At 43.3% G+C, this 57,671-nt stretch carries 44 protein-coding genes and 2 tRNA genes (1 of these 46 running past the window's edge); 27 read left to right on the top strand and 19 right to left on the bottom strand.

Translation table 11 applies throughout. The features are described 5' to 3' along the window. Nucleotides 1–987, bottom strand: the 5' portion of a protein-coding gene (gene pyrC, locus ACTJIX_RS10480) for a dihydroorotase (protein ID WP_004893685.1). Its footprint begins 48 nt before the window's first position; the window shows 987 of its 1,035 coding nt (coding positions 1–987); the start codon lies at nucleotides 985–987; its stop codon lies beyond the left edge, outside the window. Between the two features lie 151 nt (nucleotides 988–1,138). Here pyrC and ACTJIX_RS10475 point away from each other — a divergent pair, with 151 nt between their 5' ends. Next, nucleotides 1,139–2,407, top strand: a complete 1,269-nt coding sequence (locus ACTJIX_RS10475; RefSeq protein ID WP_026056722.1) for a GGDEF domain-containing protein — start codon at nucleotides 1,139–1,141, stop codon at nucleotides 2,405–2,407. A gap of 66 nt (nucleotides 2,408–2,473) precedes the next feature. Here ACTJIX_RS10475 and argG read toward each other — a convergent pair whose 3' ends face one another. Continuing rightward, nucleotides 2,474–3,814: an argininosuccinate synthase gene (gene argG / locus ACTJIX_RS10470; protein ID WP_004810660.1), complete on the bottom strand. Its 1,341-nt coding sequence runs from the start codon at nucleotides 3,812–3,814 to the stop codon at nucleotides 2,474–2,476. 504 nt (nucleotides 3,815–4,318) lie between these two features. On the opposite strand from argG, the gene lldP reads away from it, so the two are divergent. The 7 genes from lldP (at nucleotide 4,319) to ACTJIX_RS10435 (ending at nucleotide 12,663) form a co-directional block, all read left to right on the top strand. Next, the gene (lldP, locus tag ACTJIX_RS10465; RefSeq protein WP_008303614.1) at nucleotides 4,319–5,980 is read left to right on the top strand and encodes an L-lactate permease; all 1,662 of its coding nucleotides are present in this window, start codon (nucleotides 4,319–4,321) and stop codon (nucleotides 5,978–5,980) included. 21 nt (nucleotides 5,981–6,001) lie between these two features. Beyond that, nucleotides 6,002–6,745, top strand: a complete 744-nt coding sequence (gene lldR / locus ACTJIX_RS10460; RefSeq protein ID WP_308912313.1) for a transcriptional regulator LldR — start codon at nucleotides 6,002–6,004, stop codon at nucleotides 6,743–6,745. 3 nt (nucleotides 6,746–6,748) lie between these two features. Next, nucleotides 6,749–7,903 carry an FMN-dependent L-lactate dehydrogenase LldD gene (gene lldD, locus ACTJIX_RS10455; protein ID WP_308912314.1) on the top strand — a complete coding sequence of 385 codons (1,155 nt, stop codon included), beginning with the start codon at nucleotides 6,749–6,751 and terminating at the stop codon, nucleotides 7,901–7,903. A 156-nt stretch (nucleotides 7,904–8,059) separates the two neighbouring features. Further along, on the top strand, nucleotides 8,060–9,754 hold the full coding sequence (dld, locus tag ACTJIX_RS10450; RefSeq protein WP_440611426.1) for a D-lactate dehydrogenase: 1,695 nt from the start codon (nucleotides 8,060–8,062) through the stop codon (nucleotides 9,752–9,754). A 233-nt stretch (nucleotides 9,755–9,987) separates the two neighbouring features. Further along, nucleotides 9,988–10,341 carry a hypothetical protein gene (locus tag ACTJIX_RS10445; RefSeq protein WP_008303621.1) on the top strand — a complete coding sequence of 118 codons (354 nt, stop codon included), beginning with the start codon at nucleotides 9,988–9,990 and terminating at the stop codon, nucleotides 10,339–10,341. Nucleotides 10,342–10,448: 107 nt separating this feature from the next. Further along, nucleotides 10,449–12,485, top strand: a complete 2,037-nt coding sequence (locus tag ACTJIX_RS10440) for an NADPH-dependent 2,4-dienoyl-CoA reductase (RefSeq protein WP_005221379.1) — start codon at nucleotides 10,449–10,451, stop codon at nucleotides 12,483–12,485. 87 nt (nucleotides 12,486–12,572) lie between these two features. Then, nucleotides 12,573–12,663: transfer RNA gene (locus ACTJIX_RS10435), tRNA-Ser, on the top strand. Nucleotides 12,664–13,288: 625 nt separating this feature from the next. On the opposite strand, the gene ACTJIX_RS10430 is transcribed toward ACTJIX_RS10435, so the two are convergent. After that, a complete protein-coding gene (locus tag ACTJIX_RS10430) occupies nucleotides 13,289–14,653 on the bottom strand; it encodes a sensor histidine kinase (protein WP_262478472.1) in 1,365 nt (454 codons plus the stop codon). After that, complete coding sequence (locus ACTJIX_RS10425) at nucleotides 14,646–15,320, bottom strand: response regulator (protein WP_262478474.1); 675 nt, start codon at nucleotides 15,318–15,320, stop codon at nucleotides 14,646–14,648. The genes ACTJIX_RS10430 and ACTJIX_RS10425 overlap by 8 nt, the downstream gene beginning before the upstream one ends. A gap of 108 nt (nucleotides 15,321–15,428) precedes the next feature. Here ACTJIX_RS10425 and dsbD point away from each other — a divergent pair, with 108 nt between their 5' ends. The 4 genes from dsbD to ACTJIX_RS10405 all read left to right on the top strand — a co-directional run bounded on the left by dsbD (nucleotide 15,429) and on the right by ACTJIX_RS10405 (nucleotide 19,440). Beyond that, the gene (gene dsbD / locus ACTJIX_RS10420; protein ID WP_262478476.1) at nucleotides 15,429–17,366 is read left to right on the top strand and encodes a protein-disulfide reductase DsbD; all 1,938 of its coding nucleotides are present in this window, start codon (nucleotides 15,429–15,431) and stop codon (nucleotides 17,364–17,366) included. Further along, nucleotides 17,363–18,211 (top strand): prolipoprotein diacylglyceryl transferase family protein, encoded by an 849-nt coding sequence (locus ACTJIX_RS10415; RefSeq protein WP_440611425.1) that lies wholly within the window; start codon nucleotides 17,363–17,365, stop codon nucleotides 18,209–18,211. The genes dsbD and ACTJIX_RS10415 overlap by 4 nt, the downstream gene beginning before the upstream one ends. 18 nt (nucleotides 18,212–18,229) lie before the next feature. Further along, entirely contained in the window at nucleotides 18,230–18,970 is a 741-nt protein-coding gene (gene dsbG, locus ACTJIX_RS10410; protein ID WP_440611424.1) for a thiol:disulfide interchange protein DsbG, read from the top strand. 107 nt (nucleotides 18,971–19,077) lie between these two features. Beyond that, nucleotides 19,078–19,440 (top strand): YidH family protein, encoded by a 363-nt coding sequence (locus ACTJIX_RS10405; protein ID WP_262467817.1) that lies wholly within the window; start codon nucleotides 19,078–19,080, stop codon nucleotides 19,438–19,440. Here ACTJIX_RS10405 and ACTJIX_RS10400 read toward each other — a convergent pair. Then, on the bottom strand, nucleotides 19,437–19,757 hold the full coding sequence (locus tag ACTJIX_RS10400; RefSeq protein ID WP_253169672.1) for an ArsR/SmtB family transcription factor: 321 nt from the start codon (nucleotides 19,755–19,757) through the stop codon (nucleotides 19,437–19,439). The genes ACTJIX_RS10405 and ACTJIX_RS10400 overlap by 4 nt on opposite strands. Nucleotides 19,758–19,877: 120 nt before the next feature. Here ACTJIX_RS10400 and ACTJIX_RS10395 point away from each other — a divergent pair, with 120 nt between their 5' ends. Genes ACTJIX_RS10395 through ACTJIX_RS10385 form a run of 3 tightly spaced genes read left to right on the top strand, consistent with a single transcriptional unit; the run spans nucleotide 19,878 to nucleotide 21,587 of the window. Then, nucleotides 19,878–20,294, top strand: coding sequence for a YeeE/YedE family protein (locus ACTJIX_RS10395; RefSeq protein WP_004810628.1), 417 nt, complete (start codon nucleotides 19,878–19,880; stop codon nucleotides 20,292–20,294). Between the two features lies 1 nt (nucleotide 20,295). Next, nucleotides 20,296–20,712, top strand: coding sequence for a DUF6691 family protein (locus ACTJIX_RS10390; RefSeq protein WP_004646572.1), 417 nt, complete (start codon nucleotides 20,296–20,298; stop codon nucleotides 20,710–20,712). Nucleotides 20,713–20,714: 2 nt separating this feature from the next. Beyond that, nucleotides 20,715–21,587: an MBL fold metallo-hydrolase gene (locus ACTJIX_RS10385; protein WP_163172731.1), complete on the top strand. Its 873-nt coding sequence runs from the start codon at nucleotides 20,715–20,717 to the stop codon at nucleotides 21,585–21,587. A gap of 202 nt (nucleotides 21,588–21,789) precedes the next feature. On the opposite strand, the gene ACTJIX_RS10380 is transcribed toward ACTJIX_RS10385, so the two are convergent. Next, on the bottom strand, nucleotides 21,790–23,709 hold the full coding sequence (locus tag ACTJIX_RS10380) for an ATP-binding protein (RefSeq protein ID WP_440611423.1): 1,920 nt from the start codon (nucleotides 23,707–23,709) through the stop codon (nucleotides 21,790–21,792). Next, a complete protein-coding gene (locus tag ACTJIX_RS10375) occupies nucleotides 23,619–24,293 on the bottom strand; it encodes a response regulator transcription factor (protein WP_004893735.1) in 675 nt (224 codons plus the stop codon). Before ACTJIX_RS10375 ends, ACTJIX_RS10380 begins: the two co-directional genes overlap by 91 nt. Nucleotides 24,294–24,894: 601 nt before the next feature. Here ACTJIX_RS10375 and ACTJIX_RS10370 point away from each other — a divergent pair. Then, a complete protein-coding gene (locus tag ACTJIX_RS10370; RefSeq protein ID WP_440611422.1) occupies nucleotides 24,895–36,156 on the top strand; it encodes an ESPR-type extended signal peptide-containing protein in 11,262 nt (3,753 codons plus the stop codon). Nucleotides 36,157–36,318: 162 nt separating this feature from the next. Here the strand turns inward: ACTJIX_RS10370 and ACTJIX_RS10365 are convergent, their stop codons facing one another. The 3 genes from ACTJIX_RS10365 to ACTJIX_RS10355 all read right to left on the bottom strand — a co-directional run bounded on the left by ACTJIX_RS10365 (nucleotide 36,319) and on the right by ACTJIX_RS10355 (nucleotide 39,694). Beyond that, complete coding sequence (locus tag ACTJIX_RS10365; RefSeq protein WP_262478484.1) at nucleotides 36,319–37,290, bottom strand: class I SAM-dependent methyltransferase; 972 nt, start codon at nucleotides 37,288–37,290, stop codon at nucleotides 36,319–36,321. A 318-nt stretch (nucleotides 37,291–37,608) separates the two neighbouring features. Beyond that, complete coding sequence (locus ACTJIX_RS10360) at nucleotides 37,609–38,307, bottom strand: pirin family protein (RefSeq protein WP_004893742.1); 699 nt, start codon at nucleotides 38,305–38,307, stop codon at nucleotides 37,609–37,611. Between the two features lie 163 nt (nucleotides 38,308–38,470). Next, the gene (locus tag ACTJIX_RS10355; protein ID WP_253169665.1) at nucleotides 38,471–39,694 is read right to left on the bottom strand and encodes a L,D-transpeptidase family protein; all 1,224 of its coding nucleotides are present in this window, start codon (nucleotides 39,692–39,694) and stop codon (nucleotides 38,471–38,473) included. Nucleotides 39,695–39,892: 198 nt separating this feature from the next. On the opposite strand from ACTJIX_RS10355, the gene hemE reads away from it, so the two are divergent. The 5 genes from hemE (at nucleotide 39,893) to ACTJIX_RS10330 (ending at nucleotide 45,930) form a co-directional block, all read left to right on the top strand. Further along, a complete protein-coding gene (gene hemE, locus ACTJIX_RS10350) occupies nucleotides 39,893–40,963 on the top strand; it encodes a uroporphyrinogen decarboxylase (protein WP_005221411.1) in 1,071 nt (356 codons plus the stop codon). 10 nt (nucleotides 40,964–40,973) lie between these two features. Beyond that, nucleotides 40,974–41,780, top strand: a complete 807-nt coding sequence (locus ACTJIX_RS10345; protein ID WP_005221414.1) for a DUF817 family protein — start codon at nucleotides 40,974–40,976, stop codon at nucleotides 41,778–41,780. Nucleotides 41,781–41,918: 138 nt separating this feature from the next. After that, a complete protein-coding gene (locus tag ACTJIX_RS10340) occupies nucleotides 41,919–42,389 on the top strand; it encodes a DUF3015 family protein (RefSeq protein ID WP_004810609.1) in 471 nt (156 codons plus the stop codon). 72 nt (nucleotides 42,390–42,461) lie between these two features. After that, nucleotides 42,462–44,348: an Lnb N-terminal periplasmic domain-containing protein gene (locus tag ACTJIX_RS10335; protein WP_005221418.1), complete on the top strand. Its 1,887-nt coding sequence runs from the start codon at nucleotides 42,462–42,464 to the stop codon at nucleotides 44,346–44,348. A 178-nt stretch (nucleotides 44,349–44,526) separates the two neighbouring features. After that, complete coding sequence (locus tag ACTJIX_RS10330; protein WP_440611421.1) at nucleotides 44,527–45,930, top strand: diguanylate cyclase; 1,404 nt, start codon at nucleotides 44,527–44,529, stop codon at nucleotides 45,928–45,930. Between the two features lies 1 nt (nucleotide 45,931). Here the strand turns inward: ACTJIX_RS10330 and ACTJIX_RS10325 are convergent, their stop codons facing one another. The 7 genes from ACTJIX_RS10325 to ACTJIX_RS10295 all read right to left on the bottom strand — a co-directional run bounded on the left by ACTJIX_RS10325 (nucleotide 45,932) and on the right by ACTJIX_RS10295 (nucleotide 51,346). After that, complete coding sequence (locus tag ACTJIX_RS10325) at nucleotides 45,932–46,495, bottom strand: DUF4385 domain-containing protein (protein ID WP_262478487.1); 564 nt, start codon at nucleotides 46,493–46,495, stop codon at nucleotides 45,932–45,934. A gap of 255 nt (nucleotides 46,496–46,750) precedes the next feature. Beyond that, entirely contained in the window at nucleotides 46,751–47,110 is a 360-nt protein-coding gene (locus tag ACTJIX_RS10320) for a cupin domain-containing protein (RefSeq protein ID WP_262478488.1), read from the bottom strand. A 95-nt stretch (nucleotides 47,111–47,205) separates the two neighbouring features. Then, nucleotides 47,206–47,754 carry a GTP cyclohydrolase I FolE gene (gene folE / locus ACTJIX_RS10315; RefSeq protein WP_171249847.1) on the bottom strand — a complete coding sequence of 183 codons (549 nt, stop codon included), beginning with the start codon at nucleotides 47,752–47,754 and terminating at the stop codon, nucleotides 47,206–47,208. A gap of 93 nt (nucleotides 47,755–47,847) precedes the next feature. Continuing rightward, complete coding sequence (locus tag ACTJIX_RS10310; protein ID WP_005221425.1) at nucleotides 47,848–48,531, bottom strand: Smr/MutS family protein; 684 nt, start codon at nucleotides 48,529–48,531, stop codon at nucleotides 47,848–47,850. 350 nt (nucleotides 48,532–48,881) lie between these two features. Next, complete coding sequence (gene trpC, locus ACTJIX_RS10305) at nucleotides 48,882–49,688, bottom strand: indole-3-glycerol phosphate synthase TrpC (protein ID WP_005221426.1); 807 nt, start codon at nucleotides 49,686–49,688, stop codon at nucleotides 48,882–48,884. Between the two features lie 20 nt (nucleotides 49,689–49,708). Continuing rightward, on the bottom strand, nucleotides 49,709–50,755 hold the full coding sequence (trpD, locus tag ACTJIX_RS10300; RefSeq protein WP_034434201.1) for an anthranilate phosphoribosyltransferase: 1,047 nt from the start codon (nucleotides 50,753–50,755) through the stop codon (nucleotides 49,709–49,711). A 6-nt stretch (nucleotides 50,756–50,761) separates the two neighbouring features. After that, nucleotides 50,762–51,346, bottom strand: a complete 585-nt coding sequence (locus ACTJIX_RS10295; protein WP_004893775.1) for an anthranilate synthase component II — start codon at nucleotides 51,344–51,346, stop codon at nucleotides 50,762–50,764. An 800-nt stretch (nucleotides 51,347–52,146) separates the two neighbouring features. On the opposite strand from ACTJIX_RS10295, the gene glnA reads away from it, so the two are divergent. The 6 genes from glnA (at nucleotide 52,147) to ACTJIX_RS10265 (ending at nucleotide 57,042) form a co-directional block, all read left to right on the top strand. After that, complete coding sequence (gene glnA, locus ACTJIX_RS10290) at nucleotides 52,147–53,562, top strand: type I glutamate--ammonia ligase (RefSeq protein ID WP_171056638.1); 1,416 nt, start codon at nucleotides 52,147–52,149, stop codon at nucleotides 53,560–53,562. 86 nt (nucleotides 53,563–53,648) lie between these two features. Beyond that, on the top strand, nucleotides 53,649–53,924 hold the full coding sequence (locus ACTJIX_RS10285) for a hypothetical protein (protein ID WP_004893922.1): 276 nt from the start codon (nucleotides 53,649–53,651) through the stop codon (nucleotides 53,922–53,924). Next, entirely contained in the window at nucleotides 53,917–54,438 is a 522-nt protein-coding gene (locus ACTJIX_RS10280; protein WP_017401580.1) for a chorismate--pyruvate lyase family protein, read from the top strand. The genes ACTJIX_RS10285 and ACTJIX_RS10280 overlap by 8 nt, the downstream gene beginning before the upstream one ends. A gap of 6 nt (nucleotides 54,439–54,444) precedes the next feature. Continuing rightward, entirely contained in the window at nucleotides 54,445–55,323 is an 879-nt protein-coding gene (gene ubiA / locus ACTJIX_RS10275) for a 4-hydroxybenzoate octaprenyltransferase (RefSeq protein ID WP_004893927.1), read from the top strand. A gap of 163 nt (nucleotides 55,324–55,486) precedes the next feature. Next, on the top strand, nucleotides 55,487–56,656 hold the full coding sequence (locus ACTJIX_RS10270) for an alpha/beta hydrolase (RefSeq protein WP_228127683.1): 1,170 nt from the start codon (nucleotides 55,487–55,489) through the stop codon (nucleotides 56,654–56,656). 119 nt (nucleotides 56,657–56,775) lie between these two features. Then, entirely contained in the window at nucleotides 56,776–57,042 is a 267-nt protein-coding gene (locus ACTJIX_RS10265) for a hypothetical protein (protein ID WP_005221434.1), read from the top strand. An 18-nt stretch (nucleotides 57,043–57,060) separates the two neighbouring features. On the opposite strand, the gene ACTJIX_RS10260 is transcribed toward ACTJIX_RS10265, so the two are convergent. Both ACTJIX_RS10260 and ACTJIX_RS10255 read right to left on the bottom strand, forming a co-directional pair. Next, complete coding sequence (locus ACTJIX_RS10260; RefSeq protein WP_440611441.1) at nucleotides 57,061–57,474, bottom strand: DUF2726 domain-containing protein; 414 nt, start codon at nucleotides 57,472–57,474, stop codon at nucleotides 57,061–57,063. Nucleotides 57,475–57,563: 89 nt separating this feature from the next. Beyond that, a tRNA-Asn gene (locus ACTJIX_RS10255) sits at nucleotides 57,564–57,639 on the bottom strand. Nucleotides 57,640–57,671 lie beyond the last annotated feature (32 nt).

Here is a 57,671-nt window from a genome sequence, read left to right as displayed (position 1 = left end):
CTGTTCACCATCCAAATAGTCCAGACTCTCAGGAATCACTTGATCTTGTTTTACCAGGGTAATGGTATTGGTATTACGAGGAAGGCCATAGAAGTCAGCACCAAAGTGGCTCGCAAAACCTTCCAGACGGTCAATTTTGCCGACCTGATCAAATGCCTGAGCATAAAGTTCAATTGCAGTGGGCGCACTATAACATCCTGCGCAACCACATGCATTTTCTTTGGCATTTTTTGAGTGCGGCGCACTATCTGTGCCCAAGAAGAATTTAGGATTACCGCTGGTCGCGACTTCCAGCAGAGTTTGCTGATGCGTCTGGCGTTTTAAAATCGGCAGGCAGTAGAAATGCGGCTTGATGCCACCCACTAGCATGTCATTACGGTTAAACAGTAAATGTTGTGGCGTGATCGTTGCAGCCACATTACGGTCCTGTTCCAGGACAAAGTTTGCCGCTTCACTGGTGGTAATATGTTCAAGTACCAGCTTCAGTTTCGGGAACTGCTTTAATAATGGAGAAAGTACTTCGTCCAGGAAACGTTTTTCACGATCAAAAATGTCGACATGGTTATGCGTGACTTCACCATGTAGCAGTAAAGGTACCTGATGTTCTTCAAGCTGCTCAATTACTGCATACACTTTAGAAATATCGCTTACACCGCTATCCGAGTTTGTAGTCGCACCAGCAGGATAAAGCTTGATGGCATTCACATACTCAGATTCTTTGATTTTTTTAACTTCGGCAGGTGAAGTATTGTTGGTGAAGTACAACACCATGCGTGGATCAAAGTTGCAGCCTTCCGGCACATGCGCCATGATGCGTTCACGATAGCTGTTTGCCTCTTCCACGGTTTTTACTGGTGGAACCAGGTTTGGCATACAGATTGCGCGGGAAAATTGTTGAGCTAGATCAGGAACAGTACGTTTAAGTGCTAGACCATCACGTAGGTGAGCGTGCCAGTCATCTGGCTGGAGAATCGTAATCGTATTCAAGGCGAATTCAATCAGAGAAATAATATGAATGATAATGCATCTATACCGAAAATGGTAATGTGAAATACTGACAAAAGATGCATTAACTATGAATTAATTTAAAAAAGTATGTTATTTTAAAAACACTAAAAAAATTACATACATGCTTGCCATGGAATATAAGTATAATTTAGCAAAACTGCAGGATCAAAAGGAAAAAGTCGAAGAGCTTATTGCTGGGCAGAAATTGAGCCGAGTTTTTCCTCAACCGCTTGAAGATGAATTCTGGACCAAAAATCTGGAACGTGCCCGTAAGCACGCCGATCAGTATGTCTGGGCAGGACTATTAATCTATTTTGTCGGCATGCTTATCCTTATTCCTACCGATTACTGGATCATCGATAAACAATATTTTGTACATGATTTTGTATTGTCTTTAATAGGTATTATTAATGGCGGAATTAGTTTATTTGTTTTCTATTTATTCTCCAGTTTAGAACGCTTAAAACCTTTTTTTCAGCCTGCTTCACTGGTCTTGATATTCTGGGCACTGGTTTCAATTTCATGTCTGACTATGTCCATTCAGACCGCAGCTTTACAGCATCAATCCATGGCAATTGTCACCATTATTTATGTGTTGGGTTATATCCTTACTGGTGTCAAGCCGATTCAGATGATGATCACTGGTGTATTGGCAGCTGGAACTACGATTATCTGCCTGACCCTGGTTGGGGCGAACTTTAATCCTTTGGTATTTGGCCGAATTCTATTGGGAAGTTGCCTGCTCGGTTTCGTTATTAGTCATATGATTTTTGCACGTGAACGGATGATTTTCCTTTATTCCATGCGGGCGCGGATCAGTGAGCAGATTCACCGGATTCACAATACCGAACTGTTACATCTGAGCCAGCATGATGAGCTGACCAAAATCTCGAATCGCCGTACCTTTGATGAAATGCTGGAAATTTACTTTTCTACCGCTCAGCGTCAGGAAAGCTCTTTGGCTATTTTATTTATCGATGTAGATTTCTTTAAGAACTATAACGATTTTTATGGGCACCAGAAGGGTGATGATGTGATTTCGACCATCGCCAAAACTATCAAGAATGCGATCCGGCATATGGACTTTGTTGCGCGTTATGGAGGTGAGGAGTTTGTGGTGCTACTTCCAGAAACTGATGCACATGGGGCTTATGCAGTATCTACCAATATCTTTAAAGCGATTGAACGTCTGGAAATACCACATGAAAAATCTTTGGTATCCAAGCAGATTACGGTAAGTCTAGGCATTACGGTTTATCGTGGCGAGCAAGCTATGACCAAAGATGGATTACTCGGTATTGCAGATCAGGCACTGTATCGTGCCAAGCAACTAGGGCGCAATCAGATTTATTATCAGAGCATTGCTTCGGTAAATTCAAAACCGCTGCATATCAGTTGAATTTTTCCTGAATTACAGACAATAAAAACCGCGCAATTTGCGCGGTTTTTTTGACACAACTAAAACTTAGTTTTTGTCTTTTAATTGTGGAACAGCTGAACCGGTACCCACTGCAAGTAAACCCGCACCTGTGTAGATACCCAGTTTTGCTCGCGTATCCGTAATGTCCAGGTTACGCATAGTTAACTGACCGATACGATCCATTGGCGAGAACATTGAATCACCTTTTTCCATCGTTAAGCGTTCAGCTTCGTATGTCAGGTTTTCAGATTCAGTGTTCATAATCGTGTAGTCATTACCACGACGTAGTTCTAAAGTCACAGTACCGGTAACCGCTTTAGCAACCCAACGCTGAGCAGTTTCACGAAGCATAAGCGCTTGAGAATCGAACCAGCGACCTTGGTAAAGAAGACGACCTAAACGAAGACCGTTGATACGGTATTGTTCAATGGTATCTTCGTTATGAATACCCGTCACCAGACGTTCATAAGCAATGTGAAGCAGCGCCATACCTGGAGCTTCATAAATACCACGAGATTTCGCTTCAATGATACGGTTTTCGATTTGATCCGACATACCTAGACCATGACGGCCACCGATACGGTTTGCTTCAAGAATGAACTCAACAGGATCTTCGATACGTTGACCGTTGATTGCAACTGGGAAGCCTTCTTCAAAAGTGATCGACACTTCTTCAGGTTTGATTTCAACTTCTTCCTTCCAGAACGCAACACCCATGATTGGGTCAACGATTTTGATGCCTGCATTCAGGTATTCAAGATCTTTGGCTTCGTGCGTCGCACCCAGCATGTTTGAGTCAGTTGAATAAGCTTTCTCTTTTGACATTTTGTAGTCAAAGCCGTTGTCGATCAGGAACTGAGACATTTCGGCACGGCCACCCAGCTCGTCAATAAATGTCTGGTCTAACCAAGGCTTATAGATTTTAAGATTCGGGTTAGTCAACAAACCATAACGGTAGAAACGCTCGATGTCGTTACCTTTATAGGTTGAGCCGTCGCCCCAGATGTTGACGTCATCTTCTTTCATTGCGGTAACAAGCATTGTCCCTGTTACTGCACGGCCCAGTGGCGTTGTGTTGAAGTAAGGAACACCACCAGTTGAGATGTGGAACGCGCCACATTGAATTGCAGCAATACCTTCTAATGCAAGCTGTAGACGGCAGTCGATTAAACGTGCTTTTACTGCGCCATATGCTTCAGCTTTCTTTGGAATCGCATCGTAATCATCTTCATCAGGCTGACCCAGGTTTGCAGTATATGCATAAGGTTCTGCGCCTTTTTGTTTCATCCACAACAGGGCTGCTGAAGTATCTAGACCACCAGAAAAGGCAATACCAACTTTTTTGCCTACAGGTACATTCTGTAAGATAGTTGCATTATCAGACATTGTTAATCCTAACGATAGAATAATATAGGCACCACTTATATTGGTGGCCAAAGAGAATTTTGAATGCAGATATTGTAACACCTTTCAAATGGCAAGTTTTCGCAAAAAAAATGCAAAATCTAAAAAATAGACAAAAAAATAAACAATCTAATGCAAATAGAGCCATCACAAATGGCCTTGAATTAGCCAAATCCAGGGTTTTAAAGCGGGCTAAGACTAAAGTTCTATAGGCTTCATTTTATCTCAACCTTTGCTCCTTTCAACCTGTTAAATACCCGATGTTGCTTAGCTTTCGCTCATATTGAATTCCATCTTTTAATATAAAAAATTGGTCATACCAATTATATTTTAATGATTTAACTGTTGCGGTATTTTAAATATTTTATTAATTTTAGCTACCTCAAAGACCGATATTGGTCTGTTTAATGTTAAATTGGTCATACCAATAATCTTTTGGACATGTCCTGTAATGACATAACAAACAAGCATTTCAAGGAGTAGAGAATGCTTCAACAGTGGCAACAAATCTACGATCCAATCGGAAATATTTGGATTTCCAGTGCGATCGCCCTCATTCCAATCGTATTCTTTTTCCTTGCTCTTGCTGTTTTCAGAATGAAGGGCAGTGTAGCTGGAACGATTACTGTGGCTTTGGCATTTCTGGTGTCAATGTTCCTCTACAAAATGCCAGTCACTATGGCATTGGCTTCCATGGTCTATGGGTTCTTCTACGGCTTATGGCCGATCGCCTGGATTATTATTGGAGCAGTATTCCTTTACAAGATTTCAGTGAAAACCGGTCAATTTGACATTATTCGCTCATCGATCCTGTCATTAACCGAAGACCAGCGTTTGCAAATGTTATTGGTTGGCTTCGCTTTTGGTACTTTCCTGGAAGGTGCTGCAGGCTTTGGCGCACCGGTTGCAATTACTGCTGCGTTATTAGTAGGTCTTGGATTTAAACCATTGTATGCCGCGGGTTTATGTCTGATTGTGAACACAGCACCTGTGGCTTTTGGTGCGATGGGAATTCCGATTATTGTCGCTGGTCAGGTATCAGGCGTAGACACCATGGAAATCAGCCAGATGGTAGGACGTCAATTGCCAATCATGGTACCCATTGTACTGGTGTGGATTATGGCAATCATGGATGGCTGGCGTGGTGTGAAAGAAACCTGGCCTGCAATTTTAGTCGGTGGTGGTTCTTTTGCCCTGGCGCAGTTCCTGACTGCTAACTATGTGGGTCCTGAATTACCCGATATCACTGCAGCGATTGCATCTTTGGTGAGCTTAACGGTATTACTCAAGTTCTGGCAGCCAAAACATATTTTCCGTTTTGATAATGAAAAACAAGTCGATAGCAATATTGCTTTGGCAAGCCAGCAAAAATATAGCATCGGTCAAATTATTAAAGCGTGGTCGCCATTTGCGGTACTGACTGCCATGGTAACTTTATGGAGCATCAAACCCTTTAAAGATCTGTTTGCCAAAGATGGGGCTTTAAGTGATTTAGTAATTTCCATTAAAGTGCCTTTCCTGCATCAAATGATTCAAAAGTTGCCGCCGGTGGTCGCTGAAGCGAAAGACTACGACGCGATCTATAAATTTGACTGGTTGTCAGCGACGGGTACAGCGATCATGATCGCTGCAATCATCACCATCATTTACCTGAAAATGAAACCGAAAGACGCAGTAGCGACCTTTGCTGAAACAGTAAATGAGCTGAAAACACCGATTTACTCAATTGGTATGGTATTGGCATTTGCTTTTATTGCCAATTACTCAGGCTTATCGGCAACCTTGGCATTAGCCTTGGCACATACAGGACAAGCATTCACGTTCTTCTCACCATTCCTGGGTTGGGTCGGTGTATTCCTGACAGGGTCTGATACTTCAGCAAACGCATTGTTCTCGGCTTTACAGGCAACTACGGCTCAGCAGATCGGTGTACCTGAAGTATTACTGGTGGCTGCGAATACCAGCGGTGGTGTAACCGGTAAAATGATTTCACCACAATCGATTGCAATTGCCTGTGCCGCAGTAGGTCTTGTCGGTAAAGAATCGGATTTATTCCGCTTTACCGTAAAACACAGTATCACCTTCACGGTGATGATCGGTATCATTATCACCTTACAAGCTTATGTGTTCCCATGGATGATTCCATAACACCATACTGAGGGCGATGCAATGAAAGTCTCTGATAAAGTCGTACAAAGTCTGCGTAATCTGATTGAAAAAAATCATATGCAGGTCGGGGACCGTTTGCCCGCAGAACGTAAATTATGTGAACAGTTAGATGTGTCGCGCTCTTCGTTGCGAGAAGCGCTGCAGCATCTGGTTAGCCAGGGCATGCTGGTGAGCCGTGTTGGTGCCGGTACTTATTTGCAGGAACTGCCGAATCACTGGTCACAGCATCATATTGTGCAGCCTTTAAGTGACCTGATGGATGTCGATCCTGAATACCGTTTTGATGTTCAGGAGTCTCGTCTGATTCTGGAAGGCGGTACAGCCTGGTATGCGGCACAGCGCGCCACACCCGATGATATAAAAAAAATCAGACAGTGTTACGACCAGATTGCGCACTATCAGCTGTTGGGTGATGACGATGAGGCAGCTCGCGCGGATGCCCGTTTTCATCTTGCGATTGCCGAAGCATCGCATAATGTGGTGCTGATCCAGTTGATGCGCAGTCTGTTCGACCTGCTGCAATTTAATGTGGTACTCGGACGACGCAAGGTCTATTCCGAGGCCCACCGTTTTGATCAGTTGCAGGACCAGCACTTTAAGGTGATGGCCGCAATTGAGCGTCAAGATCCAGAAGCTGCACGTCAGGCAGTTTGTGGACACATTGAGTTTGTCATTCAGCAAGTACGCACGATTGATGAGGATGAAGCCCGTCAGCAGCGTATGAGCCGATTAAACAGGATCTAAATTATGATTATCTCTTCTGCAAATGATTACCGTGAAGCCGCACGACGTCGTCTTCCACCATTCCTGTTTCATTATATTGATGGTGGGGCTTATGCAGAATACACGCTGAAACGCAATGTAGAAGATTTATCAAAAGTAGCGCTGCGTCAACGTGTCTTGAATGACATGTCAGCACTAAGTCTGGAAACTAAATTATTTGATGAAACCCTTTCGATGCCGGTGGCTTTGTCACCTGTAGGCTTGACCGGTATGTATGCACGCCGTGGGGAAGTACAGGCAGCAGTTGCGGCAGACCAAAAAGGTATTCCATTCACCTTGTCGACGGTATCTGTGTGCCCAATTGAAGAAGTGGCACCAGCGATCCAGCGCCCAATGTGGTTCCAGCTCTATGTCCTGCGTGACCGCGGTTTTATGAAAAATGCCTTGGAACGTGCCAAAGCTGCGGGTTGTTCAACGCTGGTCTTTACCGTGGATATGCCAGTGCCGGGTGCACGTTACCGTGATGCGCATTCTGGCATGAGTGGACCAAATGCAGCGATGCGCCGTTATATGCAATCTTGCATGCATCCGCACTGGGCCTGGAATGTTGGCTTAATGGGTCGTCCACACGACTTGGGTAATATCTCGAAATACCTCGGTAAACCGACAGGCCTTGAAGATTATATCGGCTGGTTGGGTGCCAACTTTGATCCGTCTATTTCCTGGAAAGATCTGGAGTGGATCCGTGACTATTGGGATGGTCCGATGGTGATCAAAGGGATTCTGGATCCTGAAGATGCTAAAGACGCTGTGCGTTTCGGTGCGGATGGCATTGTAGTATCCAACCATGGTGGTCGTCAGTTAGATGGTGTGTTATCTACCACACGTGCCTTGCCACCAATCGCTGATGCGGTAAAAGGTGAACTGAAAATCCTGGTCGACTCTGGTATCCGTAATGGTCTGGATGTGGTGCGTATGCTGGCAATGGGTGCGGACACCTGTATGCTCGGTCGGGCCTTCGTTTATGCATTGGGTGCTGCAGGCGGTGCAGGTGTCAGCAACCTTCTTGATCTGATCGACAAGGAAATGCGTGTTGCCATGACCTTAACAGGTGCCAAGACCATTGCTGACATTACACAGGATTGTCTGGTAAGGCTTGATTGCGAAATTTCACAATAAAACCAATCAGGATGACCACTCTAAATCGTGGTCATCCTAGAGCAATTCGGAACAACAGAATTACGGCTATTTCATCTATTCAAGATTAAAAATCCAAAACATGCTTATGGCTGATTTTATAAAAAGATAGCCATAAAAATGAAACGGGGCTCTACTATGCAAAACTCATTTGACGCTACTGCGACCTTAAACAATCTGGTCGCTGTGGTCGGCCAGCGATATGTATTGACGGACGATAACGATACTCGTCTGTATCGGCAGGGCCGGCGTTATGGTTCAGGTGAGGTGTTTGCGGTCGTCACTCCAGGTTCATTACTAGAACAATGGCAAGTATTGCAAATTGCTGTTGCAGCAGACTGTATCGTGATTATGCAGGCAGCCAATACCGGTTTAACTGGTGGTTCAACGCCGTTTGGTGAATATGACCGTCCAGTGATTGTGATGAGTACTCGCCGTCTGACAGGCATTCAGGTGATCCAGGAGGGTAAACAGGTTGTCTGTTTGCCGGGTGCAACACTTGATGCACTGGAAAAGCAGCTGGCACCATTTAACCGTGAACCGCATTCGGTGATTGGTTCATCCTGTATTGGTGCTTCGGTGCTGGGTGGCGTATGCAATAACTCCGGTGGAGCCTTGGTTCGCCGGGGGCCGGCCTATACTGAACTGGCATTATATGCGCGTGTGAATGAACATGGCGAACTGGAGCTGGTGAATCATCTCGGTATCCATCTGGGTCACAGTCCGGAAGAGATCCTAAAAAATCTGGAACAGAAACAATATAATGAGCAGGATATCCAGCAGCAGGAACATCGCTGTGCTTCCGATCATCGTTATAGTCAGGATGTGCGTCAGGTCGATGCTGATACTCCAGCACGCTTCAATGCCGATCCAAGCCGTCTGTTTGAAGCCTCTGGTTCTGCTGGTAAAGTTTGCGTATTTGCCGTGCGTCTGGATACTTTTGAAAAGATTCCAAGCCAGGTGTTTTATGTCGGTACTAATACTCAGGAGGACCTGACGGAAATCCGTCGTTTTCTGCTCAAAGATCTGCCGCGTCTGCCGATTGCTGGAGAATATATTCACCGTGTAGCTTATGACATCGGTGCGGAATACGGCAAAGACACTTTTATGTTCATTGAAAAATTTGGTACTGCCAAAGTGCCTGCCGCATTTGCCATGAAAGACAAGGTTGATGGGATATTGCAGAAAATGGGGCTACGTGGTTTAAGCGACAAAATTCTGCAAATGATCAGTAAAATGCTGCCATCACATTTGCCAAAACGCATGAACGAGTACCGTGATCTGTATGAGCATCATCTGATTCTCAGAATTGAAAATCAGGATGTGGCACAGGTACAGGCATTCTTTGAAGGCTACTTTAAGGCCCATCCTGATGGGAACTATTTTCTCTGCACCGAAGATGAAGGACGTAAGGCATTTCTGCACCGTTTTGCCGTAGCAGGTGCAGCAATTCGTTATCGTGATACCCATTTAAGTGAAGTGGAAGATATTGTGGCGCTGGATATTGCGCTGCGTAGGAATGACCGCCAATGGGTAGAAACCCTGCCACAGGAGATGGAAGAGCAGATCTTACATAAACTTTATTATGGTCACTTCCTGTGCCATGTATTCCATCAGGATTACATTGTAAAAAAAGGGGTTAATCCGCTGAAAATGGAACATGCCATGTGGAAGCTGCTGGATGTTCGTGGTGCGGAATATCCAGCTGAACATAATGTAGGGCATCTCTATATTGCCAAACCGGCGTTAAAAAACCATTATCAGAAGCTAGACCCGACCAATAGTTTTAATGTCGGTATTGGGCATAGCTCAAAGCTGAAATACTGGAAATAAGCAGAAAAACTGGGAATAACAACAATAACAATATGATCTGGCCTATCTCATGCAGTGCTCGCACTGCATTTTTTTATCTATAAAACATTGGAAAATACAGGTTGTACGAATGTTGCAATAGATCGAAAAACTGCTGATTTAAATCCATTCTTGGGTTTTAATATGCCAAGTAGAGATCATTACCTGGTCCTGATACGATAAAACTAACAATAACAATTTTTTAGGAATTTCTTATGAATTCGAGTATCACCCCGCCCCAGCTGCCACGACTGCATGAGCGTAATCAGACTTTGTCTGTATTGCATGGCATTTATGCCGGCCTGTTGATCTTTAGTGGCGCAGTATTTCTTTATCTTGAATCTCAGCAAAGAACCGCTTCAACCATCAGCCTGGGATTTGTCATTCTATTAATGCTGGTATTGATCTATTTCAATATTCAGGCAGCTCTGAAAGTTAAGAAAGGTCAGGGCGAGGGACGTACACTTTCCCGAATTATGGCGGTGCTGATGCTGTTGAGTTTTCCTGTAGGAACAGTACTGGGGGCAATTGCATTATGGAAAAGCTCGGCGAAACAGTGGGAGGCCTGAGTTGACCTGAGAAAGCAATAATTTTGTGAAAATGCCATAAACAAAAATAAAAAACACGCTAGAGTAATATGCAACAAGTTGCAAAGCCATCATCAAAGGGAATAGCCATGACAACGACTCGTTATGCGAATATTTTAAAACCGCTTCATCTGGGATTTACCACGATTAAAAACCGGGTGGTGATGGGTTCAATGCATACCGGGCTGGAGGATCGTTTCTATAATTATCCCAAACTGGCAGCTTATTTTGGCGAGCGTGCCAAAGGTGGGGTAGGGCTGCTCATCACGGGTGGTATTTCTCCAAACCGTCAGGGCTGGTTACTGCCTGCAGGTGGGACCATGAATACCTTGGGAGATATTGCTCCGCATCGACTGGTAACCCATGCCGTGCATAAGCATGGTGCCAAAATCCTGTTGCAGATCCTGCATGCCGGCCGTTATGGCTACCAACCTTTTGTGGTTTCAGCGAGTCCAATCAAGTCACCGATTTCTCCTTTTAAACCACGCCAGCTTTCAGAAAAACAGATTCTGGATACTATTCAGGACTATGTAAAAACTGCCAGTCTGGCAAAAAAAGCCGGCTATGATGGTGTGGAAATCATGGGTTCAGAAGGTTACCTGATTAACCAGTTCCTGAGTCGTCATGTTAATCAGCGCAATGATCGCTGGGGTGGTTCGATCGAAAACCGGATGCGTTTTGCGGTGGAAATTGTCAAAGCGATTCGGGCCGAGATTGGTGAAAAATTTATTATCTGCTTCCGTCTGTCTTTACTGGATCTGGTGCATGATGGCAATACCATGCAGGAAGTCATTACCGTCGCTAAAGCATTAGAGAAGGCCGGAATTACTTTACTTAATACCGGGATCGGCTGGCATGAAGCACGTATTCCAACCATTGTTACGTCTGTGCCACGGGCTGCTTTCGTCGAGTACACTGCAGAAGTAAAGAAAAATGTTACTGTTCCGGTGATCGCATCGAATCGTATCAATATGCCAGATACTGCTGAAGAAATCCTGGCATCAGGGCAGGCGGACATGGTGCAAATGGCACGTCCTTTACTGGCAGATGCTTTCTGGGTCAATAAAACAGCGACCAACCGTGTTGATGAGATCAATACCTGTATCGCCTGCAACCAGGCTTGTCTGGATCATACGTTTAAAAACCAGCGTGCTACCTGTTTAGTGAATCCGCGTGCTGGATATGAAACTGAACTGGTTTATGTAAAAACCAAAAAACCGAAACGGATCGCCGTTGTGGGTGGTGGCGTTGCAGGTATGTCAGCGGCAACGGTGGCTGCCGGACGTGGTCATGAGGTGACCCTGTTTGAAGCAACGAACGATGTTGGTGGCCAGTTCAATCTGGCAAAAGTAGTGCCGGGTAAAGAAGAATTTCATGAAACCATTCGTTATTTCAAGGTTCAAATAGAAAAGACTGGGGTTGAATTACGTCTGAATACCAAGGTCAATCGTGAACAGCTGGAACGTGAAGGTTTTGATGAGGTGATTGTGGCGACTGGCGTTGTACCACGCGCCTTGAAGATTGCGGGTAGTGATGCACCACAGGTCTTGTCCTATACCGAAGTGTTGAATGGAGCATCTGTCGGAGATCGAGTTGCCGTGATTGGTGCAGGTGGGATTGGTTTTGATGTATCTGAATTTTTGCTAAAACCGCCATTGCAACCCCAGCCAATGCCTGTAGAGGAATGGAAGCGTGAATGGGGAGTAGATCCAAATCCAAATTATGTAACGGAAGGGGGGATGCAGCCTGCAGAGGTTGAAGCACCAGTCCGGGAAATTTATCTGCTTCAACGTAAAACCACACCACTTGGTGCGGGTTTAGGCAAAACCACAGGCTGGGTACATCGCGCACAATTGAAAAAACATGGTGTACGTATGCTGCGGGGTGTGCAGTATAAGTCGGTTACTGATGAAGGCTTATGGATTGAAGTGGATGGACATGACCAATTGCTACGCGTAGATACGATTGTGGTATGTGCCGGTCAGGAATCAGTGAAAGAAATCATGCCAGTTGAAGGTCAAAAAACTATAGCTAAGTATCATATTATTGGTGGTGCCAAACTGGCGGCAGAGCTGGATGCCAAACGCGCGATTCGTGAAGGTGCTGAACTGGCAGCCAGATTGTAAGGATTTGATGAAACTATATGCAGTTGATTGCATTCACTGTAATTTTCACTTGTCAGGTGAGAAAAAGCTCCGTATGATGGCGCACATGGAAGCGTGGCAGAGCGGTTTAATGCACCGGTCTTGAAAACCGACGAGGGCTTATACCCCTCCGTGAGTTCGAATCTCACCGCTTCCGCCAGATACGAAAAACCCCAGTCAATGACTGGGGTTTTTTTATTGCCTGGATATTTTGAGTTACGGGTATAGGTAATTGAATTATATAATAAATTAGAATATGCGGACATATAAACAACTGATATAGATTGACAGTGACAAAGTAGTAAAAAGTGCCAAAAGCTAAAACCTACACCTTTTTTTGCATGGTGAATGGGATTACATGTGGTTTAAGTCAATTGGCCGCTATAACCACTATAGAGGTTAAAAAAGCAGAACTTCATCTGGACAAAATAATAAAGCTGCCAGCTGGCGAAAATCTTGATCTATGTATTGATACTGATCCTCATGGGAGCAAGTGCTCAAACTTAAATAACAGAAAATAAAATTTCAGCTTTAGGGGGAATTTTATTTTCTGTTTGCATGATTATTAGAGTTCTTTCATAAATTATGTTTAATCACTATCAAGACAGTTCCTTCTCCTTATAGAAGATTTGCGAAACAGGCTCCTTAGGAAGAGCTTTCCACCCCCTCATCCTGTTGCGAGGCAGTGCTTCTTATCCCAAAGAGAGAAGGCACTTTTAGTATCCATTTAAAGATAAATAGCACGATCATTTTTTGATTTATAAAAGAGATCTATTAAATTCAAATTAATTTTGAATATATCGTCGAATTTTGATGGTCAGTCCTACTGGCTGACGCTGCTGAAATCCAAGGTGGTATTGATAATTACCTAGCAAGCTTTTAACCAATGCCAGTCCCAGACCATGGCCGTGCTGCTGAGCAGATTTTCGCCAGAAGCGTTGTCCTAAATGTTGGATATCCTTGGCTGTAAGTTGTTGTCCATCATCTTCAATCACCAGGCCATGAGACTGCATGGAAATCCAGATATGGGTAGCCTGTGCATGCAGCAGTGCATTTTCAAGCAGATTTTTCAGTACCGTATACAGCACAAATTCAGGTAGCTGAATTTCGCCTAGACTTTCCCAGTCCACCTGTATTTTTTCATTAATTTCAGGATAGCGTGTACTTAAGTCTGCAAGCACCTTCTCAAGCGTGGGGCGAAGCCAGATGGCTTCAGACATTGCTTGGATACTGTTTTCTGATTGGGTCAGCAATAAAAGCTGCTCGAGTAACAGCGTATAACGTCGGATGCTCTCATTGGCCTGCTGCAAATTGTGCTGAATGGATTCAGGCAGGTTCTGCTGCTGACCGATCAGCTGGGCCAGTTGTACATGGGTTTTAATTGCGGTCAGGGGACTGCGTAATTCATGTGCAGCATAGGCACTAAAGGCTTTCTCCTGTTGCAGACTGTCATTGAGTTTCTGAATCAACTGCGTGGAATTGTTGACAAAAGGCTGTACTTCCTGAGGGATGCTTGCAGGCTTGAGCTGCATTAAAAAATCTGCCGCCTGTGAATAGTTGAGGTTTTTCTGGTTCAGGTATTGACTGAGCTGATCCAAAGGCCGGAACTGTCTGCGGATAATAAAGATGATCAAGGCAATACAGATCAGCAGTGAGAAGACCAAGGGAACCAGTACGGACTGCAGAATCTGCTGTAGTAGCATATCCCTCAAGAACATGCGTTCTGCCGCCACCACCTGAATATCGCCACGACGCAGGACATAACTGCGCCATTCCGTATCACCCTGCTGCCAGGTACTGAATCCTTCTGGTCGCTGGCTTAAATTTTTTGGGGCACCGCGTGTTTTGGCAATTACCTGATTGCCTAACGAGATGTCAGAGCTAAAAAGAGAGACTTCACAGGCAATTAACTGGTTTGCATCATCATTCTTGGCTAATTTGGATAAGGTTGCATCCCCCAGACTATCCAGTGGTAACTGCTGAATCAGCCGGGCAACCATTTGTGCAGATGCCGATAAGCGTTGATCCAGTGTGTCTTGTAAGCGTTGTTTCAGGTCAATATACAGCCATGAAAATACTGCACTCCACAGCACAATAAACACGGCCAAAAGGCTCATGACCAAACGCCATTTCAAGCTGTGACTAAACATGACGCTGCTCAAACGGTTTAAAAATATATCCCACACCACGAATGGTCTGAATTAAATCTGGATGCAGTTTTTGTCTCAGGTGATAAATGTGGACATTCAGGGCGTTGCTCTCGATAGCGTCCTGAAAACCATAGAGCTTGTCAATAAGCTGTTCATTTTTCAGAATCTGGTTAGGGTGGCTCATCAGGGTTTCCAGCAGGCTGAATTCACGGCGAGATAAACTTACGGCCTGGTCTTGATAGGTTACAGTCTGGGTATCCCGGTTCAGAACCAGTTCATCAAATTGCAGGGTATTCGAGGCAAAGCCGCGGTGGCGACGGGTGAGGGCATGAATCCGGGCAATCAGCTCCTCCAGTTCAAAGGGTTTGGTCAGGTAGTCATCGGCACCAGCATTCAGGGCCTGAACACACTGATCGGTCCGTAGCCGCGCCGTCAATACCAGTACTGGGAGATCAATCTGGTCGCGTCGCCAGCTGTGCAGCAACTCCAGGCCATCCTGATCGGGCAGGCCTAAATCCAGTAAACACAAATCGACTGCACTATGCCGGATAAAATAATCTGCAGCACGTGCGTGACTGACATGCTCCACTGAAAAATTCAGATAGTTCAGAGCAGCACAAATGCTCTGTGCGATATAGGGATCATCCTCAACCAATACAATAAACATAGAACATCCTGATCAAACTGCCATTATTTTATAAATGATTTGGGCTGTTAATGTTGCCTTAATTTTAGTTTTTCAATAATGCAGTCCTAACAGGAGGAGATCAGCTGGATGTTGAAGTGGATATTGGGTGCCGTGATCGGCGGTGGAATCATGACGGGAACTGCACATGCAGACTTTTTACCACCAGATCAGGCATTTCAGTTTCAGGTGGTTTCTACAAGTCAGGGTCAGGCAGAGCTTAGCTGGAAAATTGCAGAGGGTTATTATCTGTATCATGACCAGCTTAAAGTGTCTTCTCAGCAGACTCTAGTCAAGCTAACATTGCCCAAACCCGAAGACAAAGACGATCCCAATTTCGGTTTGACCCAGGTGCATTATGGGCAAGTCAAAAGCAATATGAATGTGCAGCCCAACCAGCAGTTTGTGGTGCAGTGGCAGGGCTGTGCAGAAAGCGGTTTATGTTATCCGGTGCAACGCGCCACGGTATCAACTGATGCAGATGGTCTATTTCCAGCGCAAAACCTGAGCAAAACACCAAAATTGCTGGCCAGTACTGCACAGCCACAAGCAAACGAAAAAATTCTGAATGCTCAGAAAGATGAGTTCCAAGCTATAGAGCAGACTCCAAGTACAGATCAAGCCCTGACTGAAGAAAAGGTAGAGGAAATACAAGTCGCTGCAGTTTCTGAACCTGTGGTGCAGCCTGAGATGGAATTAACAGAGAAAAATGACCAGCTCATTGCAGACCCTAAAAAACAAACTTCCCCAGCAGGCATGAATAGCCAGTGGAACAATGACCAGTATTTTTTAAGTCTGCTGTCTGAACAAGGTCTGTTAATTAATGCCCTGATTTTTCTCGGGCTTGGCATTCTGCTGGCCTTTTTACCGTGTTCTTTACCTTTAATTCCAATTTTAACGGGAATTCTGGTCCAGCAGCACTGGGGCTACCGTGCTGCGCTGATTGCGCTGGTCTTTGTTTTGGGTATGGCACTGGTCTATGCGGTCATGGGACTTGCTGTGGCACAGCTCGGTTATAGTTTTCAGCGCTGGTTTCAAAGTCCGGTATTCATCAGTATTTTCAGCATTATGTTTGTTTTGTTCGCACTTAATCTGTTCGGAGCATTTCAGCTGTCCTTACCCCAAGGCATGTTGCAGCGTCTGGATCAATGGCAGCAAAAGCAGAAGGGTGGCACGCTGATTGGTGCCGGTCTTATGGGCATGATCGCGGCACTGATTGTCGGGCCATGTATGAGTGCACCGTTGGCCGGTGCCTTAATCTATGTGTCTCAGCTTAATCAACCAATGCTGGGAGCCAGTTATCTGTTCGTCTTAGGCCTTGGGCTGGGCTTGCCACTATTTATTGCTGCCGTATTTGGGTCCCATCTTTTACCCAAGCCTGGTATCTGGATGGATCGCCTGAAGTTTAGTTTTGGCTTTGTCATGCTGGCGCTGGCCTTGTATTTCGCCCGTCCACTATTGCCCGGCATTTTATACCTGAGCCTTTTGGGTGTGGTACTGATCACCTGTTCAGGCTACTTCTTGTTCAAGATGCTGCCTCATGTGCATCGGTCTGTAGCGAAAATAGGCCTGATGCTGCTCAGTGGTTTACTGGTCTATGCAGGAGGCATGCAGCTCTACCATGTCTGGAGCCAGGTACAGGTCGCCCATGTGGAATCACGGCTTGAATGGCAGAAGGTCAGCACAGCCGCACAATTGCAACAGGTTTTAGCCAAACATCCTGCACAACCGGTGGTGATAGATGTCTATGCGGACTGGTGTGTGGCCTGTCAACCGATTGAAAAGGATGTGATTCCACGTAGTGATGTCCAGACGGCTTTACAAAATGTGGTTCGTATCAAATTAGACCTGACCCACTATCATCCAAGTCAGGATGAGCTGCTAAAAGAATGGCAAATCCTCGGACCACCCACCTTCATATTTCTAAATGCAGCGCATCAGGAACAGCGAGACTTGCGTTTAACCGGAAGCTTTAGCGCGACACATTTACTAGGCACATTGCAGCAACTGCAAGGAGAGCAACCATGATGATTTCCAGTGATGCACTGCATCTGGGACCTTTGATGTTGCCCTGGGCACTTATTATTGTTGCCACTGGCTTGATGCTGTTATCTGCCATCCTGTTTGGATTAGCCAGAAAGTATTCATGGTCTAAACAGCAGCTTGGGCAAAGTCAGGATTTGCTCTGGAGCAGTTTTTTGCTGGGGATGCTGGGTGCGCGTTTTATTTTCGTTCTGCTCAATGCCGAGCTGTATTTTGCAGCACCCATCGACATACTGAAAATCCAGGACAAAGGTTTCCATTTATGGGGAGGGGTGCTGCTTGGTGCTTTGTGGTATGTCATTCGAAACAGACAGCTGCAGACCAGATTTAAAGCCATCTTGTTGATCATATTGGTACTCTGGATCGGGCTTGGGCTCGCGTTCAAATCCAGTCTAAAAACTGAAGCAGCGTTTCCTGATCTCGCCTTTGCTGGACTAGAACAGGAGCGTCTGGGTACAGACAAGGTTTCACTCAGCCAATTCATTGGCCAGCCCACGGTAATTAATTTGTGGGCGAGCTGGTGTCCGCCGTGTCACCGTGAAATGCCGGTGTTGGCTAAAGCAGCCAAGCAGCATCCTCAAGTGAATTTTGTCATGCTCAATCAGGGTGAGGAGGTAGCCACCGTAAATGCCTATTTAAGAAAACATCAGTTTCAATTTAAACATGTCCTGCTGGACCCATATGGTGAACTACCCCAGCAGCTGAATAGTTTCGGCCTGCCAACGACGCTGTTTTTTAATGCTCAAGGTCAGCTGGTCGAGCGGCATATGGGGGAACTCAGTCCGGCCATGTTGCAGCAATATTTAAACAGGATTTCAGATCAACCTTAAAAAACGGAAGGACGTAGTATGAATAAAATTAACCAGGTGCTTGGTGCAGGTATGTTCCTGATCATGAGCATGCACACGAAGGCAAATATTAAACAGCATATTGAACAACAGGGTTTTGTGTTTGTAAAACAGATTCCGGCACCGCAAGGAATGACCGGCTGGGTGGGGCATGAAGACCAGTATTCCAATACGGTATTTATCTCCAACGATGACAAATATTATATCAAGGGCGAACTGTTTGATGCACAAGGGAAAAGCCTGTCCAATGAGCAGATTGAAAAGCATATGAAAAAAGCGGTATTGGACGATGTCTGGAAAACCCTGGAAAAATCGACCTGGATCCAGGATGGCAAGCCAGATGCACCACGGGTGGTTTATGTCTTTTCCGATCCAAATTGTCCATATTGTTATAAATTCTGGCAGGCGGCCCGACCTTGGGTAGAATCAGGGAAGGTACAGCTGCGTCATATTCAGGTCGGTGTGATCCGTGAAGAAAGCCGTGGCCAGCTGGCAACACTATTGAATTCGAAAGATCCAGCGGCAGTTTTTAATGATATAAACAAGAATAAAGGCAAAAAGCAGCTCAAGAAAATGGAAAAGATTCCTGTCGAAGTTGCTGCAAAAATTGATGCCAACCAGGCCCTAATGGGGAAATACGGCTTTTTCTCCACACCGTCGATGGCTTGGAAAAACAATCAGGGTGAATTTAAATCTACTCAAGGCCTGGCGATGGATGTCAAGGAAATTTTTGAACAATAATATTTTAACTACATGATAGAAAAGTAATTTTTACTTAAAACATCTATACATGATAGGGAGGCAGATTTACATTGGTGGATAGGCTAAGCATGAAGAGCAGATAAGATATGTCAAATTTGGATGATCCACGGGTACTGCTTGCTTTGGAACGAACCGCTCTGGCGTGGAACCGGAGTGGTTTGGCATTAATTGCTTTTGGTTTTGTGATTGAAAAATCCAACCTGCTAGTGCAACTGGTGGACCCAGAGACTTATGCACAGAAAATAGCTTATTCACAATGGTTGGGAATTGTGGTGATTGTATTTGGTATGTTGGTAAATTTCGCCTCAATCCTGCAATATCGACGGGGGTTGATATCACTGCGACCGCCGGAATTTATTGAAGGTTATTACACCCAGTATCCCGTATGGCTAAACCTGTTTACTGCTTTTAGCGGACTGCTTCTGATCATTTCTTTTTGGCTGCACTAAGAAGCGGGTTTGGCGCAATACAGCTCGTACAGCTTTTGCATCAGGCTCAAGACCTTGGGGTCACTCAGACGATAGAAAATCTGTTTACCTTCACGTCGGGTGCCAACCATGTCGGCCTTACGCAGTACAGTCAGCTGTTGTGAAAGTGTAGGTTGATGAATATCGGTAGATTCTTCAATTTCCTGAACATTCATTTCCCCGTCAACCAGGACACATAAGATTTTCAGACGATCAGGATTGGCTAAAACTTTTAGGCATTGGCTGACGAAATCGACCTGTGAAAAATCAATTTTGGCATTTGCAGCAATCATATCCATAGATGTCCTCAAAACCTTAGATGTAGCCCGTGCAGTTTACACAATTTACCATAAAACTGCTTGATTATTATTTTTTATTATATAATATAAAAAAGTATATTGTATAGAGATTGATTCACCATGCATGACTTCCTCATCGCATTTATTGGCGGTTTAATGCTCGGACTTTCAGTGGTCGGCTATCTGTACGTCAATGGCCGTATTGCAGGAATCAGTGGTTTGGTTGGGCAGGTATTAAACCCAAAAACTGTATTTAAAACGCCTGCGATCTGGTTTTTATCAGGCTTGATCATCACACCGTTTATTTATGGTCTGTTTGTACAACCTGAAATCGAATTGAATGCCAGCCCATTGATGATGATTGTGGCAGGTCTGCTGGTAGGCTTTGGGACACGTTTGGGTTCGGGCTGTACCAGTGGTCACGGAATTTGTGGCATTAGTCGGCTGTCTAAGCGTTCTATTGTCGCGACGATGACTTTTATGTTTGCAGGTTTTGTCACCGTTTATATTATCCGTCATATCACAGGAGCATTCTAAAATGAAAAATGTGTTTGCCTTTTTATTTGGTGCTCTATTCTCTGTGGGTCTGATGGTGTCGGGCATGTCCAATCCTGAAAAGGTACTCGACTTTCTGGATCTGTTTGGTGATTGGGATGCCAGTCTGGCCTTTGTGATGATGGGCGCGATTACTGTGGCCTTTATTCCCTTCCAGAAAGCATTACGTACGGCGCAACCGAAAACAGTATTTAATGAACCTATTGATTTACCTAAAAATAATCAGATAGATAAGAAGCTGATCACGGGTGCGGTTTTATTTGGTGCAGGTTGGGGCATTGCCGGCATCTGTCCGGCGCCAAGTTTCACCTTGATCGGTTTGGGCCACTATCAAGTGCTCTATTTTATTGTAGCAATGCTGGTGGGTGTATGGATTCACCGTAAATGGTCAGGAGCTTAATGATGTCAAACTTACCTATAGTAAAAGATTTTTTTCACGAAGATACCAATACCTTCAGTTATGTTGTACGTGATCCGGAGACCAAGGCCTGCGCCATTATTGATAGCGTTCTGGATTATGATCCGGCATCAGCAAGTACCTCAACTATTCATGCCGATAAAATTATTGCCTATATTAAAGAGCAGGATTTAACGGTCGAGTGGATTCTAGAAACCCATGTACATGCTGATCATCTGACTGCAGCGCAATATCTCAAGGCAGAACTGGGTGGTAAAATTGCCATGAGCCAGAAGATTTCTGTGGTACAGGAAACCTTTGGTGCGATTTATCATCTGGACATAAAACAGTTTAATGCCCTGCAACCATTCGACTACCTGTTTGAGGATCATGAGCATTTCAAGATTGGTGAAATGGATGCCTATAATATTCCTACACCAGGGCATACACCGGCCTGTCTCAGCTATGTGATCGGGGATGCGGTATTTGTAGGTGATACCCTGTTTATGCCGGATTATGGTACAGCGCGTTGCGATTTCCCGCGTGGTAGTGCATCGACTTTATTCGATTCGGTACAGTCACTGTATCAGCTTTCGCCTGAAACTCGTATGTTCTTGTGTCATGACTATTTGCCTGCAACGCGTCATGATTATGTGTGTGAAACTGATGTACACACCCAGAAAACCCAGAATATTCATATCCACGAAGGCACCAGTAAAGCAGAGTTTGTCGAAATGCGACATCAGCGTGATGCTACTTTAAATATGCCGAAACTGATTCTGCCGGCAATTCAGATCAATATGAAAGCAGGGCAGTTCCCTGAGCCTGAAGCCAATGGTGTGTCTTATTTGAAATTGCCATTGAATTATTTTAAATAATTTTGAGCTGCTGTTTCTGTAAGCCCTGTAGATACAGGGCTTTATTGTTCATAACACTTGATTATAAAAGGAAAATGCCAGATCATTTTATTTTCTTTCTATACTTCACCTCATTCTGTGCCACACTACATTTAAGCATCGGAGGAAAAGAGCAGCTTAGTCTTGATATATTAAAATAGGTGTTTAACTATCCTAAATAATTTTAAAAACTTAACATGACCTGAATATGAGTTCCCCGACCTGAAGACAGGATATTCAGTGTACCATTCGCACGTTGAGCACGTATTTTCATACTTTGTAGCCCTATATGCTTGGCTTCTATAATACATTTAGGATCAAAACCGACGCCATTATCCCGAATATTCAGGATTAATGCCTGCTCTGTCTGTTCAAGCCCGATACTAATCTCACTTGCCTGACTATGTTTAATAATATTGGTCAGTGCTTCTTCAAGAATACGTGTCAGGGTTAAACATTGCAGAGGTGTGGGCGACTTGTTCCATTTATCTGGTATTTGCCAATGTGCAGCAATGTGCAGCTCATCAAAAATTTCCATAAAGCGATGGCGGGTTGGCGCTGCCCATAATATTGGACTATCAGGTATTTTTGCATCCAGACTTGAACCATGATCAATAATCTGGCGTAAATCATTACTTAATAATTTTAAAATCGATAAAAATTTTTCTTTTTCTAAATGATCATTGCGGCTCACCAGTTCGATTGAACGAACAATTGAACCACCAATACCATCATGTAAATCACGAGACAAATTAACGCGTTCTTGAAGGCGAATATTTTCTAAAGCTAATTGGTACTGAGAATTTAAAGAAGAACTGAGTTTTTGAGTCACATTATCAATTTCGTCTTTTAAAGTTTTATTAAATCGTGAAATCACCTTATTGTTACGATATAAACGCAGACCTAGTAAAAGCCCTAAGAATAAAGCACTAAATGGTGAAATAAAAGGTGACCAGAATTCATTTTGATAAGTCAGGATTTGATAAGCATCATGAATCGCAACCGGAACAAAAAATGCATGTAATCCTGCCATTAAATACACTTCAATTTGTTTAGATTTATAAGTTAAAAATGGATAAGTAGAATTTTCTAATAAGAAAATAATCATATTAAGGATGAAAAAGAAATGAATAGTTTGTTTTAAATATTCATCTGGAATAACTGCGAGTACAGCAGTGGCAAGAAAAAATATAAACAAAAGCAGTTTTTCAATTCGAGGAAATTTCAGATTGGCAAAGCGCCAGATAGAAACACAGGAGACCAAGGTATAGGTTGAAAATAACCAGGCGAGCAACCTGTCGACCTGAATACTGCTGAGTGGGGTTGAATACAGCAGAAAGAACAGGGAATAGCCGAGCCAAAACAAGACATTCGCACTGATCCAGAGATATGCTGATTCCTTACGGTATATAATCCATACCATAAAGTAAAAAATACCAATAATTACATTGATTAAAAAACCAATTGAAATCAATGTCTTTTGCTTGAATTGATACTCTTGATAAAGTGGCAGTAGCTGGTTATAAGGTCCAATATGGACATGACCTAAATTTCCTTCCTGAATTGATGCGCTTGCTACATATATCCAGATCGTATTTTCTTTTGTCTTAAGAGCAGAGATGGGAATTTGCCAGCTACGTGGAATATTCCAACTTCGTGATAGTGGTTCAGTTAAAGATTGATCTTTCCAAAGTAAATCATCGTTTAAATAGACTTTTCCAGCCATATTAATATGACTAATAACAAGACTCAGGGGGTGGTCAGGCTTATTTTTACAGTCATAGGTCCAGTGAATTTTATACCAGGCATTACCTTTATAATCTTTCCAGTGTGAATTGATGAAATCAGGAAAGTGCTCGACTTTTGCCCAGCCTGTTGTTGGTCGTTCAACAGGGTTATTAGGAATTGCTTTGGCGATAAAACTTTCTGTAATGTATGCTTTACAGGAGGTTGAGGAAGACTCTGGTGATTGGGCATGCAATTGACAGGCGAAGAAAAACAGCAGGCATAAAATTAAGAGATTAACCCCATAGTGCGTGCAGTATGGATAGCTTTCGACCTGTTGCTCACGCAAAGTTTGCGATAAATATTTTTGATATGACATTCGATTGTATATTTTGATAGAAACAATGCTTCGGCAATCTCTCTATTACTCATCCCCTGAGCGACCAGATTTAAAATTTCATATTCACGTTTAGAGAGTAAATCATTTTTCTCTAGGTTTGAATGCTTTTCTATTGATTCAAAAGAAATATTTTTCAGAATTTGCTGCGCAATAAAAGGATCGATTGGTGCACCTCCCCGAATGACATTACGTATGGAGAGTAATATTTCAAAGTCATCACGTTCTTTTAAAAAATAACCTGTTGCCCCGGTATGGATGGCCTGAAGGATAATGTTCTGTGTGCAGCAGGTCGAAATGACCAGAATCGGGAGTTCTGCATTCAGATGATGTAGGGTTTGAATGACCTCTAGTCCTGAGCCATCAGGTAAGCCGAGATCGATCAAGGCAAGTGCAAAAGAATATTGATCAATGAAGGTATGCGCCTGTTTAACTGACTGCGCATAATAAATGACGTCGGAAGTATAGCCCAGTTCTCGCAACAGTTTTTCAGTCCGTTGTTGCATGAAAATATCATCTTCTAAAACTAATATGGGGGCAGGTAATTCCATTTCGTACGTCAGCATCAGATTGATGTCTCCCTCAAATCAAAGTGCATTTTATGAAAGAGCATGCGCCTGCAGGAAAGGACGCTATTTATAATTCAGTCGTTGTGGTGCTTTATTAATGTAGCCTAAATTTTATATATATTACAAATATTTTTAATACTTTAGAGCGGATATTTTTAACTTACAATTTATGCATTATTTCCTATAACAAATATCAAATTTTTCCGTTCTATTCCATACGTTCAATACACCTCTAACCTTTTTCGTTTCGTTATAAGAAGAATAAATACTAGGAAAAATCGAAATGAACAAATGCCATTTTTTTAGTTGACCGAAAATTTTTATGATTTTAACGGGAGATTTATGGAGCATTTAGTTTTCTAAACATGACCTAAATCAGATGAATAATTTTGGAAAATACCAATTTTCAGGGATATGTAAAGTTTCTTTTCATTGATGTAATTCATGATAGGAGAACCATGCACTTTTGTAACAGGTGTTTGGATTGAGTTAACTAGGACTGCATTTTAATCTCGTCAATTTTAATAATTTAAATATATGTTTTTATTTATTTTTTAATTGACATTGAGATGAGAGTCGTTGCATGAGATAGAAAGTCATGAACCACATCTACCGTATTATCTGGAATGAAACTTTAGGGGCATGGGTTGCAGTTGCAGAGAATGTAAAAAGAAAAGGGAAAAGATCATCAGTAAAATTAGCTGCTCTTTCCGTTACAACACTCATCAGTTTGATACATATTCCCGCATTCGCTAAAAATGAACTTTGTATGCCAGATGAGGGTTGTAAGTCATTTACCAATTTATTTGATTCTGTTGTATTAAAACAAAGCCATGAACAAGCATATACCGATCAAGTAATCTCGATTACAGCAAGAGCTAATGATGGTAGTAATGGCCGTACAGGTGCATTATTTGTTAAGCCCAAAGCGGGTAAACCAGGTGGGGATGTTGGTACGAGCTGGGAATATAGCTATGTTGTGAACTCTGATATATCTGAAACAAACGGCTTAGATCCAATTGTTGTCATTTACCATAATGATGGGGCGTTTAATGGTGGAGGTGTGCCAAGCGGTGAATATATGCAGGCTACATTCACTCCACATGATGTAGATGGAAATGACATTTTTTTAGATGAAGTCAATCCTAGGTATCAGGTCAATACCGTTAACTATTCATCGAGTGGTGTGGCTTCAGCAATAAACACAACTACGGTAAATGTCACTTTAGAATTCAATGTCGATTCAAATACTGGTCAAGAAACATATCTAAAAAGTGTTCAAATTCCGCATTATGATTTGAATATAGATTTAGAAGATAGAGACCAGACCAGTACATCAGGTCAACATCTTAATGCTGAACTGAACTATTCCGTTCATGGGGAAAATCAGACGCTCAACTTTACTAAAACAGCGACCGCTGTGGAATTAAGCAGTCGCGGTGGTGATGGCGGAAATGGCGGGCAATATATTTTAGGTGGAAAAGGAAAACCGGGCGGTGTAGGTGGGGATGCTTCAAATTCGGTTCTAAACTTACATGATCTAGACATTGCTATTGTTGCGTCAACGCGAGCAACAGGGGTAGGTAAAGGCAGTACCGGCGTCTTAGTGAAGTCTCAGGGCGGTGATGGTGGTGATGGTGGTGGTTCTTATACGATTGACGCTGGGGGCGGAAAAGGGAATGTAGGCGGAGAAGGCAAAAAAGCATCTGCAAATATATTCAATACTCACATCATGATTAATGATGATTATTCATCAGGCGTGGTTGCGATCAGTGCAGCGGGTGATGGTGGTAATGGTGGTAAAGCTGGAGGTATTGTCTCATCTGGTGGTAAAGGAAATAACGCTGGACAAGCTGGCGAAGTTGAAATTTATACAGATAGCCAAAGCCGAATAGAAATTATTGGATCACATGGTAATGGTCTTTTAGCACAATCGGTGGGGGGAGCAGGCGGTTCCTCCGGTGCCAGTATCGGTATTGTATCGATGGGTGGGCAAGGCGGTCATGGTGGAAATGCCAATAATGTAAAAATTATAAATGAAGCTGAGATAGTAATTAAAGGAACACAATCCAATGCGATTACTGCGCAATCGGTTGGCGGTGGTGGTGGTAATGGCGGTAGTGGATTTGGACTGGTTACACTAGGCTCTATGAATGGTGCAGGTGGTAATAGTTCAATTGTTGATGTCACGAATAGTAATCAACTGACAGTTGAGGGACAGTCATCACACGGTATTGTTGCCCAATCTATTGGTGGTGGTGGTGGTAATACTGGTTTAACTGCTGGCATGGTGGCATTGGGTGGAAAGCAGACAGAAAGTAGTGCTGGTGGCGGTAATGCAGGTGTAGTTAGAGTAAATAATACCATTGGTGGAGATATTGCAACCCTCGGTGATGGTGCACATGCGGTGATTGCACAGTCCATTGGTGGCGGTGGTGGTAATGCAGGCCTAAGCACAGGTTTAGTCTCTTTCGGTGCCAATGGCGGTAAAGGTGGTCACGGTACTACGGTTACTGTCAATAATAATGCAAATATAACAACAAATTATTTATCTACAGCAAATAATGATAGTGAACGACAAATAGAAAAAGCACAGCAAGTTGGTTCCATTGGTATCTTGGCCCAATCGATTGGCGGTGGTGGTGGTAATGGTGGTAATTCAGTTGCAACAGGGGCTTTTGTCAGTTTAGCGCTGGGCGGCAAAGGTGGAGCTGGAGGTGACTCAGGTAATGTCCAGGTTCGTCATGGTGGTACTGATGGTTCTGAGCCGAGGATTTCAACAAAAGCAAATCAATCTAACGCAATTAAAGCACAGTCGATTGGCGGTGGTGGTGGTAATGCGGGTTATGCAGTATCTAATAGTGTTGGCGGCGGATTTAGCTTTAGCTTAGCGATGGCTAAAGATGGTGGTGCTGGAGGTACATCTGGTGATGTGCGGATTGATACTTTAAGTGGGGAGCTTCTTACTCAAGGAGATCGTTCAGCTGCTATTGTTGCACAGTCCATTGGCGGTGCAGGTGGTGATGGTGGTGTTGCTGGAACTGGCAGTGTATCAGTTGGTTTTAGCCTTGGCTTAAGTTTGGGGGGAGAAGGTGGACATGGAGGTACAACGGGAACTGTCGAAGTCAACAATAATAGCTTAATCCATACTCAAGGAGCTGATTCGTCAGCTATTGTTGCGCAGTCGATCGGTGGTGATGGCGGTGCAGGAGGAGCAGTGTATAGCTTCTCGGGAGGAATGTATGCTGGCGCAGTTGGACTGGGTGGCACAGGTGGTGCGGGAGGTGTTAGTAATTCTGTTACCGTCATCAATAGCGCGGATATTATGACTCAAGGAGCGAGTTCATCTGCCATTTTAAGTCAGTCTATTGGGGGCAGCGGTGGTAATGCAGGAACAGCAATTACTGGTGCATTGGGTAACATAAGCGCCGGACTTTCTTTAGGTGGTCAATCTCGTGCAGGGGGTACTGCAAAACTTTCTAAAATACATTCACTTGCAGAAAGAATAATAACAAAAGGTGATAACGCCACGGCAATTATTGCCCAATCTATCGGTGGAGATGGGGGTAATGGCGGCAATGCAATTGGTGTGTCTGGCTCAGCCTTGGCAGGAGCTGGTATTGGCGTTGGCGGTACAGGGGGGACTGGTGGAAAAGCTGGTGCTGTCGAAGTGGTTATTGGTGATGAAACCACTGCATTGGAAGGCGTGGTTATAACACAAGGTCTTAACTCGGGTGCAGTTTTGGCGCAGTCTATCGGTGGTTCTGGAGGTAATGGCGGATATGCTATTGGAGCTGCTGCCAATGTAAATGTCGCTGGTGGTTTGAGTGCAGGTGTTGCACTTGGTGGGACTGGTGGCAAGGGAGGTTCAGCCGAAGCTGTGACCTTAACCTCACATCATGCAATATTTACAGAAGGTGAAAATTCAACTGGATTGACGGCTCAATCTATGGGGGGCGATGGTGGTAATGGTGGCATGGCATTGGGTATCGCTGCGACTGGGTCATTGGCTGGTATTGTAAATGCAGGCGGTCTCCCATCTGTAGCTTTAAGTGCGGCAGTTGGGGGTAAAGGTGGTAGTGGAGGCATTGCAAAATCTGTAGAGCTGACCAGCCATAATGTTATTGGCACAAAAGGTAATAACTCCAATGCCATACTTGCTCAATCACTTGGTGGTGGCGGTGGTAGTGGTGGTTTTTCAGGTGCATTTAGCCTAAGCGCATCAAAAGTAGGTGCTATTGCAGCCAGTGTCGCTGTAGGCGGAACTGGCGGTGATGGTGGTCAGGCAGGCACAGTGAATGTCGATTCTTTTGCTGATATGGCGACTGAGGGCCACAATTCATCCGCTATCTATGCACAGTCAATCGGTGGTACAGGTGGTAAAGGTGGAATGTCTTTGGCAGTTTCTGCCGCAGCGGGCTCATCTGCTGCATTGAGCTTAGGTGCAAGTGTTGGTGGAGATGGGGGAAATGGTGGTACAGCGAAAAGTGTTGAAGTAAATAGCCAGAGCAATATCAATACGGCTGGTGATTTTTCACATGCGATTCTTGCACAGTCAATTAATGGTAATGGCGGTAGCGGTGGTAACGCCATAAATGCATCTGTGTCTTTATCCAATGGTCCTGCTACAACTGCATCAGTTTCTATTGGTGGAGAAGGTGGCGGCGTGGCTACCTTTAAAGATAAAGATGGTAATGATCTGAAAGATCAGTATGGCCGTTTAAATGTAAATGGGACTTATCGAAACTTAAGTGGTAAAAAGGTCGACGAAGAAGGGCGTTTACTTGATAGTGCAGGAAAGATTGTTAATAGTGAGGGGTATCGTGTTACTGCTCATGGTCATTTCATCTTAGATGATAACAAAATTGTAGATGCCGAAGGGCGTGAGCGAGATCAGAATGGTAACTATCTAGTTGATGGAAAGCGGTATAACGATCAAGGTTATGAGGTGACATCAGAAGGTTACATTGTTACAGCTCAGGGTAATGTGAATGAGGTCGGTAACAAGGTTAAAGCTGATGGAACAGAAGAAATAGATAGTCAAAAAAATGTTATTCACATTGATCAGAGCCAATGGGGAAGTATTGATCTCTCAAATATTCCTCAAATGAGTGATTTTGAAGCTAAACGAGTTTTGACAACTGTAGATCAATACAACGGGGACTGGAAAAACTATTTAGCGGCCATTTTGACTGAAAAACTAGAGCGAGAGCGCAATCTCAATCATGTCACTGTGAACGTTGGAAAACAATTCACCCATACTGATGACATTAAAGTGATTCAAACCTCGGGAATGAATGCTGATGCCATTGTTGCCCAGTCTATAGGTGGTAATGGTGGCACAGGTGGTCTTAGCATTAATGGCACATTAAGTTCAGGCCGGTCTGCAACCAACTTGGCTGTTGCCGTTGGTGGTGGCGGTGGTGATGGTGGTGTAGCTGGGGATGTCTTGGTTAATAATCAGAACACTCTGATTGAAACGACGGGTAAAAACTCAAGTGCTATTCTCGCGGAATCGATTGGTGGTAATGGCGGTAAAGGTGGTACGTCCATTTCTGCGAGTTTAACCAATGCCAAAGTACAAGCAGCTTCACTTACTGCAAGTGTTGGAGGTGGGGGTGGTATAGGTAATGAGGCGGGTGATGTAACTGTTATTTCGAATAATCAGGCTTCATTAAAAGATGCTGAAACCTTAGAAGATATTGCAACCATTTCGACCCTAGGGGATCTGTCTCATGGTATTGCGGCTAAGTCCATTGGCGGTGGCGGTGGTCAAGGCGGATTTGCGGGGAACTTTAGCTTAAATTATGGCAATAATAAAGGTATGCCAGGTACGCCTCAGCCTCAAAGTAGTTCATTATCTGCAAGTGTAACGATTGGTGGCGGTGGTGGTACAGGCAACCGTGCGGGTGATGTTTATGTGGATAGCACAGACAATATTGTCACCAAAGGTATAAATGCGATAGGTATTAAGGCTGAATCCATTGGTGGAGGTGGTGGTAGTGGCGGTAAAGCACTCGATGTAAATATCAATGCCACCGAAGGAACAGGAATTGATTTAGGCGTTACACTGGGCGGAAAAGGTGGTTCAGGGAGTTTAGCGGGCCAAGTTCAGGTTGATTCAGAAGGTTTAATTATTACAGAAGGAGATTATTCGCATGCAGTATATGCGAAATCTCTAGGCGGTGGCGGTGGTGATGGTGGTTTTGCTGTAACAGGATCGCTGTCTAGTAATGTTGCAACATTTCAAGCAAATGCGAGTGTAGGTGGTTTCGGGGGTAATGGAAACAGCGCTGATTTGGTGACTGTGAACCGCATGGGCGATATTTATACGCATGGTACAGAGGCGGTGGGTATTTTTGCACAGTCTATTGGAGGTGGCGGTGGTGATGGCGGTATGGCAATCACTGCAAATTTAGCTAAAGCTGACTCCTACCAACTTGGTTTTACTTTGGGTGGGGCTGGTGGTGATGGACATGCTGGTAGCAAGGTCAACATAGATAATGTTGGAACCATTCTGACAAAAGGCTTTAAATCACAAGCAATTAAGGCACAGTCGATTGGTGGTGGCGGTGGTAATGGTGGTACTTCAGCTGCATTTGATGCCAAAGGCATTAATATAAAAAGTAATTTTGTTATTACAGCTGCAGTAGGTGGTTGGGGCGGTGATGGAGGCTTCTCCGATAAAGTCACAGTGAAGAATGATGGGCTGTTGATAACACGAGGTAATAGCGCTCAAGCCATCTTAGCGCAGTCGATTGGCGGCGGTGGTGGTGATGGTGGTAATGCCTATTCAGGTACCTTAATGGCACCATCTGTAGGACCTCAAGGGAAAACAACGTCATTTACTTTTGCACTAGGTGGTTTCGCTGGTGAAGGGAATAAATCAGGCGAAGTGGATGTTCAGCATACGGGCGATATCTATACCGAAGGTGATCGTTCAAGCGCAGTACAAGCACAATCCATTGGAGGTGGTGGGGGTAATGGTGGTAATGCCTCAACACTCGCAGTGAATATGCAATGCGATGAAGTATGTGCGGATCAACTAAAAAATGAAAACTTATCTTCACCTCCATCAACATCGATTTCTACCAGTATTGGTGGCTTAGGGGGGATTGGAAATGACGCTAATACTGTTACCGTCAATACCAAAGGCTTAATTCAAACTCAAGGAAATAGTTCGAACGGGATCTACGCACAATCCATTGGAGGTGGTGGGGGCGACGGTGGTAGCACATTTGCGAACTCTACGACAATCACTGGTGCCCAAAAGGCAGGTTCATCTAATTTTTCTGTAGGAATTGGCGGTTATTATGGTTCAGGTGGTCATGGTGGGGATGTGAGTGTCACACATGCCAATTCAATCATGACCAATGGCTATAATTCAAAAGGTATTTTAGCTGAATCTATTGGCGGCGGCGGTGGCAATGGTGGTGATACTTCGGGTTCCAAAATTGGTGTCGGTGGTGGAGCATTCCAAGATGAGATGAGTCACTTGCTCGACAAACTCAAAGAATCATTATCTAACTTAGGTGCAGATGAACTTGCAAAAATTTTGCCCCGTTTAACAGATGGTGCTGCTGGTGATGGTGGTGATGTCATCGTAAATACTCGACTCGATGCGGAAGCTGAAGAAATTGAATTCACTCGAGCGGATCAGACTACATTTACGCTCAAGAATTTCATCATGACTCAAGGTCAATTCTCCGACGCGATCTTTGCTCAATCAGTTGGTGGTGGCGGTGGTATAGGTGGTACTGTCGAAGGGGGGACACCTGAAATTGCTTTCGAAATTGAGGTCAATTTACCTACTGGTGAAAAAGATGAGCACGGTAATGATATATATGCTCCGAAGACAGTTAAACAGACTATTAAGAAAGCAGATGGAGGTTTATTCGCACTCGGTGGCGATGGCGGTGCGGGTGGTGATGGCGGTGTTGTAACTGTCAATAACGAACTCGATTTATATACTGCGAACAAATCCTCACGTGGTATTTTTGCCCAATCCGTTGGTGGTGGTGGTGGTGCAGGTGGAGATTCAGATGGAAAATCAACCATCGGCATTGGTGGTTCAGGATCCATGGCGGGTAAAGGTGGTGAGGTTTCTGTTAATAACCAAGGCTCTATTTATACACAAAGCACAATGTCAGAAGGTATATTGGCGCAGTCCATTGGAGGCGGTGGTGGTGCTGGTGGCAGTGTGGAACAGGCAACCATTGCATTAGGTGGCGGAACACTCACGACTTTACTAAATGGTTTTGGAGCTAATTTACCTGTTAATAATGGGCAAGACGGCGGGTTAGTGAAAGTTCTGAGTGGAAGTAAAGCTAAACTGACTACGATTGCAACTCAAGGAAATCTCTCATCAGCAATACTTGCACAGTCTATTGGTGGTGGCGGTGGTGTAGGTGGTCATGCTAGCGGAACTGTAGCTGTTGGTGGAGCGGGAGCCGCAGGTGGTGATGGCGGTGTTGTATCCATTGATAACTTCTCAAATCTACAGACTTTAGGAGATGACTCATCCGCAATTTTAGCTCAATCCATTGGCGGTGGTGGTGGTGTTGGCGGAAACAGTGATGGTGGCAATAAAAACAACGAAACCAAGAGTGCAATGTTATCTGTAGGGGGGAACGGTTCTGCAGGTGGTAATGGTAACGATTTAACTGTAAAACATGATGCCCAAATCCAAACCTTAGGCAATAACTCTAAAGGTATATTGCTGCAATCCATTGGTGGTGGTGGTGGTGTTGCAGGTAGTACCAAAGGTTTCTCAACGGATGAAATTCGCGATGAAATTGAATCCATAGGTTTAGGAAGCGGTGTCAATAAAATATTAATGAAGCCATTAGACCTTGCAGATACTGTGATTGAAAAGGTGTCTGGTTGGGTGACGCCGTATATTAAAGAATATTTAATGTCAGGATCTGTTAAAGGTGGTGATGCAGGAACAGTCAGATTAAGCCTTGGTCCGGATAGTGCCGTTCAGACATCAGGTCATGCTTCAGAGGCTATAGTTGCACAGTCTATTGCTGGCGGTGGTGGTTCGACGGGTAGTACAGCTGGCCTACTTGTCGCTGGTGCATCAGCTGGTGCGAACGGTATCTCTGGTGCTGTACAAGTTGATCATGCAGGTGAAGCTTTTACCTTTGGACAAAATTCAAGTGTGATCGTTGCACAATCGATTGGCGGCGGTGGGGGACTAAGCAGTGGCATTGATCAAATCAGTCAATTTGCCCAGTTAGGTGCAGAAGGCGCTACAGGCTTAGCCAATACAGTGAGTGTTAGTAACTCGGGTGTTTTATTTACCAAAGATAAATTATCTCAAGGGATTATTGCTCAATCTATCTCTGGGGGTGGTGGGGCTACAGCACTCAGCCATCAGTTGGTTTTGGGTGGAGCAGATAATGCTGACAGTCATGCAGAAGATGTTACCGTAAGTAATAATGGATATATTGAAACAACCACAGATGGTTCGTCTGCAATTGTTGCGCAATCCATTGGTGGTGGTGGCGGTTTTGCTGCGGGTGTCGTCAATGGTAATGTAAGCGCTGGCAATGGTATGGGAGACGGTGCTGACGTAAGCGTGACTAATGGAACCTTATCGACAAGAAAACTTGCAGCATCTGGTACTGATACCACTCCATCTAAAGGGATTACCACATTCGGTAATTATGCCCACGGTATTATTGCTCAATCCATTTCAAATGGTGGGGGGTATAGCAATAACGTTGATGCTTCAGGTAATGTTACTGGTTACCAGACAGTTGCTCAGAGTGCATTAGTGAGCGGTAATGCAGGTAATGTGAATGTGGATCAGCATGACAATATCTATACGACAGGGGTTGGCTCTGTAGGGATTTTGGCACAAAGTACAGGCTTTAATGCGGGCACGATTATCATTAACAACACTGCAGATGCACTGATTCGTGGTGGATCAGCAGAGGGTGCTGCGATTCGTCTGATTGATGGACGTGACAACGCTATTCATAACGCAGGTATCTTGACCGGATCCGCATCTGATAACGTCTTTGGTCAATATTTATCAGGTCAACATGATTTGATTGATATTGGTCTGTTAAATGCAAATGCCGTATTGGCCGGTAATGCCGAAGACACGATTAACAACACTGGTTTTATCACAGGAAATCTGGATTTAGGTTCAGGTACAAATGCATTGAATAATAGAGGTGATGGCTGGATTATTTCAGGTCAATCACAAGTGATTAATGGGGTGGCCCGTAATGAAGCGAACTGGGCGGTATCGGGGGTAAATCTGGTTGGTCAAACTGACTTGATTGGGGACTTCAGTCAGGAGCAATCGGGAACTTTATTCTGGGACTGGAACTTTAAATCTGCAGCATCTTCAGCCGGTATAAATGCCCGAGCTTTGGCTGCGGCAACACCAAATTACGATGTCTTAAATGTTAGTGGTAATGCAGTGGTCGATGGCGTGCTATCTATTAATATTATGGATTCAGGCTATGTTAAACCTGGTGATTTTGCACTTAATTTTATCAATGCGAATGCAGTTGATATCAGTGCTTTAAAACTAGATGCAGTTGCTTCTGCTATTGCGACCTATAATCGCAGCTTGATAAATGGTAACGGTGCGATTGTTTCAAATATTAATTTTGCACCTACTGGCTTAAGTCAAAATGCTGCAAGTTTGGGTGAAGTGATTAATCAAATCCAGTTAGCAGAAATTGCAACATTTAGACCTGTTGCAGCACCACTATTCTACCGACCTGATTTAGAGGCTTTACAGGAAACGTATAATCTATTGAGTGGTGAAGGGAGTGTGGCTAGCCAACAATTGTACTTCACCCAAAATGCAGGTGTGATGTCAGACCTTTCGATGCATATCGATTTTTGGCGTTCGAAATCGGCACATGCCCAAAATAATGGATTTGCTACAGTAAGTTGTTCAGCTGAAAATGAAGCCGGTTCTGCACGTACAGATGTGAAAAACTGTCTGGAAGATAATAAATGGAGCTTATGGATCGCAGGTCACAATGGCGAGCAGGAGCAACGTGGCAAAACATCTTCAGGCATGGCAAATGTCAATAGCGACAGTTATCGTACCATGGTCGGACTGGACTATGCGCTATCGCCAAATACGCTGGTTGGTGTGGCATATAGCAATGGCAAGACCCAGTATGAAGTTCAGGACCGTTTGACTACAGGTTTAATGGACTTTGAAGGAGTGAATATATTTGCTTCACATCGTATTCAGGACGCATACGTAAAAGCTTTGATTGGATATGACCAAGTTTCAACCGAAGTAAATCGTTATGCATTCATTGATCCTGCTCTAGATCCAATAGTTCAGGTGGCAGGTGTTGAAAATAATCTGACTGGTGAAGCTAAGGCAGATGCCTACAGTCTGCGTTTAGAGACGGGGCGTCTGTTTGAATTAGATGCTGTAAATGTGACCCCGTTTATCGGAGCGCAGTATAGCCAACTAGATACAAAAGCATTCCGCGAATCGGCGTTAGAAAGTACAGATCCATTGGCTTTACAGTATGAAAAAACGAGTGTCTATAGTGCGCCGTTATTCATCGGTGCGCAGTTTGACAAAAACTTTGTCTTTAGCGAAGGCGTGATTCAGCCATATGCCCGTTTTGCATTCAGCCATGAGTTGTCTAGCAAACGAGAAATGGATGCAAGTTTTGTTTCTGCACCAGGTTATGTCTTTAGGACACAAGGTGGTGAACCACAACGTAATAGTTTTGATATGAATGTGGGCTTTAAAATGACCTCGATTACCAATCTGTCAATTTTTGGTCAGTACTATGGAAAGTACGCTTCATCAAGTTCGAGTGATCAAGGCGGAAGTATCGGTTTAGAGCTGAACTGGTAATAGATGAGTTAATAAAAAACCGGCTTAGGCCGGTTTTTTATTAAAGATAAACCTTTAAAATATCAATAAATTACTGGGATATTTTTTATAGATTTTTCATAAAAATTTATAAATTTTCTGAGTATTTACCCATTAAATAAAGAACTTTTAATGACGACAATATTATTGTTTGACTTCAATTTTCACTAATGCCAAAGCAATCCTGTCCACATGCTGATAAGCCGGTTGTTCTAATTCTTCTCCAAAGATGTCCGGATCAATCTCTTCATAAGACCAGCTGATATTTTTATACTGCTTCATTAAGTTTTCTAAATGCGCTAAAAAACGATTGCCATCCTGAGTGACGGTAACGCCTGTATATAAGAATATACATCCCCGTGGATAAAGATGCTGGATACCTTCTTTAATGATGCGAAAAGAGAGAGCATTGCCATCTAGCTCATCACCGCCATGCCGGTATTGACGTTGATACGGGTCGATTAAATAGGGGGGATTGGCAAAAATCAGGTCAAACTGACCTTGCAGATTTGCAAATAAATCACTCTGTACCGGATGGATTTTTTTTAAACCAGCAAAGTCGATATTCATTTGACTATATAACAGGGCTTTCGGATTAAGATCCGCGACAATCAGCTCATCATAATCTGGAAAATATTTTGCGATACTGACGGCAGCTGCCGAAGTACCACAACATAGTTCAACTGCGCGTTTCAATGGATCAGATCGGCTCGCTAAATGTTGCTTCAAGTGATAGGCAAAACGATAAGTATCTGGGCCAAAAAATACTGCATCTTGTTCTATGGTCGGAAAGGCAGAGTGAATAAATAACGCATTGTTGAGAGAAGCTACCCGTACCTGACTTAAATATAAGTTTTCCTGAAATTTAAGAAGCTGATGTTCTTCAAGTATGGAAAAAAGCGCAGGATCAAGATCTGTTTTTTTAAATCCAAGATTCCAGCCAAATATATCCTTGAGCGTAATTTCTTTATTTAAATCATTTTGTTTACGATCCAGAATCCGTTGATGAGAAAGTGGGGTAATTGCAGTAAATTGATAGTCTTGCTGTTTTAAGAAATTCAATAAATAAAGTAAGGCCTGCTGTTGGCTGGTTTTTATATCTAAGATCTGGTTCATAAGGATTTTCTCTTCTGATTCTTAGAAAATATCAAGTAATCATTCTGTTGTGCTCATAATAAAAAATGACTCGAAGGATAGCCATAAGAATTGGTTAAGTTTCTTCGTACGATATAAATAGACGGTTGTTTAAAATGAATAAGCTTAATCATCGCTGAAAATGGGAAACTCTTAGGTAAAGAAGTGCTGTGGATTGGTATTATTTATTTTTATCTGCAAGCTTGCATAGAGAGAAATAAGTTCACGATATAAAAAATAAAGGCTATCCACCTTGCAGATGAGATGAATAGCCTTTTAGAACTAAAATTGATAAAAATCTTAGTCTTTGACTTCCGGCAAATCAAACCAGATTACTTGAGCATCATCCAGAGCTCTCATATCTACTTCATCCAGGAAAGCGATTGCATCACCTGCATTTAAGGTGTATTCGGCAATCTGTACTGCACCTGAAATCACATGCACATAGTTAATATGCTGAGTGGCTTTGATTGCTAAAGCCTGATCTTTTTTGATCACTGCGGTTTTCACTTCAGCATTCTGACGAATATGCATCGGTGCGTTGTCAGTTGGTCCACAAATGAGATGCCACTGGTTAGGTTGTTCACGTGGATCCAGCTTAATTTGCTGATAGTTCGGTTGTGCATCATGTTCGTTTGGAATGATCCAGATTTGTAGCAAATGGACCTGTTCATCACCCTGGTTCATTTCACTATGGCGAACACCTGTACCGGCACTCATCAGTTGCCACTCACCCGCAGAAATCCCTCCGTGATTGCCCATGCTGTCCTGATGGGTAATCGTACCTTTAAGTACACAGGTCAGGATTTCCATATTGTCATGCGGATGTTGACCAAAGCCTTGGTGACCATCGATCAAGTCATCATTAATCACACGCAGTGCGCTGATACCCATATATTTAGGGTTATACCAGTTACCAAATGAAAAGCTGTGTTTGGATTCTAGCCAGCCCATTTTGACATGACCACGGTTTTCGCTTTTATGCAGGAAAGCATCCATTTTTCATCTCATCTATTTTTTTAACATGATCCTATCTTAGCGTTGTATTTATTTTATAAAAAGCCTATCCATGCGACAGATCATTGCAGTTTTGCAACGATCTGAATTTTATTGAAGCATAAAAAAGCCCACTCGAAAGCGGGCATTTTTTATATAGAACTGATTATTCCAGGAAGCGGACAGTTACACCTGACTTCACTTTACGGCCAAGATCATTGGCATCCCAGTTGGTCAAACGGATACAACCGTGTGAATAAGACTTGGAAATCATCGATGGATTTGGCGTACCATGAATACCAAATGATTTCTTGCTCAGACCAATCCAGATATTACCGACTGGACCATTCGGGCCAGGTGGTAAGGAAAGCGGTTTGGTATTATTACCTTGAACAAAGTTAGAAGGTGAATAGCTATAATACGGGTTACGCGCCACACCTGTTACTTTATAAGTACCTGTTGGAGAAGGCGTACTGGTATTACCAATACTTGCCGGGAAAGAGGCAATCATTTTATTTTTGCTGTTAAACAGATACAGCTGTTTGGCACCTTTGTGCGCTACAATCAAATGAATGTCTTCTGGCAGGTTGTTACGGACATTGGCAACCAAAAGTTTTTGGCCTGCTTTGCTGAAATTTGCTCCCGGATTGAGCTGTTTCAAGAATGCTTCATCCATGTGGAATTTTTCAGCAAGCATTTCCGACATGCTGGTGTAGTACAGACCAGGCATTTTAGCCTGTAGCGCATAATCAGATGGAATTGATTTTGCCAAAGGTACTTTCAGATCTTCTGCTGAAATGGTGTATTCGACAAATGCAGGCTTAGATGCTTGCAACTCTATCAGCTTATCCCAGGTTTCTTTGGTCAATGTACCGGTCGGCTTGATACCATTCATTTGCTGGAAAGAAGCCAGTGCTTTCAGGGTATTTTTACCACTGGTTCCATCAATTGCACCTGGCGAAGCATGAGCATTGTTCAACATGACATGTGCACGTGCGTATACAGGGAACTGACCTTTACCGATGTCTTCATACCATTCAGCATTATTCAGACCATCTAGCGTCCAAGAGGCTTTATTGGCATGAGCAGAAGTGCTTTTAGCGGCTGCTGTTGGGGCAGCACCGATATCCGCATTTTGATCTTCAGCTGCCTGCAGGCCATCCAGGGTCTCAGAAGCCTGAGTAAGATCGCTTTGTTCCTGAGCTGAAATAGGAGTATCTGTAGATTTGGCTGCTGATGCTTCTGTAGCAAGCGGATCGATCGGGTCTTGAACCGTAACATCGCTCGCTACTTTTTTGGGATTTAATGGCTGTTCAGTAGCAGAAGCAGCGAAGGCAGTACCTGCAATAATGCAACTTAAACTCATTGCGAGCATTGTGCGAACGAACATGTAATTCAACCTAATTATTCATAAACTATTTAAATAACGTAATAAGTATTACAGAAAAACTATGGAGATGCAGTAGTTGTTTTGTGACACCCTTAATTCTTCACTTATGATGATCGATTTTTAAAGTAATGTGAAGTTATTAAAAATGGAGGCTTTTTGCTATGATGTCTTGAATGTCAAAGATTGATGGTAATGTGAATGACGACCTTAAAAAATGATCGTTTTCTGCGTGCATTGTTGCGTGAACCTGTAGATACCACACCCGTATGGATGATGCGCCAGGCAGGCCGTTATTTACCAGAATACCGTGAAACACGCGCTAAGGCAGGGGATTTCCTGTCTCTTTGCAAGAATACCGAATTTGCCTGTGAAGTGACCTTGCAGCCGCTGCGCCGTTATGAACTTGATGCAGCCATTCTATTTTCGGACATTTTGACTGTGCCGGATGCATTAGGTCTGGGTCTGTATTTTGAAGCCGGTGAAGGTCCTAAGTTTCATAAAACCGTACGTACCGAGCAGGATGTAGCGAATCTGCCAGCATTTAATGCCAAAGCAGATCTAGACTATGTCATGAATGCGGTTACTACGATCCGTTCAGCATTAGGTGGACAAGTTCCCTTAATTGGCTTCTCGGGCAGTCCATGGACACTGGCGACTTATATGGTTGAAGGTGGTTCCAGCAAGGATTTCCGCTTTACCAAACAAATGATGTATGCACAGCCTGAAGTGCTGCATGCATTACTTACACGTCTGGCAGATGCAGTAACGGATTACCTGAATGCCCAGATTGATGCAGGTGCTCAGGCGGTGCAGATTTTTGATAGTTGGGGTGGTGCACTAGCGCATCGTGAATATATCGAATTTTCACTTAATTATATGCAGAAAATTGTCGCAGGTTTGCAGCGTGAAAAAGAAGGCCGCAAGATCCCTGTGATCCTTTTCACCAAAGGTGGTGGCCAGTGGCTTGAGCCAATGGTAGCAACAGGTGCAGATGCTTTTGGACTGGACTGGACTACGCCGTTGAATGTTGCCCGTCAGACTGTTGCTGGTCGTGCAGCATTACAAGGCAACCTTGATCCTGCAACCTTATATGGTTCTCCAGACGCAATTGCTAAAGCTACCCGGCTGATGTTGGATGATGCCTATGCCAATGGTGAAAAGACCGGTTATGTGGCAAATCTTGGACATGGCATTACACAATGGGTAGATCCAGCCCATCCTAAAGCGTTTATTGATACCGTGCATGAGTACAGCGCTAAATATCTTTAGGATGTAAACCTTGATCGACCTACTCAAATCAGGGGTTGAATTTTCTTATAAGGCAGCATCGGCTGCCTTATTTGGGATCTTACTCCTGCTGGCTTTTGCTTTTAGTGCTTCAATGGGGAGTGAACTGTTTTACGGCTTCTACCGTTATGACTATCTTCTATTTTATGCTCTGGTGATTCAGGTCATTCTATTGTATGCCAAATTAGAATCCTGGGCAGAAGCCAGAGTCATTGCGCTATTTCATATTCTGGCGATGGTGATGGAAATTTTTCTGACTCATCCAGCGATTGCTTCCTGGCATTATCCACAACCCGCCATTTTCAAGATCTTAACCGTCCCGTTGTTTGCAGGCTTTATGTATTCAGCTGTAGGCAGTTTTTTTGCGCGTTCATTACGTCTGTTTCAGGTCTCTTTTAATCACTTGCCTGGTTTTGCCAATATGATGGCACTGGCCGTGTTGTCCTATATTAACTTCATGAGCAAGTTCTTTATTCCAGACTATCGTATTCTTCTTTTTATCTGGAGCGCGCTGATCTTCTGGAAAACTCAAATCCGCTTTCAGCTGAACCGGCATTCCTTTCAGTTGCCGATGTTACCGGTCCTGGCTTTACTGGCTTTTATTATCTGGATTGCAGAGAATATCAGTACCTTTTACCAGATCTGGCTCTATCCAAGTCAGGTAGAAAAATGGCATATGGTCGGCTGGGCAAAATTAGGTTCCTGGTACTTGTTATTATTGCTCAGTCTGGTTCTGGTTATGAAGATTTTAGGGGTGCGTGATTCTAGAGGAAATTGGCAGTTGAAAGCTTCTTCATAAAATTAATGTTTTCTTTGGTTAACATGGACGTTTTTGACATTGCGTATCGATCAGCTTCCAGCTAATCTGCTTAATGTGTAATATAAATTACATAATTATATCAATAACAAAGATGCAGAGAATAACCGGAGAATAAGTATGTTGAAAAAAATTATGCTCGCAGCAGTATTAGCGACTGGTTCGAGCCTGGCGATGGCTGACAATGATGTTGGTTGTGGTGTCGGTAGTCAGGTGTGGGCAGGTCAGTCAGGCATTATTCCTAAACTGCTTGCTGGTACTACAAACGTTCTGTTTACTAACCAATGGCTAGGGATTACTTTCGGTACCTTGGGTTGTAGTCAGGGAGGAACAGTCACTGCACAAGTTGTGACGTTTACCAATGAAAATGCGGAAGCATTGGCACGCGATATGGCTGTTGGTGAAGGTGAAAGCCTGAATGTACTTGCAGAATTGCTGAATATTAAATCTGAAGATAAAGCACGCTTCTTTACTTTATCCAAGCAGAATTTCTCTGAAATCTATTCAGAAGAAAATCAAAATACTTTACAGGTTTTGAGCTCATTACAAAACGTGATGGCTAAAGATGAAGTGTTAAAATCTTACATCTAACGGATCCTTAAAAAACCCTGCTACTGGCAGGGTTTTCTTATGACTATAAAAACCCAAGAATACGTTGACTGAATGAAATATGCCTTTTTACTCATAGCTTTGCTATCGAGTCCCGTAAGTTTTGCTACGACCATTTCCCCAGATATTCAGCCTTATCTTGATCAGGCGGTACAGAAGCAGCTATTTAAGGCGGAAACCTGGCAGCGTTTAATGTATGCCAATAGCAAAGGTCAGAGTGAGGTCAGCTACTCTGGTTATTTTCTGGCAGAGCAGGGAGGAAGTAACCTGCAACAGGAAATGCAGCAGAATATACAGGCATTATTTTTAGCAGCTGCCCCCAACCAGTCCGTGCGCTGCAAGTTTCCCGCACGTAGTCACTGGCTCATGCAGCAGTTAAATATCTCTGAGCAGCAATTGCCTGAGCTAAGTTGCCCTGATCTTGAACGCTGGATTGGGGAGGTGAAGCCTTATAAAGCTACCCTGATTTATGCGACAGATTTTATGGGGAATCCGAGCTCAATGTTTGGGCATACTTTGCTGCGTCTGGACCCTAAAGACCAGCAGGAACTGAAGCTGATTTCTTATGCAGTCAATTATGCAGCGACCGTAGACAGTAATGATAACTGGTCCTTTGCCTGGAAAGGCCTAACCGGACAATATCCGGGTGAATATTCACTGATGCCTTATTACCGTAAGGTCAAAGAATATGGCGATTTTGAAAGCCGGGATTTATGGGAATATGAACTTAATCTGACGCCCGAAGAAACCACTTTTCTGGTACAGCATCTGTGGGAAATGCAACAGGTCAATTTCCCTTATTATTTTATTAATGATAATTGTTCATATCGTCTCTTAGGTCTGCTCGACTTAGTCCGACCTGGACTGAATCTGCAAAAACAGTTCGGTACGACCACTATTCCGGTAGAAACCCTAAAAGTTGTAGAGCAGCAGGGGCTGATTCGGGAAAAAATCTACCGACCAGCCCTCGAAACCCAGTTGCTGGCTCAATCTCGCCAGCATGGTAAAGTTCTGGCAAAAACTGCACATCAGGTCGCTTATGCAGAAACTGCTAAGATGTCTGAGATCTTGCAGAATTATCCTGCTGAAGATCAGGCCAAGATACTGGAAATGGCTTATGATCATTTATATCTGGATTTTCTGCGTCAGGAAGTAGATGAAGCATTTGCCCAACCCCGCTTTCGCAAGTTATTGGGATTAAGGAGTCAGCTGGCCATAGAGAAACAGCGTCAGCAGCCAGAAACTCCAAAAGTAGATCCGACACAAAGCCATCATGCACGTAATTTCGTATTTAAGGCTGGACAGGTACAGGATCAAACTGCGATTCAGTTAGGTTTCCGTCAGGCTTATCATGATCTGATGGATCCACAAGGCGGATTACGCACAGGCACTCAATTATTATTTCTCGATGGTGCGCTGCAATACCGTGATGATCGTATAAAACTGGAACATCTGGACCTGTTAACAGTTAATTCTTATAACCCGATTCATGCATTTAAGGTTCCGTTGTCTTGGGGCTTTAATCTGGGCTGGAAACAGGAAGCGCTTGACCGGGAAGGAGGGTTCAGTACTGAGCAGCAGCATGGTGTAGCCAATTTTCAGGTACAGGGTGGCTATAGCTGGGCTAATGCCGAACGTGAACATCTATGTTATGTGCAATTACAAACGCATGTGCAGGCTGGTAAAGCACTTGATGATGGCTGGCGTGCAGGCCTGGGACCAACCGCAGGCTGTCAGAATATCTGGACGGACCGAATTAACAGTCTGGTACAGATAGAGCTCCCTTATTGGCATGACAGTCAGCAATGGATGCTCAACCTGAATACAGAACTGCAATATAGCCTAAATATGCAAAATGCCATTCGGATTGGATGGCAATACCAGCAGCAGGGGAGTCTGGACTGGCAGGCATTGCATTTACACTATATTCGTTATTTTTAAGTGAATTTTCGAGTAAAATCTCTAAAAGTTGCTGATTTAAATAAAAAATAGAAGTTACAAAGATATAAGGATCTTGTGGCCGATTTAGATGTCGTTTTATCAAAATTATGGATGCATGGGATAACGATAGCTTATAAATTTGATATATTGTTCACCTGATTTATTGGGGTGTTTGAGTATGGACAATGAATGTATGGATATGCTAGCGGGACAGTGGCAGCATATATGCCAAAATTATTCATCAGATGATTTAGTCCATGCCTTCCAGTTTATACAGGATAATGCCCTGATACTGGTGGAAGAGTTTTATAAAAATATGCTGGTGGAAAAAGAGTCGGCAGAGTTCTTTTCTGACGATCTGATTCAGCAGCGCCTGCGCAACACCTTGCATCAATGGCTGTTAGAAAGTTTTAGTGTGGGTATTAATAAGCACTATTTACAGGCAGTACAGAAACAGCATACCGTAGGTCATGTCCATGCCCGGGTAGGTATTCCATCCTGGCTGATTATGCGTGGTGTACGTGAAATTGAACGCAAGATATTTGAGCTGTTAGAAGAAGATGAACAGTTGCTGACGCTGACGACCTGTAGCTATCTGGTACAGGTTATGAGCTTTGCCACTGAAATCATGTGCCGTTCCTATGAGGCAAAAACTGCCAAAAATCAGGAAATAAAGCATAGTTATCGTCTGTTCTCTGCCATGCAGGATGTTGCAGTACAAAAAGATAAGCAGCGTAGTTGCTTACTCGACTGGGAAAATGAGCTGATGTACAAAGTGTTCTCAGGTCAGGAAACCTTACGTCATCCGCTACTGTCCAAATCTGAATTTGGCCTATGGTTTATTCATAAGGCCTCGTATGCATTCACCGGTTCAGATCAGGTTCAGCTAATTATTGAACGCATTCATCAGGTCGATACGCTAAATCAGATCATTTTAGAATGTCAGGACAAAACAAAAAAACTGAACCTGATTCAGCAGATTCGTGAGCTGAATCGTGAGATTCAGTATCTGATTGATCAGCTATTTCAGGTGGCAGAATATATTGAATCGGGAAATGATTACCTGACTCAATTACTCAATCGTCGCTATCTAAATACCATTATTTGCCGCGAAATTACTTATTCACGTCAGAACCAGACACCGCTTGCCTTATTGGCGCTGGATGCCGATTTCTTTAAAACCATTAACGACAAATTTGGTCATGCGGCGGGTGATCTGGCCCTGAAATTTATTGCGGATGGATTACAGAAATACAGTCAGGGCAGTGACTATGCTTTTCGTGTGGGTGGTGAAGAATTCTTGCTATTGCTGGTCGATACCGATCAACGCCGTGCCATGAATATTGCAGAAAATATCTGTAAATTTATTGAAGAAGGCATAATCACGACTGCACAGGGTATGCAGTTCAAGTTTACCGTGAGTATTGGCTGTGTGATTTATGATGGTCATCCAGACTACCAGAAGTTCCTGGATACTGCCGATACAGCTTTATATGCAGCAAAAAATACTGGTCGTAATCGGGTGTATCTGGCAAAAAATAACCCGGATGCGCGGGTATTGAATACACCATCACTGACCTAAATTATTGATGTGATTGTAGCGATTCAATCCAGTCTTTAAATTTCTGTTTTTGCTTAATATATTCGGGATGAAGCTTGGCTTCATCCCATTTTTGTTTAAAGATATGTGCTGCGGCAGCTTTAACGGGATCTTCTCGCTGACGAGGTAACTCGTCTCTGCCGTGGGCGCCGCTCAATCCTTTTTTGTCATCTGGCACCGGACCGTCATATTTTTTACCCCCTTTATGATTGGCATAGCGGCGGGCACGGGTATAGCCCATCTGCAAGAATTTACGTGCCATATCCGCACCAATAAAATCTTCTTTTTCCAGATAATCTATAAACATGGCATAAATCTTAGTGCTACTTGCTTGAGCCTTCTCTTCATCGGCAAAACGCCAATGTGGCAAAAGTTCCGATTTATACGGTTCAACTGAAAGCACGCCCTGTTCACCACGTCCAATCCGGTACAATTCAGGCCGTTTTCTAAAATCAATTTTTTCAAAATCCAGCGAGTAATCAAAACTGGTCGAAACTACCCGTGAGGTTTTACGGGGAACATTTTTTGAAACTTTTTTAATCGTCATATTTTCTCCTTATGTATCTATATTTCCCTATAACCATGAATGCCTGTCTGTATTTTTGAAGTCCATGAGCTTTCTTAAAATGTATGTATTTTTTATTAAGTGCATATAGACAAGCAAATCAATCTGCATAACTGCACAGATGATCAGGAATAATGTAGGATGGAAGAGTGCTAAAGCGGGTAGTGATGCTGTAATGAATTGTAGAAGTCGAATTTATTTATAGTTTTAAAAAAGAAAAACCTGCAAAAGCAGGTTTTAGGCTTCAACTACGACAAAGTATTTTTTGACTGCCTCTACCACTTCAAAAGTACCGACGAAGCCTGGCGGAATAATACCTGCATCACCGGCTTTGATTTCTATATAATTTTCTTTGTTGGCATCATGCAGGCGAACTGTACCTTCAATGACCGTAAAGAATTCCTGTTTATTCTCAGCAAACACAATATTCCATGCACCGACTTCGCATTCCCAGATACCGCAATTCATATTGGGATGATCATACAAGCTTTGTGTAGAACGTTTAGGATTGCCAGCGACCAGGCGATCAGGACGGGGATAATCAATTGTGGTTTCACTCTGGGTTAAACCGTGACCTGCTAACCAAATCGATGACATAGTGAATCCTCAAGCTAAAGTTATCTGAAATTGAACAAATTAAAGCACATATAAAAAAGCCTCAACAAGTGTCGAGGCTTTTGAAATCAAAACGATTAGTAGGCTTCAGGTACTGCGCTCAGGAATTCACGACGTTCTTCTTTATTGGTTTTAAAATCGCCCACAAAAGAAACAGTACGTGTCGTTGATTCCTGCTTGCCCACACCACGCATCATCATGCACATATGCGCAGAATCAATCACCACAGCCACACCACGTGCGCCAGTCACTTCAGCCACTGCTTCTGCAATTTGCTGGGTCAGATTTTCCTGAATCTGTAAGCGACGTGCAAACATTTCAGTAATACGGGCAAATTTAGATAGACCTAAAACACGGCCTTCTGGCAAATAAGCAATGTGCACGCGGCCATAGAAAGGCAATAAATGGTGTTCACACAGCGAATAGAATTCGATATTTTTGACCAAAACCATCTCATGGTTATCAGACGGGAATACCGCATTATTGGTCACTTCCTCCAGAGTCTGGCTATAACCGGAAGTTAAATACGAAAATGCTTTCGCAGCACGCACAGGCGTATCTTTGAGACCAGGGCGATTTAAATCTTCACCAACGGCAGTAAGAATGTTTGCGTAGGATTGCTGCATAGTCATATGACGTATTCACTTACACTGAGATAGAACAAGGACGGCATTGTAGCAGAAAACTATTACATTGCCTTAATTTGGAGTTAATTCCGATTACTGTTTGAACTTTGGATTCTTTTCCGCACGCTTGAGCAGAACCAGCACAGCGCCAGTACCGCCCTGGTTTTCAGGTGCGCTGACAAAGGCCAAAACATCACGGTGCTGACGCAGCCAGCCATTTACGTAGGTCTTTAAAATGGCTTCCGGACCTTTACCATGCACGATCTTAATCACGTTCTGGTTTTCATCTTTCGCCATCTGGATAATTTGCAATACTGCAACACGTGCTTCTTCCACGGTACAGCCGTGCAGATCGACTGCTTCATACCAGCGCAGATTGCCGGCTTTCAGATCTTCAAAGACTTTATGCTGGAGGGTCGCAATGCGATAGCTCAGCGCAGCCTGACTTCCGACTGGATTCAGCATGGCTTGGGTATCTGAAAGGGCAGTTTCATCAGTCTGCATCGGACCTTCAGCAGCAGCACGTTTGGCTAGTGTCTGTGCATCCGGTTTTTTCTTGCCGGCTTTTTCGATTTTTGCGATATTGCTATTATCGATTTTTTGTACACCCTGCATCTGTTTACGAAACAATTCCAGCTCATCAGCTTGTTCCTGTTCAGGTGTTTTCACCGCAGGTGCTTCAACTTCAACGCGTGGCTGTGGATTGCTGATCTGTTTTTTAAATTGCTTCAGCAAATTAAACTGATCTTTGGAAAGCGAAGAATCGTGTTTGCTCATAATCAAAAAACATGCAAGATGCGAAAATATTGATAAATTATAGTCCTGATTCAAGAAAATGAGAACTGCATTGCGCGCATACTGTTTAGGTATTCTGTTCAAGTGAATATTTAAATGAAATTTAAACGTGAATATACAATAAGAGCTCACGTTTATTATTTGATTTTTTAGGTCTTACTGTTCATATAAGCAGAATGTATTTGATTATATCCAGGCTGATAGGCTGAATTTTAGAGAGAGATTTCAAGCTGGGGCAGAACAGAAAAACAGATAAATTAGAAGGTCTAAAAGTTGATTCAGGGAGTGGGAAGAATCAGGGCAAAACGAATTTTGCCCTGAATTGAAAATTTTTATACAGTTTCTGGTTCACCAAACAGGTCGCGGAATGCATGATCCGGACGTGGCTGTTTCATAAAGCTTTCACCAACCAGAAAGGCATGAATATCATGTTCCTGCATCATCGCGACATCTGCAGGTGTTGCTATACCACTTTCAGTCACCAACAAGCGAGATGGATCGAGTAACTGTTTTAAACGCAGTGAGGTATTTAAATCAACATCAAAGGTCTTCAAGTTACGGTTATTTACACCCAACAGGCAGCGATCTGAAAGTTTAAGCGCACGTTCAAGTTCGGCTTCATCATGCACTTCGACTAAAATATCCAGATTATGCTCAAAAGCAGTCTTCGACATTTCTTCCAGTTGCTGATCAGACAGGCAAGCCACGATCAGCAAGATACAGTCTGCATGTAAAGCACGCGCTTCAATCACCCCATAAGGATCAATCAGGAAATCTTTACGTAGGGCTGGCAAATCACAATGCGAACGTGCAATCTGAATATTCTCATCAGCACCCTGGAAGAAATCCACATCGGTCAAGACGGACAAACATGCAGCGCCTGCATCCTGATACTGTGCGGCAATTTCCGCTGGATTAAAGTTTTCACGGATAATGCCTTTGGATGGAGACGCTTTCTTGATTTCAGCAATCACCCCCGGGTGCTTAGCCAGCAATGATTGAGCAAAGCCACGTACAGGTGTGGCAGCTTGAGCCAGCTCTTCAACATCCTTATAACTTTTTTGCTTCAGACGTGTAGCAAATTCTTCTTTTTTCCGGTCTACGATCTTACCTAGAATTGTATTTGCGATATCTACCATGATTAAAAATTCCTGCTGTCTTAGATGTCGTATTCTTTGAGCGTATTGCCAAATTCTGCCAAAATGCCCATTTTTTCTAGAGCTTGCCCCCCATAAATAATGTCATGGGCAAGAGCAACACCTTGTTTATAGCTGGTGGTTAAACCAGCTACATAGATACCTGCACCAGCATTAAGCGCCACCATATTTGCGGCTTTCTCACCAATTTCAGATTTCTTTTTGCTTAACGCGTCTTTAATCAGTTTTAAGCTGTCGGCAGCACTGTCAATGGTTAGACCTGTTAAGGTTTGAGAGGCAATATCGACCTGTTCAGGAATGATTTCCCATTCAGTGATTTCACCATTCTTGAGTTCAGCCACATAAGTTTTAGATGCTAAACTGATTTCATCTAAACCATCTTGTGAATGCACCACCATGACATGTTCAGCACCGAGTTGCTTAAGCACTTCAGCCATTGGGCGGCACAATTCATGCGAGAAGACACCAATGACAAAGCGTTTTACTCCAGCCGGATTCGTAAGCGGGCCGAGTAAGTTAAAAATACTACGGAAACCCAATTCTTTACGTGGCGTAGCGGCATATTTCATGGCTTTGTGGTGATTTGGGGCGAATAAAAACCCTACACCAATTTCACGAATGCAACGTTCACTTTGCTCAAGACTCAGATCAAGGCGAATACCTGCTTGCTCTAGGACATCGGATGAACCGGATTTACCAGATACACCACGACCGCCATGTTTAGCAACAGTTCCGCCTGCAGCCGCAATCACAAAACTTGAAGCAGTAGAGACGTTAAATAAATTCTGACCATCACCACCTGTACCGACAATGTCGACCAAATATGGCAAATCGCTGACATCAATTTTCAGTGCCAATTCACGCATTACACGTGCTGCAGCAGTAATTTCATCGATGCTTTCGCCTTTTAAGCGTAGACCCATCATCAGGGCGCCAATTTGTGCATCGGTGGCTTCACCCGACATGATGCAACGCATCACGTCTTCCATTTGTGGCTGAGTCAGGTGAATGTTTTTTGTAATATGGTTTAAAGCTTGTTGAATATTCATCATTATTTACGCATAAATTTCTAGGAAGTTTTTAAAGATTTGATGGCCATGCTGGCTTAGGATGGACTCCGGATGGAACTGCACACCTTCAACAGGTAATGTCTTATGTTTTACGCCCATGATTTCTTCCATTGAGCCATCTGCTTCATTGGTCCAGCAGGTCACTTCCAGACATTCCGGCAAGGTCGCCTGATCAATCACCAGTGAGTGATAGCGCGTCGCAGAAAATGGAGAAGGCAGGTTGCTGAAAATCCCTTTGTCACTGTGATACATGTCGGATAGACGGCCGTGCATGACACGTTTAGCGCGCACAATGTCACCGCCAAATGCCTGACCAATACTTTGATGGCCGAGACATACGCCTAATAGCGGAATCTTGCCAGAAAAGTGCTGAATCGCAGGAATAGAAATACCGGCTTCACTTGGAGAACATGGACCAGGGCCAATGACCAGATATTTAGGTTGCCATCGCTCAATATCTTCTAAAGTCACGGCATCATTACGGACTACTTTTACTTCTTGATTCAGCTCGCCAAAGTACTGGACGATGTTGTAAGTAAAGGAGTCATAGTTGTCGATCATTAAAAGCATGAGCTTAACCTATTGAAATTAATGCACTTAAATTGTGCTTGAGTAATTCAGAGCGTGCTTTATTAGCAGTTTTTTAGCTAGCTAGAAAAGCTGATTAAACTGTTGATTTCATTGTGTGAAAATAAAGCGACAATCATCATAGCAAATAATCTGAAACTACGGCGCAACAATTTGCCCAATTTTTCTGCTTAGCCAAATGAACAGGGTTGATAAGGCTCAACACACACGGGGATATAACCAAAATATAGTAAATAACTAAAAGTAAGTTAAGGTCAAAAAATATGTATACATAATTTTGATGTTTTAATTTTTTTATGAGTTGCTTTAAAAAACAACAGTTGATTAGCAGGCGGAGAAAACGGAACAGTATTCTTATCGTTTATTTATCTAAAGTGACTCAATTTGGTGAGTATTTTCTTAACCTTAGTCTTTAAGAAAAACTGAATATTCGCAGTATAATACAAAAATACCTTTTAAATCGATTAAAAACTCACCTAAGGTTTATAAAAGCTACATAAGCTCATCATTATTTACCAGAAATAACATCTATAGTGATTTTACCGCACTGTTAAGGTGCAGTGTGAAATCTAACGAAACAAAAATCACAGAGAATGCTTGAATATAGTGCATTTAATTATACAGACAGTATAATAGGCCGAAAGTATTTCTTTCAATCCACGTATTCTCATAAGGATTTCAAGATTTTAGCTATACTTTTAAAAGTTGGTACGGTAATTGCTTAATAACTACCAACTACTAACACGCACTTCGTAAGTGCAACAAAAAAACATCGGAGCAAATTGAGCATGGCGAACAAGGTCCTTCAACTCATCCAAGAAAGTGGCGCAAAATGGGTAGACTTCCGTTTTACAGACACTAAAGGTAAAGAGCAACACGTGACTTACCCAGCAGACACTATTGATGAAGATACATTTGAAGACGGTAAAATGTTCGATGGTTCTTCAATCTCTGGCTGGAAAGGTATTGAAGCGTCAGACATGATTTTACGCCCAGATGCTGAAACAGGTTTTATCGACCCGTTCTTCGCTGAGCCTACAGTTGTTGTGACTTGTGATGTCATTGAACCTTCAACTGGTCAAGGTTATGACCGTGACCCACGTTCAATCGCTCGCCGTGCAGAAGAATACCTGAAATCTACTGGTATTGGTGATACTGCATTCTTCGGTCCTGAACCAGAATTCTTCGTATTTGACGAAGTAAAATGGGAAATCGACATGTCTGGCGCTCGCCATACATTGATCGCTGAAGAGGCTGCATGGTCAACTGGTAAAGACTACGAATCAGGTAACTCTGGTCACCGTCCACGCGTTAAAGGGGGTTACTTCCCAGTTCCTCCTGTAGATTCTCACCACGATATGCGTGCAGACATGTGTGCAAAAATCGAAGAGATCATGGGCCCAGGCCGTGTAGAAGTACATCACCACGAAGTTGCATCTTGCCAGCTTGAAATCGGTGTAAGCTTCAACACAATGGTTCGTAAAGCAGACGAAGTACAACAGTTTAAATATGCTGTTTGGAACGTTGCGCACCAATACGCGAAAACTGCGACTTTCATGCCTAAACCAATGGTAGGCGACAACGGTTCTGGTATGCACGTTCACATGTCAATCTCTAAAGATGGCAAGAACCTGTTTGCTGGTGATGAATATGCAGGTCTTTCTGAAACTGCACTTTACTTCATCGGTGGTGTGATCAAACACGCGCGTTCATTGAATGCGATCACTAACCCGTCTACAAACTCATACAAGCGTCTGGTACCGCACTTCGAAGCACCAATTATGTTGGCTTACTCTGCGCGTAACCGTTCTGCTTCTATCCGTATTCCATATGTTTCTAGTCCTAAAGGCAAACGTATCGAAGCACGTTTCCCTGATCCAATGATGAACCCGTACCTAGGTTTCGCTGCATTGTTGATGGCTGGTCTTGACGGTATCCAGAACAAGATCCATCCAGGTGAAGCTGCAGACAAGAACTTGTACGATCTTCCTCCAGAAGAAGAGGCTAAAATCCCTACAGTGGCACACAGTCTTGAAATGGCTCTTGAAGCGCTTCAAGCGGACCAGGATTACCTGCTTAAAGGTGGTGTGTTCACTAAAGAAATGCTTGATGCCTATATCGAGCTTAAAACTGAAGAAGTTCGTCGTCTGAACACGACTACTCACCCAGTTGAATTTGATATGTACTACAGCCTGTAATTCTTCCAAGAATTTCACTGTAAAAAAGACCCGCCTTAGTGCGGGTTTTTTTGTATGATGCTGTTATTGATTAAAGATAAATGATTATGGCAGCACGTAAAAAACATACTGGCTTTTTTCCCTGGATTGATCCGCAAGATCACAGTAAAGGTTTTAAACTGAATTTTTCTGAAGTGACCTATATAGAAGTCGGACGTACACCTGAAGGTTATAAGCAGGTGGAATTCATTGCATTGCGAAATCCTGAATTGGCTTTGGATTATGACTATCCGCAAAGCTTTTATATCACCACAGATGGAATAATTCTGAAAAAACTGCCAAGTGGCAAATATGAAGTTATCGCCAAGACAGATAATGCCTGATCATGAAGTTGGGAATGTTGTGAGTTTAAAATTTAAGAATCAGCCTAGACAGCAGATACCAGCTGTATTTCGGGAATGGCTATATGCATCAGGATCATTGACCCAGCAACTAACTGATTTGGCAGATGGGCAATTTAGGGTGCGGCCGTTAAAAGAACATTTTCAGCGATTAAGCTTTGAAAATGCCAGTTGGATGAGGATGCCACATCAGCATACCTCTTGGGTGCGGGAAAGCTATTTATATGGTTGTGATGAACAACCTTGGGTGAAGGCTAAAAGTATTTTCCCGATTTTAAGCCTGCAAAAACGGGCACGGATTTTTCAGCATATTGGATCGAAGCCGATTGGCTGGCTGTTATTCCAGCGTACCAATCCGTATTGTGAGCGTCGTGTGATCTATCTTGAAGATGGGTGGACCCGCCAGAGCTGTTATACTTGGCATGGCTGTAAATTTATCGTACAAGAAACATTTTTACCGGCTTTCCAGCAATATATAGAAAATCAACAGGCTTAACTTGATATGGCAACTGCACAAGCAATTAGCTGGCGTGAACGTCTGAGCGCCTATTATTATCTTTGTCGTTTTGATAAGCCTATTGGCACAGAACTGGTTTTTTGGCCCACCATGTGGGCACTTTGGGTGGCTGCAAAGGGAATACCTGATCTGAGTATTCTGATGCTGATGATTCTTGGTGTCATCCTTATGCGTGCAGCAGGTTGTGCCATTAATGACTTTGCCGACCGAAAGGTGGATGCACATGTGGAGCGAACCAAAACACGTCCACTGGCAACTGGAATCATTAGTGGTAAAGAAGCAGTGATGGTGTTCCTGGTGCTGGTGGCTGCTAGTGCCTGCTTACTGTTCTTCTTACCGATTGAAACGTTCTATTGGTCATTTGGGGCTTTATTTCTAGCTTTCATTTATCCTTTTATGAAACGCTATACGCATTTACCGCAGGTATTCTTGGGTGCGGCATTTTCATGGTCCATTCCCATGGCTTATACCGCAGTAGGGCAGACTCCGGATTTAACCTGTTGGCTTTTATATTTTGGTAATCTGGCCTGGACTGTAGCTTATGACACCCAATATGCGATTACGGATCGTGAATATGATCTTAAAATTGGGGTGAAATCGACAGCTATTTTATTTGGCCAATACGATATTCAGATCATCAGTGTATTGCAGGTCATTAGTCTTGTTCTGATTGGCACAGCCTTATGGGTCGAAGGCTTACTCGTTCCATTTGGCTTGATTGGTTTAATTGCGGTAGCAATCGATTTTGCTTACCAGTGGTTAAAAACCAGAGACAAAGATCCGCAGCGCTGTTTCTGGGCTTTTCGGCATAACCGTTGGGTTGGCCTGATGATTTTCCTGGGAATCTTTGCTGCACTTCTGTAACTGCATACTGTCAATTCATAACAAAAGCATCCTATAAGGGTGCTTTTTTTTATGATTAATTCAAATCTGCTTCATGAAAATATAAACAACAATAAGGGATTAGAATATGAATAGCATAATGAAAAACGGTTTCAAAAAAACTTCTTTGGCAGTCATATGTTCAATGACACTGTTAATAACAGCATGTAATGACGGTGATGATGAATTTATCGGATTTAATCCAGTACAAATCTATGCAGTCGATGATGAAGTAAAGGCAATGGTCGACCGTCATGATATTTTCAGCTATAGCATGCAGAGCGTTCAAGATAAAAATATTCGTGCTACAACCTTGGTCTTTACACCTAAAGGTACACCACCTGCAGGTGGTTGGCCGATTGTGGTTTGGGCGCATGGCACGACCGGAGCGGCAGACAAATGTGCTCCTTCACGTCTTCCATTAACTGGAGAGGAAAAAGATCTGGTCATGGAATTGGTAGAGCGCGGTTATGCGGTCATTGCACCAGACTATGAGGGTCTGGGTAATAATAATGAACCACATCCTTATTTAAATCTTGAAAGTGCAGCCAATTCTATTCTTTCTGCTATTAGCGAAGCTAAAAAATATTATGGCAATGTTTTAGCTGATGAGTGGAGCGTGGTAGGGTGGTCACAAGGTGGGCATGCAGCGCTTGCTGCTGCAGAATTTAGTAGTGTGCTAACTAACTTTGATTACAAGGGTGCAGTAGCAATTGCTCCAGCGTCTTATCTGGCAGAAACTTTAAATTATGGATTGGGTGTTGCTGCTACTGTTGCAGATCCCGGTACACCGGAAGCTATCCAGGCGGCAAAACAGATTGCTGGAACCTTATATGGTTATGCGGCAATTGTAAGTTCAGGAATTAAGGCAGAAAGACCAGCTTTCCAATACAGTCAGGCTTTCCTGGAAACTAAAGTTCCTCTTGCACAAATTGCGGAAGTTGAATGTTCACCACGAGTTGCTGAAGGTTTTAGGAATGATATTCAGTCTTATATTGATAATGGTGGAACGTACGCTACTTATCAGGCTTTGCAACCCAACTTTATCCTGGATGATGATGTGAGTACTTATTTAGAGGAAAACTTGCCAGGACAAAATCCAATTCCTAAACCTGTATATGTATTCCAGGGTGAACAAGATACAACTGTGCCTGCTTATATAACTACAACATTATTGTTTCCGAAACTTTTAGAGGTTGCAGAAGAAATGGATAATGATGATTTATTTCTTGATCCAGATGCTAATCATCAAACGATTATGACGCAGAATATTTCTGCTATTGTAGACAAAGTAGACGAGTTTATGAATCAATAGAAATAGAATGTTGCAAGGAGCTTCGGCTCCTTTTTTATTTGTTATCTTGCTAAGTCTTGAGCAATCATCTGAGTTTGTTATAGTGGCTCAAGATTTTAGGTCAAGAGTATAGGTTTGTTATGTCGCAACAGACAAAACCCCGCAGTGTCAAGAAACTGGTTATTTTTGGAACCCTGGCTTTATGTATTCCAATTTTTTTGGTCACGATGGCATTTCTGGCTGTAAATAGTGATGCCAAAAATCAGGAAAAGTATAAACAGCAGCAGACTGAAATGATCGCCCGAATTGAAGCACGAGAGGCAGCTGAGAAAAAGCAGGCAGTGGAACAGCAAGAAAATGCTGAAACAGATGTGCAGGCAGCCTCAGAGGCCAATATTCAGCAATAAGTATTTTATATAAATTTATTATCTTAAATCCCGTTGTAGTTGTCTGATGCTCGGTATTTCCGTGTATCGGACAACGGTATAGCCTGCTGCAATCAGCATGGCATCGCGTTCTGCATCTTCCTTTTCTTTGCCAAAATGACTCGGATCATCGAGCTCTACAATTGCAACGACATTATATTCCCGGTCCATCACTACAAAGTCAGTCACCTTGCGATTGAATTTACTCCGCATATTCATCTGGTCATGAGTAATCAAGGCACTGAAAGCAACTTGTGCCAAAATATGATGATGGGGAAAAGCATCTTTCAGACGAGTAAACATCCTGCTTTCAAAGGCAGTAATGACACGTTTGGGATAAAATTTTTGCTGGCGGGTAAACAGGTGCGGGAAGAGCAGGCAAAATAAAGCGAAACTTGCCAGACAGCCAATCACAAAAAAAATAATCTGACTCAAATGAAACACAGCAGAACTTAGGGCAAATAAAAAACCCACTTCATAATGAGTGGGTTCTTCGAGAATCTTGGCTCTCCCACCTGGGCTCGAACCAGGGACCTGCGGATTAACAGTCCGTCGCTCTACCGACTGAGCTATGGGAGAATAGATTGGCTCTCCAACCTGGGCTCGAACCA

The organism is Acinetobacter sp. 22323 (genome assembly GCF_052044895.1).
Lineage (GTDB): Bacteria > Pseudomonadota > Gammaproteobacteria > Pseudomonadales > Moraxellaceae > Acinetobacter > Acinetobacter schindleri.
The sequence above is the reverse complement of the archived record's forward strand: the minus strand, read 5'-3'. Positions and strand labels throughout refer to the sequence as shown.

Bases quoted from the DNA above. Each gene is read 5' to 3' on its own strand.
- ACTJIX_RS10475 (WP_026056722.1), top strand. From the start codon at position 1,139: ATGGAATATAAGTATAATTTAGCAAAACTGCAGGATCAAAAGGAAAAA.
- argG (WP_004810660.1), bottom strand. From the start codon at position 3,814: ATGTCTGATAATGCAACTATCTTACAGAATGTACCTGTAGGCAAAAAA.
- lldP (WP_008303614.1), top strand. From the start codon at position 4,319: ATGCTTCAACAGTGGCAACAAATCTACGATCCAATCGGAAATATTTGG.
- lldR (WP_308912313.1), top strand. From the start codon at position 6,002: ATGAAAGTCTCTGATAAAGTCGTACAAAGTCTGCGTAATCTGATTGAA.
- lldD (WP_308912314.1), top strand. From the start codon at position 6,749: ATGATTATCTCTTCTGCAAATGATTACCGTGAAGCCGCACGACGTCGT.
- dld (WP_440611426.1), top strand. From the start codon at position 8,060: ATGCAAAACTCATTTGACGCTACTGCGACCTTAAACAATCTGGTCGCT.
- ACTJIX_RS10445 (WP_008303621.1), top strand. From the start codon at position 9,988: ATGAATTCGAGTATCACCCCGCCCCAGCTGCCACGACTGCATGAGCGT.
- ACTJIX_RS10440 (WP_005221379.1), top strand. From the start codon at position 10,449: ATGACAACGACTCGTTATGCGAATATTTTAAAACCGCTTCATCTGGGA.
- ACTJIX_RS10430 (WP_262478472.1), bottom strand. From the start codon at position 14,653: ATGTTTAGTCACAGCTTGAAATGGCGTTTGGTCATGAGCCTTTTGGCC.
- ACTJIX_RS10425 (WP_262478474.1), bottom strand. From the start codon at position 15,320: ATGTTTATTGTATTGGTTGAGGATGATCCCTATATCGCACAGAGCATT.
- dsbD (WP_262478476.1), top strand. From the start codon at position 15,429: ATGTTGAAGTGGATATTGGGTGCCGTGATCGGCGGTGGAATCATGACG.
- ACTJIX_RS10415 (WP_440611425.1), top strand. From the start codon at position 17,363: ATGATGATTTCCAGTGATGCACTGCATCTGGGACCTTTGATGTTGCCC.
- dsbG (WP_440611424.1), top strand. From the start codon at position 18,230: ATGAATAAAATTAACCAGGTGCTTGGTGCAGGTATGTTCCTGATCATG.
- ACTJIX_RS10405 (WP_262467817.1), top strand. From the start codon at position 19,078: ATGTCAAATTTGGATGATCCACGGGTACTGCTTGCTTTGGAACGAACC.
- ACTJIX_RS10400 (WP_253169672.1), bottom strand. From the start codon at position 19,757: ATGGATATGATTGCTGCAAATGCCAAAATTGATTTTTCACAGGTCGAT.
- ACTJIX_RS10395 (WP_004810628.1), top strand. From the start codon at position 19,878: ATGCATGACTTCCTCATCGCATTTATTGGCGGTTTAATGCTCGGACTT.
- ACTJIX_RS10390 (WP_004646572.1), top strand. From the start codon at position 20,296: ATGAAAAATGTGTTTGCCTTTTTATTTGGTGCTCTATTCTCTGTGGGT.
- ACTJIX_RS10385 (WP_163172731.1), top strand. From the start codon at position 20,715: ATGTCAAACTTACCTATAGTAAAAGATTTTTTTCACGAAGATACCAAT.
- ACTJIX_RS10380 (WP_440611423.1), bottom strand. From the start codon at position 23,709: ATGTCATATCAAAAATATTTATCGCAAACTTTGCGTGAGCAACAGGTC.
- ACTJIX_RS10375 (WP_004893735.1), bottom strand. From the start codon at position 24,293: ATGCTGACGTACGAAATGGAATTACCTGCCCCCATATTAGTTTTAGAA.
- ACTJIX_RS10370 (WP_440611422.1), top strand. From the start codon at position 24,895: ATGAACCACATCTACCGTATTATCTGGAATGAAACTTTAGGGGCATGG.
- ACTJIX_RS10365 (WP_262478484.1), bottom strand. From the start codon at position 37,290: ATGAACCAGATCTTAGATATAAAAACCAGCCAACAGCAGGCCTTACTT.
- ACTJIX_RS10360 (WP_004893742.1), bottom strand. From the start codon at position 38,307: ATGGATGCTTTCCTGCATAAAAGCGAAAACCGTGGTCATGTCAAAATG.
- ACTJIX_RS10355 (WP_253169665.1), bottom strand. From the start codon at position 39,694: ATGTTCGTTCGCACAATGCTCGCAATGAGTTTAAGTTGCATTATTGCA.
- hemE (WP_005221411.1), top strand. From the start codon at position 39,893: ATGACGACCTTAAAAAATGATCGTTTTCTGCGTGCATTGTTGCGTGAA.
- ACTJIX_RS10340 (WP_004810609.1), top strand. From the start codon at position 41,919: ATGTTGAAAAAAATTATGCTCGCAGCAGTATTAGCGACTGGTTCGAGC.
- ACTJIX_RS10335 (WP_005221418.1), top strand. From the start codon at position 42,462: ATGAAATATGCCTTTTTACTCATAGCTTTGCTATCGAGTCCCGTAAGT.
- ACTJIX_RS10330 (WP_440611421.1), top strand. From the start codon at position 44,527: ATGGACAATGAATGTATGGATATGCTAGCGGGACAGTGGCAGCATATA.
- ACTJIX_RS10325 (WP_262478487.1), bottom strand. From the start codon at position 46,495: ATGACGATTAAAAAAGTTTCAAAAAATGTTCCCCGTAAAACCTCACGG.
- ACTJIX_RS10320 (WP_262478488.1), bottom strand. From the start codon at position 47,110: ATGTCATCGATTTGGTTAGCAGGTCACGGTTTAACCCAGAGTGAAACC.
- folE (WP_171249847.1), bottom strand. From the start codon at position 47,754: ATGCAGCAATCCTACGCAAACATTCTTACTGCCGTTGGTGAAGATTTA.
- ACTJIX_RS10310 (WP_005221425.1), bottom strand. From the start codon at position 48,531: ATGAGCAAACACGATTCTTCGCTTTCCAAAGATCAGTTTAATTTGCTG.
- trpC (WP_005221426.1), bottom strand. From the start codon at position 49,688: ATGGTAGATATCGCAAATACAATTCTAGGTAAGATCGTAGACCGGAAA.
- trpD (WP_034434201.1), bottom strand. From the start codon at position 50,755: ATGAATATTCAACAAGCTTTAAACCATATTACAAAAAACATTCACCTG.
- ACTJIX_RS10295 (WP_004893775.1), bottom strand. From the start codon at position 51,346: ATGCTTTTAATGATCGACAACTATGACTCCTTTACTTACAACATCGTC.
- ACTJIX_RS10285 (WP_004893922.1), top strand. From the start codon at position 53,649: ATGGCAGCACGTAAAAAACATACTGGCTTTTTTCCCTGGATTGATCCG.
- ACTJIX_RS10280 (WP_017401580.1), top strand. From the start codon at position 53,917: ATGCCTGATCATGAAGTTGGGAATGTTGTGAGTTTAAAATTTAAGAAT.
- ubiA (WP_004893927.1), top strand. From the start codon at position 54,445: ATGGCAACTGCACAAGCAATTAGCTGGCGTGAACGTCTGAGCGCCTAT.
- ACTJIX_RS10270 (WP_228127683.1), top strand. From the start codon at position 55,487: ATGACACTGTTAATAACAGCATGTAATGACGGTGATGATGAATTTATC.
- ACTJIX_RS10265 (WP_005221434.1), top strand. From the start codon at position 56,776: ATGTCGCAACAGACAAAACCCCGCAGTGTCAAGAAACTGGTTATTTTT.